The sequence below is a fragment of the Thermovenabulum sp. genome, assembly GCF_049701175.1.
GTDB lineage: Bacteria > Bacillota > Thermosediminibacteria > Thermosediminibacterales > Thermosediminibacteraceae > Thermovenabulum.
Window position 1 is genome coordinate 1 of record NZ_JBNATW010000017.1, and the last position, 51398, is coordinate 51398.

The 51398-nt window shown below is 35.3% G+C and carries 46 protein-coding genes, 7 tRNA genes, 1 pseudogene and 1 riboswitch; of the genes and pseudogenes, 3 read left to right on the top strand and 51 right to left on the bottom strand.

What is annotated here, in order from left to right; all coding sequences use genetic code 11:
- The first annotated feature begins 116 nt into the window (after positions 1-116).
- Positions 117-2486 (top strand): transglycosylase domain-containing protein, encoded by a 2370-nt coding sequence (locus ACPLVF_RS07000; RefSeq protein ID WP_424907123.1) that lies wholly within the window; start codon positions 117-119, stop codon positions 2484-2486.
- A gap of 145 nt (positions 2487-2631) precedes the next feature.
- Here ACPLVF_RS07000 and ACPLVF_RS07005 read toward each other — a convergent pair whose 3' ends face one another.
- The 26 genes from ACPLVF_RS07005 to hisC all read right to left on the bottom strand — a co-directional run bounded on the left by ACPLVF_RS07005 (position 2632) and on the right by hisC (position 23776).
- Positions 2632-3084: a DUF523 domain-containing protein gene (locus ACPLVF_RS07005; protein ID WP_424907124.1), complete on the bottom strand. Its 453-nt coding sequence runs from the start codon at positions 3082-3084 to the stop codon at positions 2632-2634.
- Positions 3081-5453 (bottom strand): endonuclease MutS2, encoded by a 2373-nt coding sequence (locus tag ACPLVF_RS07010; RefSeq protein WP_424907125.1) that lies wholly within the window; start codon positions 5451-5453, stop codon positions 3081-3083. Before ACPLVF_RS07010 ends, ACPLVF_RS07005 begins: the two co-directional genes overlap by 4 nt.
- 15 nt (positions 5454-5468) lie before the next feature.
- Entirely contained in the window at positions 5469-7895 is a 2427-nt protein-coding gene (locus ACPLVF_RS07015; RefSeq protein ID WP_424907126.1) for a DUF3656 domain-containing U32 family peptidase, read from the bottom strand.
- Positions 7892-9613, bottom strand: coding sequence for a DNA polymerase/3'-5' exonuclease PolX (gene polX / locus ACPLVF_RS07020; protein WP_424907127.1), 1722 nt, complete (start codon positions 9611-9613; stop codon positions 7892-7894). The genes ACPLVF_RS07015 and polX overlap by 4 nt, the downstream gene beginning before the upstream one ends.
- 4 nt (positions 9614-9617) lie before the next feature.
- Positions 9618-9893: a cell division protein ZapA gene (locus ACPLVF_RS07025; RefSeq protein WP_424907128.1), complete on the bottom strand. Its 276-nt coding sequence runs from the start codon at positions 9891-9893 to the stop codon at positions 9618-9620.
- A 14-nt stretch (positions 9894-9907) separates the two neighbouring features.
- The gene (pheT, locus tag ACPLVF_RS07030; RefSeq protein WP_424907129.1) at positions 9908-12307 is read right to left on the bottom strand and encodes a phenylalanine--tRNA ligase subunit beta; all 2400 of its coding nucleotides are present in this window, start codon (positions 12305-12307) and stop codon (positions 9908-9910) included.
- Between the two features lie 13 nt (positions 12308-12320).
- A complete protein-coding gene (gene pheS / locus ACPLVF_RS07035) occupies positions 12321-13337 on the bottom strand; it encodes a phenylalanine--tRNA ligase subunit alpha (protein ID WP_424907130.1) in 1017 nt (338 codons plus the stop codon).
- Positions 13338-13432: 95 nt separating this feature from the next.
- The gene (locus ACPLVF_RS07040) at positions 13433-13540 is read right to left on the bottom strand and encodes a YqzL family protein (RefSeq protein WP_424907131.1); all 108 of its coding nucleotides are present in this window, start codon (positions 13538-13540) and stop codon (positions 13433-13435) included.
- A gap of 50 nt (positions 13541-13590) precedes the next feature.
- Complete coding sequence (rlmB, locus tag ACPLVF_RS07045; RefSeq protein WP_424907132.1) at positions 13591-14409, bottom strand: 23S rRNA (guanosine(2251)-2'-O)-methyltransferase RlmB; 819 nt, start codon at positions 14407-14409, stop codon at positions 13591-13593.
- Between the two features lie 21 nt (positions 14410-14430).
- Positions 14431-15081: a potassium channel family protein gene (locus ACPLVF_RS07050; RefSeq protein WP_424907133.1), complete on the bottom strand. Its 651-nt coding sequence runs from the start codon at positions 15079-15081 to the stop codon at positions 14431-14433.
- A 30-nt stretch (positions 15082-15111) separates the two neighbouring features.
- Positions 15112-16461 carry a TrkH family potassium uptake protein gene (locus tag ACPLVF_RS07055; RefSeq protein ID WP_424907134.1) on the bottom strand — a complete coding sequence of 450 codons (1350 nt, stop codon included), beginning with the start codon at positions 16459-16461 and terminating at the stop codon, positions 15112-15114.
- Positions 16462-16507: 46 nt separating this feature from the next.
- A complete protein-coding gene (gene rplT, locus ACPLVF_RS07060) occupies positions 16508-16864 on the bottom strand; it encodes a 50S ribosomal protein L20 (RefSeq protein ID WP_424907135.1) in 357 nt (118 codons plus the stop codon).
- Positions 16865-16889: 25 nt separating this feature from the next.
- Positions 16890-17087, bottom strand: coding sequence for a 50S ribosomal protein L35 (rpmI, locus tag ACPLVF_RS07065; RefSeq protein WP_424907136.1), 198 nt, complete (start codon positions 17085-17087; stop codon positions 16890-16892).
- 6 nt (positions 17088-17093) lie between these two features.
- Positions 17094-17636, bottom strand: coding sequence for a translation initiation factor IF-3 (infC, locus tag ACPLVF_RS07070; RefSeq protein ID WP_424907137.1), 543 nt, complete (start codon positions 17634-17636; stop codon positions 17094-17096).
- Between the two features lie 228 nt (positions 17637-17864).
- Positions 17865-19772 carry a threonine--tRNA ligase gene (gene thrS, locus ACPLVF_RS07075; protein ID WP_424907138.1) on the bottom strand — a complete coding sequence of 636 codons (1908 nt, stop codon included), beginning with the start codon at positions 19770-19772 and terminating at the stop codon, positions 17865-17867.
- 298 nt (positions 19773-20070) lie between these two features.
- Positions 20071-20667 (bottom strand): DUF445 domain-containing protein, encoded by a 597-nt coding sequence (locus tag ACPLVF_RS07080; protein WP_424907139.1) that lies wholly within the window; start codon positions 20665-20667, stop codon positions 20071-20073.
- Between the two features lie 15 nt (positions 20668-20682).
- Positions 20683-21558 (bottom strand): sporulation protein YtxC, encoded by an 876-nt coding sequence (gene ytxC / locus ACPLVF_RS07085; RefSeq protein ID WP_424907140.1) that lies wholly within the window; start codon positions 21556-21558, stop codon positions 20683-20685.
- A 108-nt stretch (positions 21559-21666) separates the two neighbouring features.
- Positions 21667-21741 (bottom strand) — tRNA-Val (locus tag ACPLVF_RS07090).
- A gap of 5 nt (positions 21742-21746) precedes the next feature.
- Positions 21747-21835, bottom strand: a tRNA-Leu gene (locus tag ACPLVF_RS07095).
- A 12-nt stretch (positions 21836-21847) separates the two neighbouring features.
- A tRNA-Cys gene (locus ACPLVF_RS07100) sits at positions 21848-21922 on the bottom strand.
- Between the two features lie 13 nt (positions 21923-21935).
- Positions 21936-22010: transfer RNA gene (locus ACPLVF_RS07105), tRNA-Gly, on the bottom strand.
- A 7-nt stretch (positions 22011-22017) separates the two neighbouring features.
- A tRNA-Phe gene (locus ACPLVF_RS07110) sits at positions 22018-22093 on the bottom strand.
- A 9-nt stretch (positions 22094-22102) separates the two neighbouring features.
- Positions 22103-22180 (bottom strand) — tRNA-Asp (locus ACPLVF_RS07115).
- Positions 22181-22186: 6 nt separating this feature from the next.
- Positions 22187-22262 (bottom strand) — tRNA-Val (locus ACPLVF_RS07120).
- 133 nt (positions 22263-22395) lie between these two features.
- Positions 22396-22635, bottom strand: coding sequence for a small, acid-soluble spore protein, alpha/beta type (locus ACPLVF_RS07125; protein WP_424907167.1), 240 nt, complete (start codon positions 22633-22635; stop codon positions 22396-22398).
- A 49-nt stretch (positions 22636-22684) separates the two neighbouring features.
- Positions 22685-23776 carry a histidinol-phosphate transaminase gene (hisC, locus tag ACPLVF_RS07130; RefSeq protein ID WP_424907141.1) on the bottom strand — a complete coding sequence of 364 codons (1092 nt, stop codon included), beginning with the start codon at positions 23774-23776 and terminating at the stop codon, positions 22685-22687.
- A gap of 179 nt (positions 23777-23955) precedes the next feature.
- Between hisC and ACPLVF_RS07135 the strand changes: the two genes are divergently transcribed.
- Positions 23956-24180: a NifU family protein gene (locus ACPLVF_RS07135; protein ID WP_424907142.1), complete on the top strand. Its 225-nt coding sequence runs from the start codon at positions 23956-23958 to the stop codon at positions 24178-24180.
- A gap of 29 nt (positions 24181-24209) precedes the next feature.
- Here the strand turns inward: ACPLVF_RS07135 and ACPLVF_RS07140 are convergent, their stop codons facing one another.
- The 14 genes from ACPLVF_RS07140 to ACPLVF_RS07205 form a co-directional block, all read right to left on the bottom strand.
- Positions 24210-24833, bottom strand: coding sequence for a histidine phosphatase family protein (locus ACPLVF_RS07140; protein WP_424907143.1), 624 nt, complete (start codon positions 24831-24833; stop codon positions 24210-24212).
- 24 nt (positions 24834-24857) lie between these two features.
- Complete coding sequence (gene cobS / locus ACPLVF_RS07145; RefSeq protein WP_424907144.1) at positions 24858-25595, bottom strand: adenosylcobinamide-GDP ribazoletransferase; 738 nt, start codon at positions 25593-25595, stop codon at positions 24858-24860.
- A 2-nt stretch (positions 25596-25597) separates the two neighbouring features.
- Positions 25598-26152, bottom strand: a complete 555-nt coding sequence (cobU, locus tag ACPLVF_RS07150; RefSeq protein WP_424907145.1) for a bifunctional adenosylcobinamide kinase/adenosylcobinamide-phosphate guanylyltransferase — start codon at positions 26150-26152, stop codon at positions 25598-25600.
- A gap of 19 nt (positions 26153-26171) precedes the next feature.
- Positions 26172-27209: a FecCD family ABC transporter permease gene (locus ACPLVF_RS07155; RefSeq protein ID WP_424907146.1), complete on the bottom strand. Its 1038-nt coding sequence runs from the start codon at positions 27207-27209 to the stop codon at positions 26172-26174.
- An 84-nt stretch (positions 27210-27293) separates the two neighbouring features.
- Complete coding sequence (locus ACPLVF_RS07160) at positions 27294-28250, bottom strand: ABC transporter substrate-binding protein (protein WP_424907147.1); 957 nt, start codon at positions 28248-28250, stop codon at positions 27294-27296.
- A 197-nt stretch (positions 28251-28447) separates the two neighbouring features.
- Positions 28448-28624, bottom strand: a riboswitch (cobalamin riboswitch).
- Positions 28625-28649: 25 nt separating this feature from the next.
- Entirely contained in the window at positions 28650-30383 is a 1734-nt protein-coding gene (gene ptsP, locus ACPLVF_RS07165) for a phosphoenolpyruvate--protein phosphotransferase (protein ID WP_424907148.1), read from the bottom strand.
- A 15-nt stretch (positions 30384-30398) separates the two neighbouring features.
- Positions 30399-30725, bottom strand: a complete 327-nt coding sequence (locus ACPLVF_RS07170; RefSeq protein WP_424907149.1) for a bh protein — start codon at positions 30723-30725, stop codon at positions 30399-30401.
- 68 nt (positions 30726-30793) lie between these two features.
- Positions 30794-32176, bottom strand: coding sequence for a dihydrolipoyl dehydrogenase (gene lpdA, locus ACPLVF_RS07175; RefSeq protein ID WP_424907150.1), 1383 nt, complete (start codon positions 32174-32176; stop codon positions 30794-30796).
- Between the two features lie 19 nt (positions 32177-32195).
- Positions 32196-33431, bottom strand: a complete 1236-nt coding sequence (locus tag ACPLVF_RS07180; protein WP_424907151.1) for a dihydrolipoamide acetyltransferase family protein — start codon at positions 33429-33431, stop codon at positions 32196-32198.
- An 11-nt stretch (positions 33432-33442) separates the two neighbouring features.
- Complete coding sequence (locus ACPLVF_RS07185) at positions 33443-34420, bottom strand: alpha-ketoacid dehydrogenase subunit beta (protein ID WP_424907152.1); 978 nt, start codon at positions 34418-34420, stop codon at positions 33443-33445.
- A 26-nt stretch (positions 34421-34446) separates the two neighbouring features.
- Complete coding sequence (locus tag ACPLVF_RS07190) at positions 34447-35406, bottom strand: thiamine pyrophosphate-dependent dehydrogenase E1 component subunit alpha (RefSeq protein WP_424907153.1); 960 nt, start codon at positions 35404-35406, stop codon at positions 34447-34449.
- A 200-nt stretch (positions 35407-35606) separates the two neighbouring features.
- The gene (locus tag ACPLVF_RS07195; RefSeq protein ID WP_424907154.1) at positions 35607-36905 is read right to left on the bottom strand and encodes an NAD(P)H-dependent oxidoreductase; all 1299 of its coding nucleotides are present in this window, start codon (positions 36903-36905) and stop codon (positions 35607-35609) included.
- Positions 36906-36924: 19 nt separating this feature from the next.
- Positions 36925-37287, bottom strand: a complete 363-nt coding sequence (locus ACPLVF_RS07200) for a PTS glucitol/sorbitol transporter subunit IIA (RefSeq protein ID WP_424907155.1) — start codon at positions 37285-37287, stop codon at positions 36925-36927.
- A gap of 223 nt (positions 37288-37510) precedes the next feature.
- Entirely contained in the window at positions 37511-38641 is a 1131-nt protein-coding gene (locus ACPLVF_RS07205) for a saccharopine dehydrogenase family protein (protein WP_424907156.1), read from the bottom strand.
- Between the two features lie 180 nt (positions 38642-38821).
- Here ACPLVF_RS07205 and ACPLVF_RS07210 point away from each other — a divergent pair, with 180 nt between their 5' ends.
- Positions 38822-38983, top strand: coding sequence for a hypothetical protein (locus ACPLVF_RS07210; protein WP_424907157.1), 162 nt, complete (start codon positions 38822-38824; stop codon positions 38981-38983).
- 34 nt (positions 38984-39017) lie between these two features.
- On the opposite strand, the gene fsa is transcribed toward ACPLVF_RS07210, so the two are convergent.
- The 11 genes and pseudogenes from fsa to ACPLVF_RS07265 all read right to left on the bottom strand — a co-directional run bounded on the left by fsa (position 39018) and on the right by ACPLVF_RS07265 (position 50969).
- A complete protein-coding gene (gene fsa / locus ACPLVF_RS07215; RefSeq protein WP_424907158.1) occupies positions 39018-39665 on the bottom strand; it encodes a fructose-6-phosphate aldolase in 648 nt (215 codons plus the stop codon).
- A gap of 29 nt (positions 39666-39694) precedes the next feature.
- Positions 39695-40633, bottom strand: coding sequence for a transketolase family protein (locus ACPLVF_RS07220; RefSeq protein ID WP_424907159.1), 939 nt, complete (start codon positions 40631-40633; stop codon positions 39695-39697).
- 30 nt (positions 40634-40663) lie between these two features.
- On the bottom strand, positions 40664-41485 hold the full coding sequence (locus tag ACPLVF_RS07225) for a transketolase (protein WP_424907160.1): 822 nt from the start codon (positions 41483-41485) through the stop codon (positions 40664-40666).
- Between the two features lie 147 nt (positions 41486-41632).
- Positions 41633-42848: pseudogene (locus tag ACPLVF_RS07230) on the bottom strand (PTS galactitol transporter subunit IIC).
- 12 nt (positions 42849-42860) lie between these two features.
- On the bottom strand, positions 42861-43145 hold the full coding sequence (locus ACPLVF_RS07235; RefSeq protein ID WP_424907161.1) for a PTS sugar transporter subunit IIB: 285 nt from the start codon (positions 43143-43145) through the stop codon (positions 42861-42863).
- A gap of 36 nt (positions 43146-43181) precedes the next feature.
- The gene (locus ACPLVF_RS07240) at positions 43182-43661 is read right to left on the bottom strand and encodes a PTS sugar transporter subunit IIA (RefSeq protein WP_424907162.1); all 480 of its coding nucleotides are present in this window, start codon (positions 43659-43661) and stop codon (positions 43182-43184) included.
- Positions 43662-43748: 87 nt separating this feature from the next.
- Entirely contained in the window at positions 43749-46694 is a 2946-nt protein-coding gene (locus ACPLVF_RS07245; RefSeq protein ID WP_424907163.1) for a sigma 54-interacting transcriptional regulator, read from the bottom strand.
- Positions 46695-46778: 84 nt separating this feature from the next.
- Complete coding sequence (locus ACPLVF_RS07250; protein ID WP_424907164.1) at positions 46779-47117, bottom strand: hypothetical protein; 339 nt, start codon at positions 47115-47117, stop codon at positions 46779-46781.
- A 58-nt stretch (positions 47118-47175) separates the two neighbouring features.
- Complete coding sequence (gene uvrC, locus ACPLVF_RS07255) at positions 47176-48996, bottom strand: excinuclease ABC subunit UvrC (RefSeq protein WP_424907165.1); 1821 nt, start codon at positions 48994-48996, stop codon at positions 47176-47178.
- A 34-nt stretch (positions 48997-49030) separates the two neighbouring features.
- Positions 49031-49582: a molybdopterin-guanine dinucleotide biosynthesis protein B gene (gene mobB, locus ACPLVF_RS07260; protein ID WP_424907166.1), complete on the bottom strand. Its 552-nt coding sequence runs from the start codon at positions 49580-49582 to the stop codon at positions 49031-49033.
- 88 nt (positions 49583-49670) lie between these two features.
- On the bottom strand, positions 49671-50969 hold the full coding sequence (locus ACPLVF_RS07265) for an alanine/glycine:cation symporter family protein (RefSeq protein WP_424907168.1): 1299 nt from the start codon (positions 50967-50969) through the stop codon (positions 49671-49673).
- Positions 50970-51398 lie beyond the last annotated feature (429 nt).

Consider the following 51398-nt stretch of genomic DNA (forward strand, 5'->3'; position numbering starts at 1 on the left):
TACATTTTTTCTGCTTTTTCCTCCTTTTTGACCTAAAAATATTTTACACTATCTTATTTGATTCATTTTATTTTTGACAACTATGGTATAATAAAAATTATAGAAAGGGGGATTTTATGACAAGAAAGAAAAAAAGAAATTTTATTAGAGGGCTTGCATTAATATTATTATTTTTTTTCATTGCAGCTTCCGGAGTAGCCATGGGTTTAGTATTTTCATATATAAAGACTGCTCCACCTTTTGACCCCAAAAAATTAAAACCCAGTGAAACCTCTTTTGTTTTAGACGAAGAAGGAAACGTAGTTTCCGAACTTCACGGTGAGCAAAATAGGATACCCGTTCCTTTAGAAGAAATTCCAGACAATTTGAAAAATGCTTTTATAGCCATTGAGGACCAGTATTTTTATTCTCATAAAGGAATAAATATACGTTCTATTATTGGCTCTTTAATTACGGACATATTAAAAGGTGGTTATCATAGAGGGGCAAGTACAATAACTCAACAATTAGTTAAAAATGCTTTTCTTACACAAGAAAAATCTTTAAAAAGAAAAATTCAAGAAGCATGGCTTGCAATTCAGTTAGAAAGGCACTATACAAAAAATCAAATACTTGAGTTTTACTTAAACCAAATTTATTTCGGCCATTCTGCTTATGGAGTTGAAGCAGCTGCACAAACCTTTTTTGGTAAAAGTGTAAAAGATTTAACCTTAGCTGAATGCGCAATGCTTGCAGCTGTTCCAAAAGGCCCCCAATATTTTTCGCCTTACCTAAATTTTGAAAATGCAAAAGAACGCCAGGAATTAATTCTGGATAAAATGGCAGAACTGGGTTATATCACAAAAGAAGAAGCCCAACAAGCAAAAAAAGAAAAGATCACTTTAGTAGGTTTGAATGCTCCAAAAGCAAGTTATAAAGCTCCCTATTTTACAGATTATGTGATACAAGAAACAGCTAAAAAACTTCAGGAGACCTTAGGAATATCAGAAGATGAAGCTTTTGACAGAATATATAATGGTGGCCTTAAGATTTATACAACAATTGATATTAAAATTCAGGAAGCTGCAGAAAAAGCTTTATCAAATCCTGCAAATTTCCCATATACCATTAAAGATAAAAATGGCATTCCCCAACCTCAAGGCGCGGTAGTTGTACTTGATGTGAATACTGGAGAGATTAAGGCTTTGGTTGGTGGAAGAGAGCATTATCAAAAATTGGGGTTAAACAGGGCATACCAATCATATAGGCAGCCTGGCTCTGCTTTTAAACCCATAGTAGTTTACACAGCAGCTATCGATTCGGGGTTTACTGCTGCAAGTGTTATCGATGACTCTCCGGTATTTTACCCGAGCGGCAGCGGTACCTGGTCACCTCAGAATTTTTCTGGTGATTATAGGGGCTTGACCCCTCTGTGGAAGGCTATAGCACGGTCTGTTAATGTCGTTGCGGTAAAAGTGCTTGATTCAGTAGGAATAGACAGAGGAATTGAATATGCAAAAAAATTAGGAATAAAAGATTTAGTGCTAAAGGGAAACAAAAACGATAGGCAACTTGCAATAGCTTTAGGGGGACTCACAAAAGGAGTTACTCCTTTAGAACTCGCTTCTGCTTATCAAACCTTAGCAAATCAAGGAGTTCATATAGAACCAATTGCTGTGCTCAAAGTTTTAGATAAAAACGGTAGAACGTTATTCGAAGAAAAACCTCAAAAATGGGTTGCCGTAAGCCCTCAAACAGCCTTTATAATGACTAATTTATTAAAGGGTCCTATTTACGACCCAGAAGGAACAGCAAGAAGGCTTGCCAGTTTTCCATATCCTGTTAGAGGTAAAACTGGTACAACATCTGATAATAAGGATGTATGGTTTGTCGGATATACACCCTATTACGTTGGAGCGGTATGGATTGGACATGATGAACCTGTATTCATGAAGGGAGTTTCTAGTGGAAACCAACCTGTTAGTATATGGATGCAAGTAATGAAAGAGGCCCATAAAAACCTACCCTATAAAGATTTTGATCGACCTGACAACATCGTAGGACCTATTCCTGTTTGTATGGATTCGGGAAAACTTCCAACAGAACTTTGCTACAAGGACCCAAGAGGCTCGAGGGTAGTAGAACAATACTTTATAAAGGGAACGGAACCAACAGAATATTGCGATGTCCATGTAGAGCTTCAAATAGATTCTACTAATGGATTGCTGGCAACTCCAAACTGTCCACCTGAGCTTGTGAAAAACAAAATTTTTATTAAACGTCCACCTTTTACACCTTCTAAGGAAGGTAAAATACCTTTAGATGTTAAATATCAGGCACCATCTGAGTTTTGCCCAATTCATTCAAAACATGTTAATCAAACTCCTGTAGAAGGTGAACTTGACTCTGATATTCCAACAGAAAATAATACAGAAAATAACACAGAAAATAATTTAGATAACTTACCAAATAACAATAATGGTTCAAATACACAACCAACAAATTAATTTATTCTGTCTTTAGCTCTTAAAAATAAAAAGCCCCCTTGAATACCTAAAAAATTACTATAATCTTAGAGGGGGCTTTTTTATTGTTTAGCTTTTTTATTGTTTAGCTTTTTTCATTTTTTGTTTTTTATCAATCACATTTTAATCATTTATTTAAAAATTCATCTGAACAGATAACTTCAATACCATTTTTTAAAAATAATGCAGTTGTAACCCCGACACCATTTACTAATTTATTTGAAAAGGTGCCGTCGTAAATTTTCCCACATCCACATGAAGGGCTTTTTGATTTTAACACCGCTTTTTCTATACCATAAATCCTTGCCAATTTTAAGGCTTCCTCTGCTCCTTTAATGTATTTCTCCGTAACATCTTCTCCATCCTTTGTAATAACCCTCGCCTTTCCCATTAAAACATCAAATCCGTCTCCGCCTTGAATTTCAGCAGGGCTTCTTGGAGTTGAAAGACCTCCTGCTTGTTCAGGACAAAAGGGAATAGCTATTTTGTCTTTTAAAAGTTTTAAAAATTTTTCATTAAAGTTGCTTTTACCGTTGTACTTTGTATTTAAACCCAAAAGGCAGGAACTAATTATAATCATTTGAATTCCACCACCGTGACTCCAATTCCACCCTCATTATAATTTCCCGGCCTAAAGGTTTTTATATCAGACCTTTTCTTTAATAAGTCTTGTATACCCTTTCTTAAAACACCTGTTCCTTTTCCGTGAATAATCATTACACTTGAAAGTCCTGCCACTTGAGCATCGTCCAAATATTTTTCCACTTTCAAAATTGCTTCATCCAATGTAAGTCCTCTTAAATCAATCTTGCTTTCAATACCTTTGACTTTCTCAATGCCTATATTAGAATAATTTAATTCTATTTTCTCTTCTGCTTTATCTTCTATCTTCTCCAAACTGTTCAAAGGCAAGTTGATTTTCATAATCCCAATAGAAACTAAAGCCTCTTTGTCTTTTTCATTAATACTTACAATGTAACCTTCCTGATTTAAACCATCCACAAAAACTTTATCTCCAGGTTTTAAATTTTCACCTTTTAGAATCTTTTTGGCCTTTTTTATAAGCGGTTTTTCTTCTTTAAACTCTTCTAAATTCTCCCTTAATCTTCTTCTCGCCAATTCAATAATTCGATCCTTATTTTCCTGTGTATTCTGGATTTCTACCTTTTTTAGTTGTTCAATAATATCATCAGCTTCTTTTTGAGCTTTTTCAAGAATACTTTTTGCCTTTTCTTTCGCTCTTTCAATGATTTTTTCTTCCTTAGCAATAAGTTTTTCCTTGGCATCTTCTAAAGAAATTAATTTTTTTTCATAATTTTCCTTTACTTCCCTTAGCTTCTTTAACTCTTCACTTAATTTTTTCTTTTCCTCTTCTAAACTTTTTAAAAGACTTTCTAATTCAAAGTTTTCTTTGTTTAAGAACCCTTTAGCAATTTCCAATATCTCACTTTTTAATCCAAGTCGCTTTGCAATTTCAAAAGCATTGCTTTTTCCAGGTATTCCTATTGTCAGCTTATAGGTAGGACTTAAGGTTTCTACATCAAATTCTACGCTGGCATTTTCCATTCCGTCCTTAGAGAAAGCAAAAGTCTTGAGTTCGCTGTAATGAGTTGTCGCTATTGTTCTTATTCCTTTATCATAAAAGTAATTTAATATTGCCATAGCAAGAGCAGCACCTTCAGCAGGGTCAGTACCTGCTCCCAATTCATCAAGCAATACAAGGCTTTTTTCATCAGCTTTTTCAATAATTTCTACAACATTTTTCATATGAGAGGAAAAAGTGCTTAAAGACTGTTCGATACTCTGTTCATCACCTATATCAGCAAACACTTCATTGAAGACCGTAAACTCTGTTCCTTCTTCAGCAGGAAGATGAAGTCCTGATTGAGCCATAATAGCAAAAAGGCCAACGGTTTTTAGGGTAACTGTTTTACCTCCTGTGTTTGGCCCAGTTATAACCAAAACATGAAATTTTTCTCCTAAATATAGATCAATTGGAACTACTTCCCCTTTTTGTATTAACAATGGATGCCTGCCTTTTTTAATATTTATATAACCTCTTTCATTGAACCTTGGCTCAATTCCTTTGATATCAATACTGTATTTTGCTTTTGACAAAATAAAATCCAATTCCAAAATTATTTCAAAACTTTTTTTGATATAATCGTGATGTTCCACAATTTTTTTAGTAAATTCTTTTAATATCCTTTCCTCTTCCTTTTTTTCTTCAATTTCTACCCTTTTCAATTCATTATTCAATTCCAACACTGGTAAAGGTTCTATATAAAGGGTGGCTCCACTTGACGACTGATCGTGAACAATACCAGGAACATTACTTTTAAATTCCTGCTTTATCGGTATAACATAACGTCCCTGACGTATTGTAACAATTGGGTCCTGCAAAAATTTTTGAAAAGATGGAGAAGAAATTATTGACTCAAGTTTTTCCCTTATACGAGCAAATAATGTTTTCTTTTCTTTCCTAATTGATGAAAGTTCGGGACTTGCATTGTCGGCAATTTCATCTTCACTGATAATTGATTTAAATATTTTTTCTTCCAATGAATAAAAATTATGAAGCCCTCCTATTAAACTTCCAATAATTTCAAGTTTATCTATTTTCCACTCTTCCCACGTTTTCTTTATTATCCTCGATGTTTTCATTATCTGAGCAATCTCTAAAAGTTCTTTATTAGTCAAAACTGCACCAAACTTCGCTCTTTTCAACGAATGAGATATATCAGGAACGCAGTCGATAGGTAAGCAAAAACCTCTTTTTAGTAAGGCCACGCCCTCAGAAGTTTCTTTTTGAAATTTTTTTATTAAAAATAAATCCAAAGAAGGTTCTAAATTAATAATCCTTTCTTTCGTTATATCCGATATTGCATATTCGCTAAGAATTTTTTTAACTTTATCAAATTCCAATTTTGCCTGCACCTTTTTATTCAAGAAAGATCACCCTTTTTACTTTACTCCTCTAAAATAGTGGCCAAAGGTATAAAAATTGGCAATTTCTTTTTCATTTATTTTCTCTTTTCCTAATACGCTTAAATAATAGGCTTTTGCTATTTTTTCTATTTCCTCCGGAGTCCTTCCTATCAAGTAGAGCTGACCGTATCTTATATTTGCCTTTTTTAAAGCTTCAATGAAATTTATCATACAAATTTCATAGCAATTATAAATATGGGTTCTTCCCTTTTCATCAACAAAAATGCGAAATTCTTTGCCTAAGCGGTCCTTAAGGAAAGCTTCTTTTAAGTCTTTTCCCGTATTCGATTTAATAATATTATGTTCGCTTACAATTAAAGGCAGAAAGCCGTGAACAATTCCTTCTAACTCTATATCCGATTGAAGCTTTTCTATCATTTTTAGCGAAAGCTCTAAGGATAGAACAACCCTTTTCACGCCTAATTTTTTGAGAACTTCAATGCTGAAACTATTAAATACATTTAATGAAAAGTCTGCAATACAATTAACGTTCTTTTCCAAAAAAAAGTTTAAAAGACCATTGTTTCCTGTTAAAACCCCATCTATTTCAAGGAGTATAGATTCATCTAAATATTTAGAAATCTCTTGAATGTCGTTTTGTTTAGTTATTTGTGGCAGAGCTAAATAAAATTTTTTACTTTCATTTTTTGTTATTTCCAATGCTTTTTTAAATTCTTTTAGGGTTTCGGAAAAATTTTCTCCGCCAAAATAAACTTCGTCTGCATAAATTATCCCTTTTTTTAAACCTTCCAAATTGTCTACCCTTAAAGTAAGCTTCATTCTTTCGAATTGATTTAAATCTTTGCTCTTGCTTTCATCCAATTTTCTTAAAATAGAAGATTTATAATCACCAATTATTCTTTTATTTTTAAATTTTTCTATTCTCATTTCTTTAAGCCTTTTGACCGCTTCTTGCCTTAAATCATTTAAAACACTATATGGTATTATTACATTATCATCTAAATCTGTTTGAAGGTCTTTTAGATAAAATACCGTATTCCCGAGTCGAGAAAATTTTTCTTTTATTTCTTCTACAGAAATTGGATGTTTTTGGGCTTTTTTTACTATATATTCTGATTCTAAAAACACCCTATTATTATCCAAATCTTCAACATAAATTTTTAATTTTTCTCCAAGCTTTGCACTAAGTTTTACACTAATGGGTATTTTTTTGCTTAACTCATCTTCTTCGTAAGATTTTTTCGCCTCCTCCAACAATTTTGCATCTGATGTTTTATAAACAAGGGTACCTTCCTTTATTCTTCCTTTTGTTTTAATTTCAATAATATCCCCAGGGTTTGCTTCAAACCTTTTTTTGCCGCTTACATAAAACTCTGTGATAACATAACCAAACCCTTCTTCATCCCTTATATCAATACCATCTCCCACCTGAAGCTTTTCTTTAAGTAAAATCTTCGTCATACTGTTTTGGGGATTAAAACCTACAACTTTTCCTAAAATAATACCTTTATTTCTCGGACAATCCACACTCATTAAATCCTTACCGGGATTGCCGAAATAATAGCCTGTTGTAAAGCTTCGGTTGAAAATCTGCAAAAGCTTTTTGTATTCTTCTTCAGTTATGTCGAATTTATCTGGATGCTCGATGAATCTATCTATTACCTTCCTGTATATTGATGTAACTACAGCCACATATTCGGGGCGCTTTAGTCTACCCTCTATCTTAAAGGAATCTATCCCAGCATTAATTAAAAGGGGTATTTTATCTATTAGATTAAGATCCCTTGTGCTCATGAGATGCAGTTTAGATGTTATCTTATTGCCTTTTTCATCCAATAAAAAATAGGGTAGCCTGCAGGGCTGTGCGCACTGACCCCTATTGCCACTCCTTGCTCCTATAAAACTACTCATTAAGCACTGTCCAGAATAGCAAAAACACAGGGCTCCATGAATAAAGGTTTCTATTTTTAATTTTGTATTTTTCTTTATATACTCTATCTCTTCTAAACTTAATTCTCTTGCAAGAACTACCCTGTCAAAATTTAATTTTTCTAAAAGTTTAACTCCTTCCAAACTGTGTGTAGTCGTTTGTGTACTTGCATGAACTTCTAAATCAGGAAAATGTTTTTTTATAAAACATCCCAGCCCTAAGTCTTGAACAATTATTCCATCCACCCCTATAGAATTTAGAAAATTTATAAAATCTCCTGCTTCGTAAAATTCTTCATCGGAAATCAGTATATTGACAGTAACATAAACATTTACACCCTTTAAATGGGCATACTCTACAGCCTCTTTCAATTCTTCGCGGGAAAAATTTGATGCAGAGCGACGGGCGTTAAATTCTTTACCGCCTAAATACACCGCATCTGCACCGTTTTCAACAGCAGCCCTTAAGGCATCAAAACTTCCTGCAGGAGCCAAAAGTTCAGGTTTTTTCATGCTTTTTTCAACTCCATTAATAATTCTTTTAAACTGCGTGTATTCAATACATCCTTTTTCTCAAGCCATGCTCGCCTTGCTACAAAAATACCGTTTTTAATATCCTCTAAAGCTCCACTTTCATGGGCATCGGTGTTTATTACAATCTTTACGCCCTTCTCCTTGGCTTTTTTAGCATAAACATCTGTAAGATCTAAACGATCGGGAGAAGAGTTTATTTCAAGAGCAGTTTTTGTTTCTAATGCCTTTTCTATTATCCTGTCTATATCGATTTCATACCCTTCTCTCTTGCCTAATAATCTGCCAGTGGGGTGCCCAATAATTTTAACATATGGATTTTCCATGGCTTTTAAAATTCTTCTTGTTAATTTTTCCCTGTCCTGTTTAAATCCCGTGTGTATTGAAGCTACTACTATATCCAAATCTTTTAAAACCTCATCGTCAAAGTCTAATACTTCGTCGGATAGAATATCAACTTCGATTCCTGTTAAAATATCAAAATTATTAAACTTTTCATTTAAATTTTTAATATAATATATTTGTTCTTTTAATCTTTCTACACTCAATCCATTTGCTATTTTTAACGACTTTGAATGGTCGGTAATAGCAATGTATTCATAACCGAGATCCATTGCTTTTTTAGCCATTTCTTCTATAGTATTTATACCATCGCTCCAATCGGTATGCATGTGAAGGTCGCCTTTTATATCTTTAAGAGATATTACTTCAGGTAGGTCATTTTCCAAAGCCTTTTCTACCTCACCTCTGCCTTCACGAAGTTCAGGGATGATATATGGGATTCCTATTTTCTGGTAAATTTCCTCTTCGGAATTGGGATAGTAGTTTTCTCCTTTAATTATGATAAGATTTTCTGCAATTTGTAAACCTTGAGATTCAGCAATTTTGTTTAATTGAGCCAAATGTTTTTCGCTACCAGTGTTTACAAAAAGGGAAGTGAAAAAGGATTTTTCTTCAACAATACGTACCTCTAAAAGTACCCCAAGGTCAAGAAAAACCTCAATCTTATCTTCATCAACTTTTAATATTTTACTTATACGAGGAAATTTTAACAGAACAGAAACCACTTCTTTTTTATCCTTTTCGCTGCAGGCAACAATTGCTATTATCTTTTCAATCAGCTCAACTCTTCTCCGTATTTCACCAGCAAATTCCATTTTAATATTTAAATTAGAGGATTTTACAAATTCGCGCAGTTCTTCTGTTAAATACTGTGCTGTTGATAATAAAATTTTCCCAAAACTACCTTTAAGCATAGAAATTCCTTTTAGTACCGCCTGTTCGGTTTTTACACCAAATCCTTTTAGACTTCGCAATTTCTTTTCTTTTGCTGCTTTTTCTAATTCTTCAATAGAATCAATATTAAGTTCACTGTAAATAGTTTTTACCTTTTTTGCACCAAGCCCCGGTATTTTAAGCATCTCCAAAAGCCCTTCGGGAATTTCCCTTTTTAGCCTCTCATAAAATTCACAGGTACCAGTTGTTAATATTTCCTTTATTTTACCTTCAATAGCATGTCCTATCCCTTCAATTTCATTGAGAGAATAGCCCATTTCTACTAAATCCTTTAGCTCAACTTTTAGGCCCGCTATGGATTCTGCCGCCTTTTTGTAGGCCCGTACTTTAAATACGCTTTCTCCTTTAATTTCCAGCAATTCAGAGATTTTTAAGAAAATACCTGCAATCTCAAAATTTCTCATATGCCTACCTCTTATCCTTCTTTTCCTCATCAAATAATCTTAAAAATTCTTCATATTCTGCTTTCAAAGTAAAATATTCATCAGCAATTTGCAGTGCAGTCAAAACAGCTAAATCCACTCTCCCTAATTCGGGATGAAGTTTTGAAAGTAATCTGATTTTCTCGTCAACATAAGAGGCTACTTTTTTAATATATTCCTGAGAAGCTGAGCCTTTTAAAAAATAGTCTTCACCATTTATTCTTACCTTTACCCTATTATTGTTTTCAGGAAGTTTTCGCATTATTTCCCCTCCGCTCAGCTTTCTCTCAACTTGCCGCCGAATCTTTCTTCAACAATACTTATTATCTTTTCCTGTAATTCATTTACTTCTTCATCCTTTAGAGTCCTTTCATAAGAGCGGAATGTCAGAGAAAAAGCTACACTCTTTTTCCCTGCAGGTATTTTTTCACCTTTATATATATCAAAAAGCTCTATCCTTTCCAGAAGAGGTCGGCTGACTTCCTTAATTGCTTCAATTACCTCTGCCACTGGTACATCATCGTCAAGTACAAAGGCTAAATCCCTTTCAGCAGGTGGGAATTTGGGCAAGGGAGTATATTGGATCACTTCATCAGATTTTTCTATTAAAAGGTCAAAATCAATTTCGGCAACATAAATCCTTTTTCCTTCCAAACAATAATTTTCCGCTACATCATGGTGTAGTTCTCCCACTACTCCAATTAAATCGTCATCAATATAGAAAGCGGCACTCCTTCCCGGATGCAAGGCATAATATTCCGTCTTTTTGAACTTTGCATCCTTTACCCTTAATGCAAAGAATACTGTCTCTAAAACTCTTTTGATTTCATAAAAGTCATAATCCTTTCCGTATAAACCCAAGGCAATCCTCGTTTTTTCGACAGGCAATTCTTTTAAAGGCAATGATTTGGGATGGTATGTTTTACCAATCTCAAAAACCTTTACCTCATCTATTTTTTGATTGATATTATATTTCACTACATCAACAATGCCAGGAATTAGTGTTGTCCTTAAAACGCTCATTTCCTCTGATAAAGGATTAATTATTGATATCAATCTTTTATGTTCATGTTCTTCAGGTGCTTTGACCATATCCATCATTTTGGGGTTTATTATGGAATAATTGTATACTTCTGAGAACCCATTGCATATAAGGATGTTCTCTATTTTTGATTTTAACCTATGAAACTTTTTTATTTTGCCAATCGTCGATATATTAGAAGGCAAACTCGAAGGGATATTGTCGTAGCCGTAAACCCTTGCTATCTCTTCAGCAATATCTGCTGTGCAAGTAATATCCTTTCTGTATGAAGGAGCTTCAACATATATTTCATCATTTTTTTCAACTTTAAAGTTAAGCTTTACTAAAATTTCAATCATTTTTTCCAAAGGAATATTCGTACCTAACAATTTATTTATTTTATCGTAATCCAGTTTCAAACGCACCTTTTCCTGGGGATTTGGATAAACATCTATATATCCTTTTGCAACCCTACCTATCCCTAATTTTTCAATCAACTCACAGGCCCTTTCTGAAGCTAACAGGGCAATTTCGGGGTCGAGCCCCTTTTCAAATCTCACAGAAGCTTCCGTCCTCAACCCTAATGTACGCCCTGTGCGTCTGATATTTGGACCGTAGAAAACAGCAGACTCCAATAAGACCGTTTTTGTATTTTCTTTAATCTCCGAATTTTCTCCACCCATAATGCCCGCAATAGCCAGCGGTCTTTCTTTATCAGCTATTACAAGTATTTCTTCATTTAATTCCCTCAATCTTCCATCAAGGGTTTTTATCGTTTCACCCTTTTGTGCCCTTCTTACAATAATTTCCCTACCCTTTATTTTTTCATAATCAAAGGCATGAAGGGGCTGTCCCAATTCCAGCATTACATAATTGGTAACATCCACTATATTGTTAATAGGCCTTACTCCGCAAGCTTGAAGCCTTCTTTGCAGCCATAAAGGCGAAGGCCCTACCTTAATATCTTCAATTATTCTTGCCACATATCGAAAACACAAATCCTTATCTTTTATATCAATTTTTATCTTTTTATGTATTTCTCCACTCCCCTCTTCTTTTAAACTTATTGAAGGATATTCCAATTTTTCATTGTAAACAGCTGCTATTTCCCTTGCAATACCTAAAATGCTAAAACAATCGGGCCTATTGGGGGTTAATTCAAATTCTATTACACTATCTTCTAAGGGAAAATATTCTTTAAAATCAGCTCCCACCGGAGCATCTTGAGGAAGTATAAGTAAACCCTCTCGCATTTCTTCCGGAAGTCCATGGTCGTCCATTCCCAATTCCGATGCTGAACAAAGCATTCCTTCTGATACCACACCATAAAATTCCATTTTCCCTATCTTCTTTCCATTAAAAAGCTCTGCTCCGGGGACAGCAACAACCACTTTGTCACCTTTTTTAATATTTTTTGCTGCAGTTATTATTGTTAATATCCTATCCTTAATATCTACCTTGGCAATCCGCAATCTGTCCGCTTCAGGATGGTTTGTTATCTCCAAGATTTGTCCTATAAAAACACCTTTAATCTCTTTACCGAGATGTTCCACCGATGCTGCATTGAATCCAACCATTGTAAGCTTTTTTGCTATAGACTCGGCATCATCTTTTATATTGATAAAATCTTTTGCCCAGTTCATTGAAAAGAGCATTTTTTTAACCTCCTTAAAATTGTGATAAAAACCTTAAATCATTCTCAAATAAAAGCCTCATGTCGTCGATATTGTATTTCAATAAAGCGATACGCTCTAAGCCCATACCAAAAGCAAAACCTGAAAATTTTTCAGGATCATATCCTCCATTTTTTATGACATTAGGATGAACCATACCGCAACCTAATATCTCTATCCATCCCGTATACGAACACAAACGGCAGCCTTTTCCATTGCATGAGATGCAGGAAATATCCATTTCCGCACTGGGTTCTGTAAAAGGGAAAAAGCTTGGTCTAAACCTTGTTCTTCTTTCTTCACCAAAAATTGCTTTTGCAAAAGCTGTTAATGTGCCTTTTAAATCGGCCATAGTAATATCTTCGCCTATTACCAAGCCTTCCACCTGATGAAAAACAGGCGAATGGGTAGCATCTACAGCATCCGAACGGAATACCCTTCCCGGCACTATTACCTTAATTGGAGGTTTATTTCTTTCCATGGTCCTAATCTGCACTGGTGAAGTATGGGTCCTTAAAAGAATTTCATCGGTGATATAAAAGGTATCCTGTAAATCTCTTGCAGGATGATCCTTTGGTATGTTCAATGCTTCAAAGTTATAATAATCCCATTCCACTTCAGGCCCCTCTACAACCTCGTAACCAAGTCCGTAGAAAAAGTCTATTATATCATTTAATACGATCGACAATGGATGCCTATGTCCTAATATTACTTTTGTAGGAACTGTTACATCAATTTTTTCTTTTTCTAACCTGTCCTTTTTAATCCTTTCCTTTATTTTTTCATTTTTTTCTTCAATGGCAAATTCTATTTCTTCTTTAATCTTGTTAGCAAGCTGTCCAAGAAAAGGCCTTTCTTCCTGAGGCAATTCTCCCATTCTTCGAAGAATCGCTGTCAATTTCCCTTTTTTACCTAAAAATTTAGCCCTTAAATCGTTCAATTCAACAAGGTCATTTACTCTTTCCAATAATTCTGCCAATTCCGATTTTAATGCAATTAACTCTTCTTTCACCTAAAATACCTCCCTTTTAGTAAAAAAGCTTTCGCCCCGTAAGGGACGAAAGCAAACTTACGCCTCAGTTATTTCGTCATCCCGGGGAAACTTACTTATTTCAGCTTCCCATACTGTCCCAAGGCTAATTCTTTATATATGAGATAAGCCGTAATTGAACCTGTTATTTCAAATAATTTCCAGAAAAAATCGGCGGCGAGCATTTTCTCACGCCCTTTCCACTCATTTTCAATTATTATAGCACAGAAAAGGCCTATTTACAAGGCAATTGAATTATTCTTTGTCTCACCGCCTCAAAAACTATAACACTTGCAGCAACAGCTACATTTAAAGAATCCGTACGCTTGCTCATGGGAATCTTAATAAGCTCATCAGAAATTTTTATTAATTCTTCAGAAATACCCTTTGATTCATTTCCCAAAACCAGAGCAAAAGGAATTGTCAAATCTAAATCATAATAATTTTTATTCGCCTTAACATCCGCAGTGTATAATTTAATACCTTTTTCTTTCAATTTTTTCAATGTATCTATAAAATCATCTACCTGGACTATTTTTACGTGAAATAAGGAACCCATTGTTGAACGAACAGTTTTGGGGTTATAAGGGTCCGCACAGCCTTTGCTCAAGATTACCCCTTGAGCTTCAGCGGCATCAGCGGTTCTTATTATTGTTCCAACATTTCCGGGGTCTCTTACCTCTTCCAACGCAATATACATGGGGTTTCCTTTTAATATTTCTTCTTTCACCAATTCCGAAAGATTACTATCCCTTTTTTTTATAACTGCAATAATCCCCTGCGGGGTTTCTGTAGTGGATAATTTATCAAAATCAATGTCGCTTACCTTGTAAATAACAATACCTTTGCTTTTTATTTCATCCAAAAAAGAAGCATGCCTTATTATAAAGCTTTCGGCTACGGCAATCAATTCTATCTTATAATCAGAATTAACAGCTTCTTTTACGCACTTTAAACCTTCTACAACAAATATGCCGTGCCTTTCACGATAGCTTTTCATATTTGATGCAGAGATTATCCTGTTTTTTTGCCCCTTGCTCAATAATTCAAACATAACATTCCCTCGGTATTATTTCTAAACAGCTTTTTCAATCTTTTCAATATCCTTATTTTTCCCAACGACGACTAAAATATCCTTTTCCAATATTACGTCATCAGCCCCCGGGGAAACAATGATATCATCATTCCTCTTTATAGCCATCACGTTTAATCCGTGTTTTATCCGCATTTCCAGCTGCCTTAAAGTCTTGTTGTACCATTCGGGCAACGCTTCAATTTCAACTATGGAAAAATCCGGTGAAAGCTCAATATAGTCTAAAATATTCGACGATACTAAGTTATGGGCAACCCGTATCCCCATATCCCTTTCAGGAAAAACTACCCTATCTGCGCCAATTTTGTAAAGAACTTTTCCGTGAAGCTCGTTGTTAGCTTTGGCAACCACATATTTTAAACCTAAATCCTTCAGAATTAAAGTAACAAGTATGCTGGACTGTATATCATTGCCTATGCTAACTATCCCCACATCAAAATTTCTTATTCCCAATGCTTTCATCGTGTTTTCATCTGTAGCATCAGCCTGAACTGCATGGGTAATGGAATCAGCCATCGACTGAACTATTTCCTCATTGCTGTCAATTCCCAAAACATCATAGCCCAACTTGTATAAAGTTTTAGCAACACTCGATCCAAAACGTCCCAATCCTATTACAACAAATTGCTTCATATTATATCCTCCCTAAAATTTAAGCAAAGGTTAACCCACAAGTATTCGGTCTTCTGGGAATTTATATAAAACAGGTTTTTTCGAACTTGCCAAAGCCATTGCAATTGTCAGCGGGCCTACCCTGCCGCAAAACATCAATATAATTATTAAAACTTTACCAATGTTAGAAAGTTTAGGAGTAAGTCCTAAAGAAAGCCCTACCGTGCCGAAAGCCGAAGTCGCTTCGTACATAATCGTAAGCAAATCCTGACCCTTTTCGGTGATGGTAAGTAAAAAGGTCACTGTTAAAACCAATAATAGAGATATTACTACAATAACAATCGCTCTGTATACATTCTCGATAGGTATTCTTCTTGAATAAATTTCTACCTCTTCTTTGTTCATAACAACGGTGTATATTAAAAGTACCACAATAAAAAAGGTTGAAGTTTTTACTCCTCCTCCGGTTGAACCGGGAGATGCCCCTATGAACATCAAAAAAATGGTAAAGAGTTTTGCCGGTAAGGTCATGTCCGATAAACTTATAGTATTAAAGCCAGCAGTCCTCGGTGTAACTGATTGAAAAGCTGCGGCCAAAAACTTTCCTGATAAAGAAAGAGGCCCCAATGTTTTTGGATTAGTATATTCTAATAGAAAAAATACTACAAAACCTGTTAAAAGAAGTATCGCAGTCATAGTTATGACAATTTTTGAATGGAGGCTCAATTTGTAGAAATTCCTTATAGTTAAAATTTCATGTATAACGCTAAATCCTAAGCCTCCAATTATTATAAGACACATTACAACAATATTAATCAGCGGATCCTCAACGAAAGGCGTAAAACTCCTAAAATTTCCTATTAAATCAAATCCCGCATTGTTAAAAGCCGAAACCGCATGAAATATTCCGTAATAAATACCTTTCAAAAATCCATAAATTTTAATGAATCTTAAAGATAACAAAGCAGCGCCACACAACTCAAAGAATACAGCGGTAATAATAACATATTTTGCAAGTTTTACAACACCTGAAATATGCATTTGATTTAATGCTTCTTGAATCACAAGTCTTTCCCTTAATGTTATTTTTTTCCCAAGCAAGAAAAATATTAAAGTAGCCATTGTCATGAAACCAAGGCCACCTGTTTGTATTAATAGCATTATTACTAACTGCCCAAATAAACTATAAGTCGTATAAGTGTCTACAACCACTAACCCAGTAACACATACTGCAGAGGTCGCAGTAAAAAGTGCATTTAAAAATCCTACACTTTTCCCGCTTTTTGTTGCAATAGGCAGTGAAAGTAAAATAGCACCTGTAAATATAACAGCTGCAAATCCTAAGACCAAGACTTGTGCAGGTTTTAATCTTACTTTTTGTGATAGTATTAAAATTTTCAACCGCCTCCCGAAAAAGGAGAAAAAGCGACTTTAAAAGCCGCTTTTCTTATTTTAGATTTTCTTTAGCTATTTCTACTAATTGAGTAAAACCCTTTTGATCATTAACAGCCATTTCTGCCAACATTTTTCTGTTTATTTGAATGCCTGCTTTTTTCAAACCATTTATAAATTTACTGTATGATAATCCATTTGTCCTTGCTGCTGCATTAATTCTTGTAATCCACAGTCTTCTAAAATCCCTTTTTCTTAGCTTCCTACCGATATAGGAATACATAAGGGATTTCATTACTGCTTGATTTGCTATTCTAAACCTCTTGCTTTTTGCTCCAAAATAGCCTTTTGCAAGTTTTAGTATCTTTTTATGTCTTCTCCTTGCCGTTACACCTTTTTTAACCCTTGGCATTTTTATCACCTCAATGAATTAAATTTTATTTATAGGGAATTAATTTCTTTATACGCTTATAATCAGCGCTGCTGACAAAAGTGGGTTTTCTTAAATTTCTCTTTCTCTTCTTTGATTTATGAGTAAGAAGGTGGCTCTTATAAGCTTTTGCTCTTTTTATCTTCCCTGTTTTTGTTAAACTAAACCTTTTTGCAGCACCCCTGTGGGTCTTTATTTTTGGCATAGGTTTTCACTCCTTGCTCAAATTATTTTGCTTTGGTGCAAGCATCATAATCATATTCCTACCTTCTATAGTAGGAGGTTTTTCGACTTCACCTTTGTCTTTTACGCTTTCAGCAAACCGCTTTAAGACTTCTTCACCTAATTGGGAATGAGCTATTTCTCTTCCTCTAAATTTAATTGTGACCTTTACCTTATTGCCATCTTCTAAAAATCTAAGAGCACTTTTAACCCTTACCATAAAATCATGAGTCTCAATATTTGGGCTCATACGTATTTCTTTGATATTGATAACCTTCTGATTTTTTCTTGCCTCTTTTTCTTTTTTGCTCATTTCATATTTATATTTGCCGTAGTCCATTATTTTGCAGACTGGTGGTTTTGCATTTGCAGCAACTTTAACCAAATCCAATTGCTTTTCCTGCGCAAGTCGCAGTGCTTCCTTTAGCGGCATTATCCCCAATTGTTTCCCGTCAACATCGATAACCCTTACCTCTTTTGCTTTAATCTCGTGATTGACTTCTAAATCCTTTTCTTTTGTAATATTGTTCACCTCCAAAAAACAAAAATATTTAACTATAAAAATTAAAGGACAGGATTAATCCACCTGTCCCTTGACGCCTAAAAATACGAAAATTTATTAAATAAACTACGCGTCCTTAGGCACTTTTACCTTATTGGCTTTCGCCATAAGGTGAGAAGGTGGAATCCTTCTACTTTGAACGCCTATAAACTACTCACGCTAAATAATATACCATTTCTATTTTTTCATGTCAATGTTTCACTGCTTATTTTTTACTTTTTCCTTAATCTCATTTATAAACCTTTCAATTGTATAGCTTCCAAGATCTCCCTTTTCTCTGCTCCGTAAAGATATGGTATTGTTTGCCTCTTCTTTTTCACCAACTATTACCATATAGGGTATTTTTTGAAGCTGTGCTTCCCTAATTTTATACCCTATTTTTTCATTTCTTTCATCCAATTCTACCCTAATATCATGTTCTTCGAGTATTTCCTTAATCCGGTTTGCATAACCCATAAACTTTTCGCTGATAGGCAGTATCCTAACCTGCACGGGAGAAAGCCAAACAGGAAATGCTCCTGCAAAATGCTCTATCAAAATACCAATAAATCTTTCTATACTTCCAAAAACAACACGGTGAATCATTACAGGCCTATGCTTTTCTCCATCAGGCCCAATATAAGTAAGGTCGAAGCGCTCTGGCATCATGAAGTCAAGCTGTATGGTGCCACACTGCCATGTTCTTCCAATGCTGTCTTTCAGGTGGAAATCAATTTTTGGTCCATAAAATGCTCCATCGCCTTCATTGATCTTATAAAAAAGTCCCTTCTTGTCTAAAGCACCTTTCAAAGCATTCGTAGCCTTTTCCCAAAGTTCATCCGGGCCCATTGAATTTTCCGGCCTCGTAGAAAGTTCTACATGGTAGTCAAAACCAAAGACTTTATAAAAATAATCTACAAGGTCTATTACACCTAAAATCTCCTCTTCAATTTGAGAAGGCATCATGAAAATATGGGCATCATCTTGAGTAAAACACCTTACCCTTAAAAGCCCGTGAAGTACACCTGACAATTCATGGCGGTGAACAAGACCAAGTTCCGCAAGCCTTAAGGGCAGCTCCTTGTAGCTGTGAACGTCAGTTTTATAAAGAAGCATACCTCCCGGGCAGTTCATGGGTTTTATAGCGTAATCCTTCTCATCAATCTTTGTAAAATACATATTTTCCTTATAGTGATCCCAGTGTCCAGACCTTCTCCATAGTTCTTCGTTTAAAATTATCGGGGTTTTTATTTCCTGATACCCTCTTTTTTTGTGTTCCTTTCTCCAAAAATCAATCAATAGATTCCATAATATCATACCCTTTGGATGAAAGAAGGGGAAACCGGGCCCTTCTTCGTGTAGGCTGAATATACCCAATTCCCTTCCTAACTTCCTGTGGTCTCTTTTTTTAGCTTCTTCAATCCTCATAAGGTATCCTTCCAATTGTTTGTTCTCAGGGAAGGATGTTCCATATATCCTCTGAAGCATCTTATTTTTTTCATCGCCCTTCCAATATGCACCAGCAAGGCTCGTCAATTTGAAGGCTTTTATATATCCCGTAGAGGGCAAATGGGGACCTGCACAAAGATCAATAAACTCTCCTTGTTTATAAAAACTTATAGTAGCATCCTCAGGTAAATTTTCTAATAACTCCATCTTATAAGGCTCATCCAACTTTTTAAGTAGAGCCATACCTTCTTCTTTTGAGACTTCAAACCTTTCAATGGGCAAATCCTCTTCAATTATCTTCTTCATCTCCTTTTCTATTTTTTCAAAATCATCGGTAGAAAAACTTTCCTCTCTATCAAAATCGTAGTAAAATCCTTCTTCAATTGCTGGTCCAATTGCAAGTTTTGTTTGAGGAAACAATCTTTTAACTGCTTGGGCTAAGACGTGTGCGGTAGAGTGCCTAAATGCTTTTTTCCCCTCCTCATCGTCAAAAGTTAAAATTTTAACCTCTGAATCCTGATTTAACTTAGTTTTTAAGTCCACTATAATTCCGTTAACTTCTGCTACCAAAGCAACCTTTTTCTTATCAGGGAGATATGTTTTTAAAAAATCCAAAATGCTCGTTCCTTTTTCAACCTCTATTTCGATTCCTTCCACCTTTACTTTTATAAATTCCATATTCCTACCCTCTCCTTTTAATTTTAACTTATACTATTTCAATTTAAACTATTAAAAAAACCTCCCGTCCCCTGAAGGGACGAGAGGTTTCCTCCCGTGGTTCCACCCTAATTTTACTTTTTCGCTTTAAGGGGCTCTCCCCAAAGGCTCGGAGGTGGTCTTCAGCTTGCTATTCTCAGGGCTTTTTCACCATTCCGCCCCTCTCTTGGAGAAATCACAAGCCTACTCTTCTCCTCATTGCCCTATTTTTCAGTTTTAATTATATAATAATTCATAACAAAAAAATGTCAAGGGCAAATTACATTTTTAAAAAATATGATACCAAAGCTTGTATAAAGCCAATAAAAAAGCCTATTATACCGCCCAAAATCTCTATCTGCCTTAATTCCCTTTTTGAAAGTTGTATTATCAAATTTTCTAATTTTACAATATCAAAAGAATTTATTTTTTCTTCAACTATTTTACCTATTTTTATTTCTTCCCTGGCTTTATTCATTAAATCCCTTTTTAATTCATCAATTAATGGAAGGCCATAGTAATCAATGGCCTCATTAAAAAAATTTGAAACCATTTTTTTGGGAATAAATAACGGTAACTTTTCAATTATACGTTCGTTAATAATAAATTTTATTTTTTCAAGGATTTCATACTTTAAGGAACTATTTGACAATATCTTGGCAACTTCTTCAAAGGATAAAATTTCACTTTCTAAAGCATTTCCAATATTTTTTGCTATTTCATACCTTCTTTTAGGGATAATTCCCTGAAATTTCAATCCAAAAATATTCAAAGGCTCTATAGGCCAAAAAATAAGTTTTATAGCCAGTATGTTAGTTATCCAGCCTATAAATCCTCCTATAATGGGCATAGCCAACAAAAAAAAATAAATTTTCAATATAATCACCATGCCTTATTTTTTGGGTTTAACTTTACTGCAAAGTATGCAGTTTTCACATATTGTAACCCTTTCTTCGAAAATATTCAAAATAGCATCGAAAACATCCTTTTTCCCTTCCGATATTTCTCCATGGATGACTATTTTTTTGGGAGAAAGGTTTATCAGCAAGCTTATTAAAATATCATCTTTGCTTAATATTCCGTTTTGTTCTAACAATTTTTCAATCTCTGCATCCTTGATATCTTTCAAATCCGCATCAAGCAGCAAAATTTCTTTACCTTTAAAAAATAAATTTACAACTTCCTTCTTAGGCTCAAGATTTTTTACAAAAAACTTTAATAATGTTATAAAGTCTTTATATTCTTTTTCTATCAAAAGTTCATCAACAGCCTTATCAACAGCATCTTCAATTACCTCGATATAACTTTTTAGCCTGAAATTGATAAAACCTTCGATTATCAATACTTCGCTGTCCTCTATAAATTCCCTTACCTTTTGCTTTATTTTTTCTTTTCTTTCGAAGTAATCGGGTATCATCAATGTTTGTTCTTTTTTTTCCGATAATATTTTGACAGCAATCTCATAGGTGCGCACCCTATCCTCAGGTTTTAAATAGAAATGAAATTTATTAAGTATTTCGTAAATAACCTTTGGCTCCCAAAAGTCTATAATAATTTCGCTTATTACTTCAGATAATTTATTTTTTATAAAAATTTTCCCTTCCTCATTATTAAACTCATAATACAATTTATAAAAACTTAACGATTCTTTCTCTTCTTTTATTAAAAAAATATTTATGTCATATTTTTTTAATTCTTCAATAAGACAATTTATTTCATTTTCAATAAAATATAAGTTATGAAATGTTCCTATAGAGAAACATTTCATTGTAACCACTCCCTTCCCTCTTTACTATTATATTTCAAGCCTACAGAGCATATACGACAAAAGAAAGGGAGTGATTCCTTAAAAAGGTAATTATTTATATAAAAAAAATGGTGGGCGCTGTAAGGATTGAACTTACGACCCCTTCCGCGTCAAGGAAGTGCTCTCCCACTGAGCTAAGCGCCCACAACTGGTGCCGGGGACCGGAATCGAACCGGTATGGGTATTTCTACCCGCAGGATTTTAAGTCCTGTGCGTCTGCCTGTTCCGCCACCCCGGCTAAATTTAATTTTGGAGGCGGCACCCAGATTCGAACTGGGGAATAAAGGTTTTGCAGACCTCTGCCTTACCACTTGGCTATGCCGCCTTAAATAAAAAAATGGAGCGGAAGACGGGATTTGAACCCGCGACCCTCGCCTTGGCAAGGCGATGCTCTACCCCTGAGCCACTTCCGCGTAGAAATGGTGCCTTGGGGCGGAATCGAACCACCGACACGAGGATTTTCAGTCCTCTGCTCTACCGACTGAGCTACCAAGGCTCAAAAATATGGCGACCCAGAAGGGGCTCGAACCCTCGACCTCCAGCGTGACAGGCTGGCGTTCTAAACCAACTGAACTACTGGGCCGCGTTATGGTGGGCGAAACAGGGCTCGAACCTGTGACCCCATGCTTGTAAGGCATGTGCTCTCCCAGCTGAGCTATCCGCCCGCGAGACAATTCTTAGTATACCTGATAAGCTTTATTGTGTCAAAATCAAATTTGCGTAAATTACGCACAATATCCCTTCTTTTTTTTATTTTTCTCTCTTTTTTTCTTTTTTTCTAGTTATTATATTAATAATTTATTTTTCATTTTTATTTTCGGTTTTTATTTTCCCATCCTTTTCATCCATTACTTTTTCCGCAAGGTTAATCATCTTTTTTACCATATTACCTCCAATTTTCCCTACTTCTCTGGTTGTCATGTTTTCATAACCCCGTCTTTTTACATCATCATCTAAATTCAGTTCCTTTGCTACTTCTTCCTTTAAGCTTTCCAATTCATCTTTAGATTTTGGGTTTACCGGTTTTTTTCTTGCCATCATAAAACCTCCAAAATATTTTTTCTTATTATCCCCAGAGAACACAAACTTATTCGTTTTGCCTTTCTAAAATCTCTTTTAATGCCTTTAAAAATTTCTCATTATCTTCTCTTTTGCCAACAGAAACCCTTAGAGAGTATTTTAAAACATCTTCATCATAAATTCTGACTAATATACCTTTATTTTTAAGCTCCTCAAAAACCTTTTTAGCTTCAATATTAAGTTCGAGCAAAATAAAATTGGTTGAGGTAGAATAGAGCTTAATATTTTCTATCTTTTTTAACTCATTTAACAACCTTTCCCTTTCTTTAATAATTTCCTCTGCTTTAATCAAAAAACTTTCCCTGCGCTTTAATATCTCAGCAGCAGCAATTTGAGAAAACAGGTTCACATTGAAAGGTAACTTAACCCTATAGAGTTCCCTAATTACATCCTTGTTTCCTAATGCATAACCTACTCTTAATCCCGCAATGGAAAATATTTTTGACATAGTTCTAATAATTATAAGGTTTTCATACTTAGAAATTAAGTCTTTATATGTCCTTTTACCAAATTCAAAATATGCTTCATCAATGCATATAATACCCTTAAAATTTTTTATTATTTCCATAACAGCCTTATCATCTAAATAATCACCAGTAGGATTGTTTGGGAGGCACATAAACATTACCTGTTTAGTATCTTCCTTTATCTTGGGTAAAACCCTCTCTAAATCTATCTCAAACTTATAAAAATCCCCAATTTTTATTTTTTTCAAAGGAATTTTTATTACATTAGCACCAGAAATTTTAGCAAAGGCTTCATAGCTGGGAAACGTAGGCGCAAAAATAATTACTTCACTTCCAGGCCCGGCAAAAGCAAAATTTACATCCGCAATTATCTCATCGGCTCCGTTTCCGACAAAAATCTGCTCTTTATCAATATTACAGTATTCTGCTAACAAGTTTCTAAGCTCGGTACAACTAGGATCATTGTATAAATTAAAGTTTTTATATTTTACCTTTTTGAAGATTTCTTCTTTTATCTCCTCAGGAACATCAAAAAAGGATTCATTGGCATTAAGTTTTATTAAATAATCAGGTCTTTCTTCAAAAAAGGGTTCAATCTCGTATATTTCTTTTCTTAAATATTTAGTATCCAATTGTATTTCCTCCTTATTTTGTATATTTATACATCTGTTTTTGCGTTACTATATCATATAAAATGATTATAAGTCAATACTAATTAAAGATAAATAAAGATATAATTTTTCTTTATTACATTTAATATCTTTGATATAATAAATTGGAAAACTTTAATAAATGAAGGGAAGGGATTTCATTGAAAGAAAAGATCCAAGAAGTATTAAATAAAATTCGCCCATCACTGCAGGCTGATGGTGGAGATGTAGAATTGGTTGATGTTGATGAAAAGGAAGGAATAGTTAAAGTTAGGCTCACAGGCAGTTGTTTTGGATGTCCTTTTTCTACAATGACATTAAAAAATGGCATTGAGCAGATTTTAAAAGAGGAAGTACCTGAAGTAAAAGAAGTTAAAGCAGTATAATTTATAGGAGTACGGTTAAGCCGTACTCCTTATTTTAAATGACACGTATCATTTATTTTTACAATATAAGCTATATCCTTCAACTCTCCAAAACCATCAGCAAATATTTCCGTAACAGAAGCATTCCCTATTTTTAATTTAAAAAATACTGCTGTATTAATTTCTAAAATAGCAGAAATAAATGCTTTTATTGGTCCCCCGTGGGTCACCAAAATTATATTTTCGTCCTCATTATACGTTTTTAAAATATCATAAAATACAGAAGTAATTCTACTAATAAGGTCAGCAAGGCTTTCTCCTTCAGGTGGTTTTAAATAAAAAGGATTCTTCAACCAATTTATATATTCATCTCCTACTTCCCCTACCAATTCCTCGTAGGTTTTACCTTCCCATTTTCCAAAGCAAAGTTCCCGCAAATTAGGTGTTTTTATAATCGTTTTATTATGAAAAATGTTTATAATTCTTGCTGTCTCGTAAGCCCTACTAAGATCGCTTGAAAATATCGCAGAAATGTTTTCCCGACTAAATCTTTTTGCAAGTTTTAAAGCCTGTATTCTCCCAACATCACTCAGAGGTATGTCCAGCTGTCCTTGATATCTCGATTCTTTGTTCCACAAGGTTTCACCATGTCTAACTAAAAATATCCTCGGCATTTTACTCACCCATTCAAAAAAATCTTAAAATAGTAATTCTATTAAAACTAAGCATGCTATCTCTCCAAATTCGTTCAATGCCCCAAAAGTGTCTCCCGTCATACCCTTTAAGTTTTTTACTATGTATAAAGCAAAAATATACCCTAAAAAAAGTAATATTATAGAAAAATATAAAGCTTTTAATTTTAATACAATAATAAAGAGGATAATCGAGATAACCGTCGATATCAAAAACCTTACTTTCCCTTTACCGCAGTTAAAAGCCTTGCCCAGTCCTTTTTCTCTAGCATAAGGGAAAAATACTATACCAAAACTCATCAGCCATCTTCCTGTGACTGGGACTAAAATTAAAAAGACAGGATTTTCCTTTAAAATTGATAATATTCCGCAAAATTTTAACAAAACATCAAAAATAATACCCATTACTCCAAAAGCACCTAACCTGCTGTCCTTCATTATCTCTAATTTTTTTTCTTTTTCCTTTCCGCTAAAAATTCCGTCACAGGTATCTGCCAGCCCATCCATGTGCATTCCGCCTGTTATTAATGTTTCAACTGTAAGAAGAATAGAAGTAAGAAAAAAAATATCCATATATCTATTAAGTATAAAAAAAATAACGTATAAAACACTCCCAATAAGTGCGCCAATTAAAGGGAAAAAGGAAACCGAGAATTGTAAATCTCTTTCCGATATATCTTTTTTTAGAAATTGCGGAAACCGAGTCAAAAAAACAAGGGCTGTATAAAGAGGCAATAAAACCACCCCTATTTTATTTTTATGGGGATACCAGATACCATAAAATAGACCTCATCAGAAGCCTCTGCTATTCTTTGGTTGGCTTCCCCCAGTAAATCCCTGTAAAACCTTGCCAATGGATATTCGGGCACAATTCCTAAACCTACTTCATTTGATACAATTATAACTTTAGAATTTAAGAATTTTGCGCTTTTTAACATTTCATCTAATTCTCTAAGAAAATTTTCCCTAATTTTACTTTGAATATCTATCTCTTCGGAAAAATCTTTTAAAACCCAGTTGGAAGTATAAAAAGCAATACAATCTACAAGCACACCGTCGTGTTCTTTATATAAAACTTCCCTTGATATTTTCTTAAACACCTTAGATAGATACAAAGGCTCTTCAATGGTCAACCAGTTTTCAGGCCTTCTTTTCTTATGAATTTCTATTCTTTTTTTCATTTCTGCATCCTTTGCTTCAGCTGTAGCTATATAAATTATCTTTTCTCCCAAATTTTTTGCCATCTTCTCTGCAAAGGTACTTTTCCCGCTTCTTGCTCCACCTGTAATAAAAACCATCATATCATTTCCTCCTAAAGCATCACCCTAAGGTATCAACTTTTTTATGTCTTATTAGTAAATAAAGGAAAAACGGTCCCCCCACAAGTGCTGTTATAATGCCAACCGGTATCTCAGAAGGAGCTAATATTGTCCTTGCTGCTGTATCCATCATCATAAGATAAAATCCACCGAATAATGAAGAAAAAACATAAAGTTTTCTATGGTCAGGTCCAATTATTAGCCTAGAAATGTGAGGAATGATAAGCCCTACAAAACCTATTATACCACAAAAAGCTACAGCAGCAGCAGTAAGGAGAGAAGCACCTATTAAACATAATTTTTTTAATAGTTCCACATCAACTCCTGTAAAAAAAGCCGTTTCTTCTCCCAATTGAAGAACATTTAACTCCCTCAAAATAAAAAAGCCCACAATAAAGCCACTAAACCCATAAGGTATATTTATTATTACTTCCTTCCATCCCTGATAGGAAAAACTCCCCAAGTGCCAAAAATAAATATTTTTTAATTTGTCCCCAGAAGCATACATCAAAAATGAAACAATCGCCGAAAGGAAACTGCTAACAGCAATACCTGATAAAAGTATTGAATAAGAAAGGGCCTTACCATTAATTTGCGCTATAGACCATACTAAAAACACAGCCAAAAGGGCCCCTAAAAAAGAAAAAAAAGGAGTTGCACTCATTCCTAAAAAACTTACCCCTTGAAAATATAATATAGCAATAGAAGCCCCTAAGGATGCACCAGACGAAGCACCTATTACATAAGGATCGGTAAGAGGATTTCTAAACATGCCCTGATAAATCACACCGGCACAAGAAAGCTCTGCCCCAACAAGAAAAGAAAGTATTATCCTGGGGAGCCTAAAATTAATTATAATCGCTTTTTCAGCAAAGGTAATAAAATCATATTCCTTTCCAGTTACAAAGGAGAAAATAATAAGCAATATCTTTTTTGGTGGAATATAGAAAGCACCTATGCTAATAGATATTATGCTCCCCAGGAGAATTAAAAATATAAGTATCCCATACGCAAATCTCCTTGATATTTTGCGCAACATTTTTTCCTCCATAATTTTTTTATACTTTTAATTTTCTATTATTCTATTTTATGTTCATGCTACCTTTTGTTTTTTTATAATTTTTTATTTAAAGATTTCAGGATGTATTATTTTGGCAAATTCTTCGAGCCCATCAACTAAACGTGGGGTAGGTCTTTGAATGATATTTTCATCTACATAAAACACCTTATTGTTTTTTATAGCATTAATGTTTTCCCAACCGGGTCTTTTTAGGATATCCTCTTTTGACTGTCCGCTTGTGCCGTGATGAGAGAAAATAATAATATCCGGATTCTTTTCCACTATAATCTCCTGACTATACACAGGATAAGGTTTGTCTGCATCTCCCGCTATATTTTTCCCTCCCGCCTGAACTATCAAATCATTTACAAAAGTCCCTGGGCCAACCGTAGTAATGGGCGACGGCCATAATTCATAAAATACCTTGGGTTTTTTGTCATCAGGTATTGAAGCTACTTTTTCTTTTACTGAATTAATCCTGTTTTTTAAGGACTCCACAAGGGCTTTTGCATTATCTTCTTTACCAGTTGCCTTCCCTACAAGTATTAAACTGTCTAACATTTCATCGATATTTTTAGGTTCCAATACTATTACGGGGATTTTCATTTCCTCTAATTTTTTTACAGGTTTTTCATGCATTGTTGTTGCAAGCACAAGGTCAGGGTTTAATGATATTATTTTTTCAATACTTGGATTTGAAAAACCACCAATTTTTTCTTTGGTTTTTGCTTCTTCGGGATAATCGCAGTAATCTGTAACACCTACAAGCCTGTCGCCCAAACCCAAGGCAAATATTATCTCTGTATTACTTGGAGAAAGGGAAACAATCCTCAAAGGCTCTTTTTCAATAGTGACATCTCGGCCCATGCTGTCTTTTATAGTCACCGGGAATTTAATTTCATTAGATTTTTGATTTTGTGCATTAGTATCCCCAGTATCTTTGCAGCCAGCCATTGTTAAGGTTAAAGCAATAATTATAAAAAGAATAAATATATTTTTAAAAAATACTTTTGTATTCATTTGATTTTTCCTCCTACCCTTCTCTTATTTTTCTATCCTTAGATTCAATTTTTAGTAACTTATTAATAGAAAACACTATTTAACCATCTCAAACATTGGTATAAAATTAACACACTAAAACAATAACCCAACCTTTCGGAAATGAAAAGTTGGGTTTTCTATCTTCAATAATGTACTCCCCCTTTCCTCCGAAGGTTCAGTACAAAAGACTACAGGCAGGTCTCCTGGCTTCCGGCTCATCTTACCTGCACCTTCCCAGGGATATTCTCCCCAGTGGATTTTGCAGTTCATCACCGGTTACAGTGGCGGGACCGCTCAGGATTTTCACCTGATTCCCTTTTAAGCTTTTCAGCACCTGAAGTCTATAATTTTTATTAAAATTTTTTTTTGCTAAAAGTATTATAAATTAATTCCCTTTATTTTACAAGCTTCTTTAATCATTATTTTTATTTCTTCTGGATTATCCATAATAAGGGCTTTTTCAGCCAATTCTTTTGCTTCATCGTATTCAAAGGACCTTATAATTTTTTTAGCAAGGGGTATTGAAGTCGCACTCATAGAAAATTCATCAAGGCCTAAGCCCAATAGCAGAGGTACTGCTACCGGTTCTCCTGCCATTTCTCCACACATGCCCGTCCATTTTCCTTCCTTATGGGAAGCATCTATGACATTTTTAATTAGGCGTATTACTGCGGGATGGAAAGGTTCGTAAAGATACGCTATTTTCTCGTTCATTCTATCCACTGCCAATGTATATTGAATAAGGTCGTTTGTACCTATGCTGAAAAAGTCCACTTCCTTTGCCAAAAGGTCAGCACATATAGCTGCAGACGGTATTTCAACCATTATCCCTACTTCTATATTTTCATCAAAAGCTACTCCCTCTCTTCTCAATTCATCCTTTGCCTCTTTTAAAATTTCATTGGCCTTTCTTATTTCATCAAGTCCTGAGATCATGGGATACATTATCCTAATCTTACCATAGGCACTTGCGCGCAGAATTGCTCTTAATTGGGTCTTAAATAAATCTTTTCTATCCAAACACAACCTTATAGCCCTAAAACCAAGAAAGGGATTTAATTCCTCAGGCATGTTAAGATAAGGCAGTTTTTTATCACCACCAATATCGAGGGTCCTTATTATTACCGGCTTGCCCTTCATAGCCTCTGCTACTTCTTTATAAGCATTGAACTGTTCTTCTTCTGACGGCATCTCTTCCCTATCCATGTATAAAAACTCCGTGCGATAAAGTCCTATGCCTTCAGCCCCGTTTTCCAATGCCCCTTTAACGTCCTTGGGAGTGCCTATATTAGCTGATAATTCTACTTTTCTTTTTTTGTCTTTGGTTTCGGCACTCAATAAAAGTAGGTTTTTCATTTCTTCTTTCATTTTTAAATACTCAATTCTCTTTTCTTCAAAGCTCCTTAAGGTTTCTTCATCAGGGTTGACCAATAAAAATCCGTTCAGCCCATCTATTATTACAATATCTCCATCTTTAACATTATCGCTTATTTCTTTTAAACCTACCACAGCAGGAATTTCTAAGGAACGTGCCATAATAGCAGTATGAGAAGTTCTTCCACCCATATCGGTAGCAAAAGCCAAAACCTTGTTTTTATCTAACTGAGCGGTATCGGAAGGGGTTAAGTCTTTTGCTATAATTATTACCGTTTCATCAAGCTCGGACAAATTTTTAATTGGTATGCCCAATATGTTTCTTATTATCCTTTCGCCTACATCCTTTATATCAGCTGCTCTTTCTCTCATGTAGTCATCTTCCATAGCAGAAAAAATATCAATATATCCATCAATTACTGTTTTAACCGCATACTCTGCACAAGTTTTTTCCGTTTTTATTTTTTCTTCTATCTCTGAAAAAAGCACAGGGTCTTCTAAAACCATCAAATGAGCTTCAAAAATTTTTGCTTTATCTTCTCCGAGTTTTTCCATTGTATTTTCTTTTATCTTTTCCAGCTGTTCCTTAGAAATTTTAATAGAATGATTTAATTTTTCTAACTCCAATTCGATTTCATCATCGTTAATTTTTCTAGGTTCCACCTTTATTTCAATATTTTTGTAAATATAAGCCTTTCCTATAGCTATACCCGGTGAAGCTGCTATACCTTTATACATATTCTCCCCCCATACTTAATCTTCTTTTTTAAAAATATCTTCAACCTCTCTTACAATCCTATACGGCTTAGTAACAATTCTTATAGGCAGCGAAAGGATAAATTTTTTAATATCCCCTTCCAATTCCTTGGTCATTCTGTAGGGCTTTGTTAAAATCCTTTCAATAAAATCCAAGGCATAATTTTCTATTAGCTTTTCTTTGCGTATTTCGATTTCATTGCCGCAGTTTTCACATTTTATCCTCTTTAAAACATTACCCACATAGTATACTGTATGAGGCGTGTTTTTGTTGCAATGAAGGCAGAAAAGTTCGGCTTCCATCTTAGAGGTCTTTATATCCATACAAGGACCTCCCGACTTTTTTATATAACTATACTATAACCTTAATTCATTAATGTTTCAATAATTTTCTAACCGATTTTGTGAATAGGAACACCCAATAGGTCAAAAGCACTTTCCATTGTTACCTCGCTTAATGTGGGATGAGGATGAACAACATTTGCCAATTCTTCTGCAGTACACTCCAATTTCATTGCAAGCACTCCTTCTGAAATTAGCTCTGTTACATTGGGTCCTATCATATGAATCCCTAATATTTCATTATATTTGGGCTCAGATATTATTTTGATAAATCCAACACTTTCTCCCAAAGTCAATGCTCTTCCATTAGCTACGAAAGGAAACTTTCCTATTTTTACATCCCCGTATATTTTTCTTGCTTCATCTTCGGTCATTCCTACGCTTGCAATTTCAGGTTTTGAATAAACGCAATAAGGAATGGCTTTGTAATCCATTTTTTCCTCTTCTCCTAAAATGTTTTTAGCCGCAACTATCCCCTCGTGAGAGGCTACATGGGCAAGCTGATATCTTCCTACCACATCTCCTATTGCGTATATATTATCAATACTCGTTTGCAGTTTTTCATTAACAATTATTCCTCTATCACTTTTTTTAATGTTAATCCGGCCAATAGGGCTAAAATCAGGTTTTCTCCCTACAGAGATAAGTAGCTTTTCTACCTTATACTCTTTGATTTCATTTTCCTCCATTACGGTTAATTTCAATTTCCCTTCATCCCTTGCAATTTCAGCAACCCTTGAATTTAAAACTACCTTTATCCCAGCTTTTTTTAAGTGATTCTTTATTTCTTCCGATATCTCCCTGTCGAAATTTGGGATTAATCTATCCTGCATTTCTATTATGGTCGTATCCACACCAAAGGCTTTTAAAATACCTGCCATTTCTACCCCTATAACGCCCCCACCCATTATACCAATAGAAGAAGGAAGCTCTTTCAAATTCAAAACCTCTTCACTGGTCATAACTTCTGGTAGATCAATGCCGGGAATCGAAGGTTTTATAGGTTTTGACCCAGAAGCAATAATAATATTGTCAGCTGTTATTATTTGTACAGAATCTTGGAAATAAATCTCTACCGTTTTTTCATCTTCGAGAATTGCCTCTCCTTTATACACATTAACCCTGTTTGCTTTTAAAAGGTTTTCCACTCCTTTTTGAAGGGTTCTCACAACCTTTTCCTTGTATTTCATCAACCCATCCCAATTAAAAGAAGCCTTTTCTACTTCAATGCCAAAAATTTTTGACTTCTTAAGAGCAGAATAAACCTCTGCGCTGTGGCTAAAAACCTTTGTAGGGATGCAACCACGATTTAAGCAGGTCCCTCCTAATTCTCCTTTTTCAATTAATGCCACCTTTTTATTTTTTTTCCCTAAATAAATGGCGGCGACGTATCCGCCAGGACCGCCGCCGATTATAGCCACATCATAATGCATAGCAAAATCTCCTCCCTAATTATAAAAGCATCTCTAATGGATTTTCTAAAATTTCTTTTACCCTGCTTAAAAATTTAGCTCCAACGACACCGTCAATAATTCTGTGGTCGCAGGAAAGGGTCAATTTCATTATAGGCTTTATTTTTATTTCATCATTTTCGTCAACTATGGGTGTTTTAATTATTTTCCCTACAGCAAGGATTGCGCTCTCCGGTAGATTTATTACAGCCTTAAATTCTTCTATACCAAACATCCCAAGGTTTGAAATTGTAAAGGTTCCGCCCTGATAATCATCCGGCAAAAGTTTGCCTGACCTTGCCTTGTTTATAAGTTCGAAACTTTCCTTTGAAATTTCGCTTAAACCTTTCTTATCGGCATTTCTAATGACCGGTACAACAAGCCCCTCGTCTAAAGCTACTGCAAGTCCAATATTAACATCTTCCTTATAAACTATATATCCCTCTTCTAAACTGCTGTTAACAATTGGAAATTCTCTTAATGCCCTTGCAGCTGCCTTTATAAGAATATCATTCAAAGAAAGTTTTACCCCGTTTATTTTTTCTATTTTTTCTGAAAGACTCTCCCTCAATTTCATGACATTTGTCATATCAACAGATAAAGTTAAATAAAAATGAGGAGCCTCTTGTTTACTGGTTTTCATCTTCTCTGCTATTATCTTCCTCGGGCCAGATAAGGGTATCTTTTTTACCCTTTCCTCAAAAGTTTGACTTTCTTTTAATTTTTCCAAAACATCCTCTTTTGTAATCCTTACTCCCCCTTGCTTTACAATTTTAGAAAGTTCTATGCCCTTTTCCGCGGCAATTTTCTTAGCAACGGGTGTAGCCTTGATTTTTTCTATGTAATTTAATACATCCTTTTCTACAATTCTACCTTCAGGACCAGTAGGTGTTATTTCTTTAAGATCTACATTGTTTTCCCTTGCTACCCTTTTTGCTGCCGGAGATGCTTTTATTTTATTTATCTCCTCGTCTGCAGCCTCCGCATTATATTCCTCACCTTCTTTTGTAATTACCGCAATAATCTCTCCTACAGGAACAACCTGCCCCTCGGAAAAAAATATTTTTCTTAAAATACCGCTTTCCGGACATTCTTCTTCCAAATTCACTTTGTCAGTTTGTATCTCAAGGAGGGGTTCACCCTTTTCAACCTTATCTCCTTCTTTTTTTAGCCAACGTATGATAGTACCTTCCGTCATTGTTGTGCCAAGCTTGGGCATTTTTACTTCAAAGGCCATGTTTTTTCCTCCTACCTTAAAATTTCTTTTACAGCCTTTACAATATCTTCTACTTGAGGTACCGCGTGTCTTTCAAGATTTGGATTATAAGGAATAGGAATATCTTTCCCTGCAAGTCTCTTAACAGGGGCATCTAAATAATCAAATGCTTCGCTTTCAATAATACCTGCTGCAACTTCTGCACCCCACCCAAAGCTTTTTGGGTCATCTTCAACAATCAAAACACGCCCTGTTCTTTTTATAGATTTAATTATAGTTTCCATATCTAAAGGCTTTAAAGTCATTGGATCTATAATTTCAACATCTATGCCTTCCTTTTCAAGTTCTTTTGCGGCTTCCATTGCTCTTATCACCATTATCGAACCGGCAACAATCGTTATATCTTTGCCCTTCCTCTTGACATCAGCTTTCCCTAAAGGAAGCACATAATCTCCTTCCGGAACTTCACCCTTAACCCTGTATAAAAGTTTATGTTCGAAAAATACCACCGGGTTGTCATCCCGTATTGCAGCTTTTATAAGACCTTTCACGTCATAGGGAGTTGAAGGCATAACCACTTTTAATCCCGGAAAATGAGCAAAAACTGCTGGGAAGCTCTGTGAATGTTGAGCTGCTGCGCCAGTACCCGACCCCATGGGAGTCCTGAGCACCATCGGTACCTTAGCTTTCCCACCAAACATGTACCTGATTTTTGCCCCTTGATTTACCAGCTGCTCCATTGCAAGGGTAGTAAAGTCCGAAAACATAATCTCTACAACCGGTCTTAATCCGCAAAGTGCAGCTCCTACACCTATACCCGTAATTGCCTGTTCGGATATAGGCGTATCTATTACTCTTTCCTCGCCAAATTCCTGAACTAGGCCCTTTGTTACTCCAAAAGCGCCTCCATAAATTCCAATATCTTCTCCTATTAAAAAAACTCTTTCATCTCTTAGCATTTCTTCCCTTAAGCCTTCTCTAAGGGCTTCTATATATAGCTTTTCTGCCATTTTCCACACCTCTTTTGTGCAAGGTTTTATGCATATACATCTGATTCTATATCATCTATGGAAGGTTCAGGACTTTCCACAGCAAACTTCAATGCTTCTTCTATATCTTTTACTACTTCTTTTTCGATGCTTTCAATTTCTTCAATGGTAGCTATATTCTCCATTATCAGTTTTTCCTTATACCTTTTAATCGGGCATTTAAGCTTCCAAGATTCAATCTCTTCTTTGGTCCTATATAAATTGGCGTCGCTTTTTGAATGTCCCAACCATCTATAGGTTTTTGCTTCTATTAAAGAGGGCCCTTCTCCTCTTCTTGCCCTTTCCACCGCTTCCTTTACAGCATTATAAACTTCTTCAACATCATTGCCGTCTACTACAATGCCAGGCATGCTGTACGCAGCAGCCCTTTCAGCAATATTAGCTACTGCTGTAGATTTAGAAACATGCAAAGACATGCCGTAAACGTTGTTTTCACAAATATATACCACAGGAAGCTTCCACAAAGATGCAATGTTTAGTGATTCATGAAAAACCCCCTGATTATTGGCGCCATCTCCGAAAAAGCAAAGGGTTACCTTGTTGTCCCTTTTCAACTTTGACGCAAGGGCAGCTCCAGTAGCAATGGGAATACCACCACCTACTATACCGTTCGCACCCAAATTGCCTGATTCGATATCGGCAATATGCATTGAGCCGCCTCTCCCCTTGCAGTAACCCGTCTCCCTTCCTAATAATTCTGCAAACATTAAAGGAAGTTTTCCACCTTTAGCAATGCAGTGTCCGTGTCCCCTATGAGTACTTGTAATCATATCATCCTCTTTTATAGCTGCAATAGCTCCCACGGCAGTTGCCTCTTCACCGATTGAAAGGTGGCATGTCCCCCAAATCATATTGGCTTTAAAAAGCCTATCAACTTCCTGTTCAAATAGCCTTATTTCATACATTTTCCTATACATCCAAAGACGTTTTTCTTTTGTAAGTTCCAATTTTAATCACCCCATGCTAATTTTTCTGCAAACCAAACCTTACACATCTTTATAGCAATAATCGTGCCATATAATAATTTAATTTTTTTTACCCAATAAATAAGGCATTTTTGCACATAATATGCCACATTTTATGCATGTAGTCCATGCCAGGCGCACAAAAAAATACCCCGTCTAGTACGGGGCATTTTTTTATTTCTTTATCCAAATATTTTCTCTTGCAATCTCCTCAGCTGAACTACTGTAGAATTTTCGTCCAACTTAACAGCATCGTAAGTTATTATGTCGCCTTTCTTCACATCTTTTATTAACACCGTATTTTTATTAACAAGCCCAATGGGCAAGGCATTTTCCTTTTTTGCGTTTTCATAGGTATCAATTAATCCATAAATGGTATATCCACCAATTCCATCCAATCGTTCGCCTTTTTTAAGGTCCCTTTTAGCAACAGTAATCGTTTCCGATACCGGCTTCCCTATAGGAACAATTGTAGGTTCTTTATAAAAATATGCTCTTGCAATGGAAATGGGGGTTTCTAAACTTGTAAGGTGGTAAGGTCTATAAAAAACGTAATTTGGTCCTTCTCCCATTGAAAGATATGCCAATTCTTCCTTAATGGTATCCGATTTAGTTGTTACTACAACAAAAACACCAGGAGCAACCCCTTTTACAAACTCCACTACTCCGGTTTTTTCAAGTATCCCACCCTGCTCCTTTAGTGAAAATATTTTAGGTAGGTCTTCCACCCTACCTTCAGGTCCTATCAATCCCCTTTTCGTCGGTAAAAGTCCCGTAGCATTTGATACCGCAGTCAACTCCACCATAGTTTTGGTACCATCAACGAAAGATGTAAGCATTTTGGGGTTCATGTTATATTTTGTCGCCTTTTTTATAATATCTTTGTCTTCCGGAGTAGCTTCACAATTTAATGGATTATTCTTTCCTTTACCTGCAGCAATTATTTCAAAACCCATGCTATCTGCAAAATCATAAAGTTCTTTAATAGCACCAGGTTCATCTCCCGCAGAAACTGTGTAGACAACCCCTGCTGTATCCGCCATTTTTTTTAATATCGGTCCTATGGTAACATCGGTTTCTACATTGAGCATAACAACATGCTTGCCATTGATTATTGAGCTAAGAGCTATGTTCGCTCCTGCCTCTGTTACTCCCGTAGCATCTACTACAATATCAATCGAATTTGAACCGGTAATAACATTATAATCATCGGTAACGGCAAAATAACCACGACCTATTATTTCATCCAATTCAACTGAACTACTTGCAATTTTAATATCTTCTTCCTTTATTCCAGCCATTTTATAAGCAAGCTTTGCTTCATTAACATCCAAATCGCAAACACAAGAAATGCTCATTCCTTTAAGAGTACAAACTTGGGAAACAAGTCCCCTCCCCATTTGACCTGCTCCTACAAGACCTATTCTTATTTTTTTACCTTCTTCCTCCAGTTTCAATAACTTTTGTTTTAAATTTAACATTACGCTCTCCTTCCTTCTATTATTCACCTTCTATTCGTATTTTATCTCCGAGAAATACATCGGGCAGTAATTTATCCTCAAGGTGAATATAACCAGGGAGTTCAGGGGTACTACTTCCATCAAATTTAAACACACAGTGTCCAATTTTCCTAATATTGCCATTTGCTTGTTCCCCTACAGCAGTCACTTTATACGGTACATCTTTAAAATATACAGTATCACCCACAGCCACATCCTTTTGCAATTCTGCCTTTGTATGGGTTATCGAAATTTCTTTTAATTCCATCGGACAGTCCTCATTAAAAATTATTAATACCTTTTGTTTCAAATACTCTGCAACCAATTCCCCAATCCTTTTGACCATGACCTCGTATTTGACCATAAAAAACCTCCTCAAAATTATAAAAATTCCCTTATACATTAATTGTTCTCCAAAATAATCTTAAAACCTTCTTTTGTTAATTTTATTATAAAAAGTCATTTTTATACAGTCAAACTTTTATAAAAATAATATTTTTTTAACAAAAAAGCCCTATTTTGCTATAGGGCAAAACGAATCATTCTAATTTTGCATTATAATTAAGTATTATATCTATTTATCTTAATTAAGATTTTACTATCCTTTCTTCATAAATAACACCTTTTTCTCTTAAACCTTTCAGTATTTCTTCAAAAATTTCATCTTCCATACCCAAAAATTCAGGCGGACAGACACCTTTTTTATCGTACAAACCTTTAGCAAGAATCCTTACAACCACCGAACAGGTATATCCCGTTGTCCTGGCCATTGAAGTAACCTTCATCATATCATCAAAATGGTCAATCAAATCATAAACATAAGAAACCTTTTCTCCATTTTTTTTGCCTTCAACGGTAACCCTCATGACTGTAAAATCCTTTTCGCCTTCTTTTAATTTCCACATCGGGAACAAGAGTTTTGCAGTTAGTTCTATGGGCTTTACTTTTACCCCATTTATTTCAACCGGTTCGCTGTTGAAAAACCCCGTTTCCCTTAAAATCTTCATTTTTTCTGCATGACCGGGGTACCTTAAAGTTTTTTCTTTCATATTAGGAATGTTTAATGTATATAAGAGGGAGCGAAGGCCGTCAGTATTAAACGCCTCTAAAGTGCCTATAGGCGGGAAATCTACGAGTTCAACTTCCGAAAGTGCCGGTTTTTCCACAATTTCTCCGTTAACCTTCATTCTTGCAGGCCTCATATATTCATCTATTGTATCTAACGGAGAAAACACCAATTTATACTCATAAGGCCAGTACCTCGATTGAGGTAATCCGCCAACTAACACTTCACAGGATTGTGCTTCATCCAATAGTTTTGATGCATGACTTACCAAAATATTACTCATTCCTGGGGCAACACCGCAGTCAATTATTGCCGTAACATTATTCTCCTTTGCAAGTTTATCCAGTACCATACAATCTTCGGGTGCAAAAGATATATCAACAATATTCTTTTTTGCCTCTATCACCTGCTTTAACATATTAAACCCTAAAAAACCCGGAACCGCACCTACTACTAAATCAAAATCTTTTACAGCTTCTTTAATAGCATTTTCTTTTGAAAAATCTATTTTAATAGTTTTAACTTTAGACAGTTCTGCAATCCTCTTTAATGCCTCTTCACTCTTATCTGCTACTGTAACTTCAAAATCCAAAGATAAATCCCTTGCTATTAGACTTCCTACAAGCCCAGCCCCTAAAACAATAATTTTCATAAAAATTCCCCCTTTTTTGATTATTCCTTCTGATTTCTATTATAGAAATTTTATTTTAATATAACAACAACTTAAAAAGAGCGGTCAGTTTAAAATCAAAATTTTAAATTAAAACGTTATAAAAAGTAAAAAAAGATACATATTAAAAAAAGAAAAAAAATTTTTTAGGAGGCATAAAAGATGGAGAAAAACAAAAACAAAAAAGAAGCTCAGAAAGAAAAAGTAAGAGAAGAAATCGGTGAAGAATTTGCTGTTAAAAAAGAAGATTTAAACAGAGTAAGAGGAGCACAAAACTTTGTCGACCCAGAAAGAGGTCCAGAAAATAAAAAGAAGAATAAGTAAAAAAAAAAGCAGGGCTTATTGCCCTGCTATTTTTTTATTTCTTCGGTACTTTTTCCCAATCCTCCAAAAACTTTTTAATGCCTAAATCTGTCATTGGGTGTTTTATCATCTGTTCCAACACCTTATAAGGAAGGGTAGCTATATCTGCCCCTGCCTTTGCAGCATTTATTACATCCATCGGGGTCCTTATACTTGCAGCAATTATTTCAGTTTTTATATCGTGAAGGCTGAAAATATCCGCTATATCGGTAATCAAAGCTATTCCATCTTGTGAAATATCCGTAAACCTTCCTACAAAGGGGCTTACATACGTTGCACCCGCCCTTGCAGCAAGAAGGGCCTGATTAGGCGAAAAGATAAGGGTTACATTAGTTTTAATGTTTTTACTGCTTAATTCCTTTACAGCTTTTAGACCTTCCCATGTCATAGGAATCTTAATCACAATATTGGGATGCCAAGAAGCAATCTCTAAAGCCTCTTTAACCATTCCTTCGGCATCAAGGCTAATGACTTCCGCACTTATTGGTCCATCAACGATTTTGGTTATTTCTAAAATTGTTTCTTTAAATTCCCTACCTTCTCTTGCAATAAGAGTGGGATTCGTGGTAACTCCGCATATAACTCCCAAGGAAGCGGCTTCTTTTATCTCATTAATATTGGCAGTATCAAGAAAAAACCTCATTTTTTTCACCTCTTTTTTAAAACTTTTACTCAAATTGCCTTTAATTTCAATAATTTTTTGGCTTCACTGACAATCCTGTCTACCGTCAATCCATACATTTTAAGCAGCTCTTCGGGTTTTCCCGATTCTCCAAAGGTGTCTTCAATCCCTATTCTTTTTAACAATACGGGTTTTTCTTCGGACAGCACCTCCGCTACAGCACTTCCTAAACCACCATAAATTGTGTGTTCCTCAACCGTTATTACGGCTTTGCAATTTGCAGCTTTTAATATAACATCCCTATCTATGGGCTTTATGGTATGAATATTTACTACCATTGCATTTATGTTTTCCTTTTTTAATTCTTCATAAGCCTTAAGGGCCTCTCCAACCATAATGCCTGTTGCAATTATTGCTACATCTTCTCCTTCCTTTAATATAACTCCTTTACCTAATTGAAACTCATAACTTTCATCAAAAATTACATCAACAGGATGCCTCCCCAATCTTATGTAAACAGGCCCTTTGTGCATAGCTGCAGCAAATACCGCTTTTTTAGTTTCCACTGCATCTGCAGGATTTATTACTACCATGTTGGGTAAAGCCCTCATAAGAGCAATGTCTTCTATGGATTGGTGAGTAGCACCATCTTCACCAACAGTAATCCCTGCGTGGGAAGCAGCTATTTTCACATTTAGGTTCGGATAGCATATAGAATTTCTTATCTGTTCAAAAGCTCTACCTGTAGCAAAAACCGCAAAAGTGCTTGCAAAGGGAATTTTCCCGCAGGTAGCCAATCCCGCTGCTACTCCCATAAGGTTTTGTTCAGCTATACCCATATTAAAAAATCTTTCCGGAAACTTTTTTGCAAAAACTGAGGTTTTTGTAGATTTTGATAAATCCGCATCTAATACAACTAAATCTTTTATTTTTTCACCTAATTCAGCTAAAGCTTCTCCGTAGGCTTCCCTTGTAGCAATTTTGGGCATTTTTTATACCTCCAACTTGTTTTTATATTTTTACATAAGAAAATTTAAAGCTTCACGAGCCTGTTCTTTTGATGGAGCTTTACCGTGCCAATCTACCTGATTTTCCATAAAGGGTATACCCTTACCTTTAATCGTTTCAGCAATAACTGCAGTAGGTCTTCCTTTCATATTTTTCGCTTTTTCTATTGCATCAACTATTTCATTAAAATCATGACCGTTTATATTAATTACATTCCAATTAAAAGCTTTAAATTTCTCCCCTACGTCTTCAGGAGACATAACTAAATCAATGGGCCCGTCAATTTGAAGATGGTTATGGTCTACAAAAATTGTCAGGTTGTCCAATTTATAATGAGCTGCTGCCATTGCCGCTTCCCAAACCTGCCCCTCTTGTAGCTCTCCATCACCGAGAACGGCATAGACTCTGTAATCTTTTTTATCCAATTTCCCTGCAAGGGCCATCCCTACAGCAGCAGAAATTCCCTGCCCCAATGAGCCGGTTGTCATATCAATACCGGGGGTCTTTTTCATGTCCGGGTGTCCCTGAAGCTTTGTACCAATCTTTCTCAAGGTTTTCAGTTCTTCTACTGGGAAAAATCCTTTTTCGGCAAGAACCGCATATATTGCTGGTGCAGCATGCCCCTTTGATAAAACAAATCTATCCCTATCCTCCCAATTAGGATTCTGAGGGTCAACCTTCATCACGTGAAAGTAGAGGGCTACTAAAATATCCGTAGACGAAAGCGACCCTCCGGGGTGGCCAGAACCAGCCTCGGCAGTCATTTCAATTATATCCCTTCTAACCCTTTTTGCAATTTTTGTTAGTTCTTCTATTTTTCCATGGCTTAACATTTTAATCAACTCCTAACACCATTATTAATGTATTTAAATAAATCTCTTCAATTTACTTACACTAATATACTATATTTTTCTTCATTATGCAATTTCTCCAAAAAAAAGGAGCAACATTGCGTTGCCCCTTTGATTCTATTTTTATTTTTATCCAAATATCTTCATTATTTGAAGTAATACCCATGTAAGCGGGTTTGCGCCATCGCAAATACTTGAAATCATTGTAGCACCTTCTGGGAATTTGAATGCAGCATCGATTGCAGCCTGTGTATGAAGCGGTGATACATTTGTAGCAATTAATAAACCTACAGCGATTACAATAGCACCAATAATAACTGACCTGAAGACATTGCCTCTACAAATGGGTGCAACCATAGCAACCATGAAAGGTATTGTCGCAAGGTCGCCAAAGGGCAAAACCCTGTTTTCAGGAATCACAACTGCAAGCAATATGGTTATAGGAACAAGTATTAGCGCAGTAGCGATAGCTGCCGGGTGGCCAATGGAAACCGCTGAATCAAGCCCAATATAGAACTCTTTTCCTGCAAAGCGCTTCTGCATAAAGTTTTTGGCTGCTTCCGAAACAGGTATTAGTCCTTCCATTAATATCTTTACCATTCTTGGCATTAAGAACATAACACCTGTCATATTTTGCTAACAACCCCAAAATAATCCCTAATATAAGGCCCATAATAACAGGTTCGCCAAAAATACCAAATTTCTTGCTAATTTCATCGGGGTTAGCTTCAATTTTATTTATTCCTGGAATTTTATCCATTAACTTGTTAAGAGGAATAGCGATAGGTACATAAGCTGCAGAAAACCCGTGAGGCAGCGAAATACCCGGAATTCCATAAAACTCCTGCACCATGGGTGCAGTCCAGTCTCCAAGTTTCAATACTATAGCAGCATTTATTGCAGCAGCGATCATTCCCAATGTCAAGCTTTTTGTTGCTGCAGTGACCAAAGCACCGGTAAATGCAAAATGCCAGAAATTCCAGAGGTCTACGTTAACTGTTTTTGTAAGGCCAAAAGCAAGCATTATGATGTTAACAGCAAGCCCTATGGGTATAACAAAGGCTCCTACCTGAGAGGCAAAAGCTATAGCTGCAGCTGCAGGCCAACCCACATCTATTACATTCAATTTTATTCCCATGTTTTCAACCATCGCCTTAGCTGCAGGACCTAAATTGTTAACCAAAAGCCCAATAACTAAGTTTATACCTATAAAACCAATACCTATTGTTATACCGGCACGAAAAGCTTTTCCTGGTTTTTCTCCTAAGATAACTGCAAGGATAAAGATAATAATGGGCAGCATTACCACCGCGCCGAGGTCAAGAATAAATTTAATAATATTCATACATTAACCCCCTTATTTTTTTAAAGCATCAACAATCTGCTTTAAAACAGCTTCTTCGCCAATCCCTGTAATTAGGGAAAGGCCATTGATTACGGGAACATTAAATTTGTCCTTTACAATTGTTGTGCTTACAATTAGGTCAACTCCATCAGCATAACTTTTTAATTCGGTGACTTTGCATTGGACTATATCCACTTTTAGCCCTTCCTTTTTGCAAGCTTCTAATATTTTGTCTGCAACTACAGTAGAAGTCGCAATCCCTGTACCGCATGCAACTACAACCCTTTTTGTAGCCAATTTTTTCACCCCCTCCCCAAAATATTTTTTTGGATTTTATGCACTTTCTTTTTTTTCAAAACAATTTCCCAATATTTCAAGAATCTCTAACTCGTTTTTACTTTCTGCTATTTTTTCTAAAAGGGTTTCATTTTGAAAGATATCAACCAAATCCCTCAATATATTTATCTGTAATTGAGGTTCTTTTAAAGCAAGCATAAAAATGACCTTTACCTCAACCTCCTCTTCAGGGTTTCCCATCACATTAAAAAATACAGGCTTTTTTAAAATCCCTACAGCTATAGCTGATTTTATAACATATTTTATATCGGTATGAGGAATAGCTACACCCACTCCCTTTGTTGGAAGACCTGTAGGGAATTCCTTTTCTCTTTCCAAAACCGCGTTTTTATATTCGCCGTTTACATAGCCTAAACTTTCTAAACGTTCAGCTAATTTCTCTATAGCTTCTGTTTTGTCTTTTACATCCATTCCAATAACTATAAGCTCTTTTTCAAAAGCGATTTTTCTTACCATTTATAAAGCCTCCTGCTTGAAGTCTGAGCTTTTTAATTTAAATTTTTTAGCAAGTCATATGCCATCAGTGACATATTTTGTAGCATTTTATAATATAAGAAGTTCCAATAATACATTTTTAATGCTTTGGGAATCATTGTAAGATTTTAACTTTAGAAGTAGCTCCCTATCCTTTATAACATTATACAGCTTTAAAAATTGTTCCTTATTTCCTTCTTTTAAAGCAAGCATGAACACAAAATCTGCATAATTACCATTTTCCCATTCTATGGGTTCTTTTAATACCGCAATGGCTATCTTAGGTAAGATTACATTTTCGGGCAATCCATGTGGTATTGCAGCCTTGCTTGCGAGCAAAGTTTTGCCCATAACCTCTCTTTTATACAAATCAAATAAAAACCTTTCTTTTACATATTTTTTTTCAAAAAGGAGTTCGTAAAGCCCTTCTATGACATCCTCTTTTGTTCTAAAATCGGGGTTTATCAATATCAAATCTTCCTCCAAAAAATCCTGGTAAACTTTTTCATCACTTCCCTCTGCCTCCTCTACACCTTTTATGCCGAGGTAATCCCCGATTTTTTTGAAGGCCCCTCCATCTAAAATTTCTTCTATTGAAATAAAAGGAACTCCAGGGACCTTTGGATCAATTGTGCCCACAATTGCTGCAATATTTTTTGTCTTTTTCAGTTTTATTATCCTGTCTTTTGCATCTTCTTCTTGGGTTAAACCTAAGGGAATTATTTCATAAATTTCACCATAACTTTCCATCTTTTTCTCTATTAATTTTTTCATCCTAAGAGCTGCTCCTTCTCCTGTAAGGCAAAGGGTAACAATTGTTTTTATTTTGTTTTCTAGTGGATTCTTAAGGAAAATCCTTCCAAAACTTATATCACTCTTATCAAGGCTATCTGCAATTTCTTCAAGGGTGGTATCAGGTATTATGGCTTTTCTAACGGCCTCCAATACCATTATGGTATCTACTCGCCCAATGGTCCTGGTAGGAATTCCAGTTCTTTTAGTTATTATTTCGCCAAAGGTAACAAGAGAACCCATATCTACCAAAAGTATAACGCCTTTCCCCTCATCAATTTTTTTTACCACTTCCAAAGCCCTTTCCAATACTGCTTCCGGTTTTTCATCCAAAGACATTTCAATTCCAACCGCATGTTCGACCCCTAAAAGTTTATTTGCCACCTCTGCCATTCCCTTAGCTACATGCCCGTGTGTCAAAACAACAACCCCTACTCTTCCATTTTTAACATTGTAATGGGGATGAGTAATTGTCCTGAGATACATAGCTATGAAACCTATTTCATCTTCTGGAAGTTCAATATCAATTTCATTTCTAACAATATGGGCCATTTCCTTAGCTATTTTGTATTCCAGCCTATATTCCTTTTTGATTTTATCCAACTGCGGGTTAATAATAGGCTTCCCTTTCTTTATCCTCTCTAAAGTGGCAGCAAGGTGTATTGAAAGGCAGTAAAATAAATAATTATCTACCTTCCCCAGCTTTCTTTCCGCAATTTTTATCATTTTTTCAGAAAGCCTTGCCACTTCATCTCCCACTATTTCTGCTAATTCCTGTTTTTCAAAAGTTTTTTGCCTTGTCTCGAATTGCCTTAGGATTTCTTGAAACTTTACCTCCAATTCTCCTCCTATCACCCTATTTATTACATCCTGACTCAATCCTTCTTTTTTTAACTCTCGGTACTTTTCTTCAATATATTCGTATATTTCTTCGGGAAAAACGTATAAATCATCCTTATTTCCTACCGCATTTTCCGATTCTCCGGGAAATATTAATAAATCTTTTGAAACAATGTTTTCGATTTCAGGGGCACGATTTGTAACCTTTAGTAATCCTCTCCTTGCATGAACCGGAAGGTCAATAAGGTCTATTTCAATAAAATCTATCTGATTGCCCATATAGGTCAAAAATCCCCTTGCACAGGAAACCTGAATATCGCTTCTTAACTGTCCTATATTCCCCGGGCATTCGTACATTAAAAGTGCTCGTAAAGCTTCCTTCTTTACTTTTATTTTTATACCAATTTTATCAGCCTCTTTTTTAAAGAAATCTTTTATAATTTCATATCTTTCCGTAATAGGCCTTGCATTTAAAGGAGGAAGTTCTATTACCATGGGTATCCTTCGCCTGAAAGTCAAAAGTAAATTCGATTCCACATCTTCGGTGGTAGCCGCAATTATCATTACTTCTGCCTTTCTTGTGCTTTCCGTCTCCCCAAGCCTTCTGAACTTTCCCTTGTCTATTAGATAATACAAAATCTCTTGACCTTCAGGTGGAAGTCTATGAACCTCATCCAAAAATAAAATGCCGCCATTTGCTTTCTCTACAAGCCCTTCTTTTGGCGAATCCGCCCCGGTATAAGCACCCTTGACATGTCCAAACAGCTGAGAAAGTAATAATTGTGGATTCTCAGCATAATCGGCGCAATTAAAAACAACAAAAGGGGCATTCTTAGGAAGTTTGCCAACCTGTACCGCATACTGGTACATAGCTTCAGCTAAACTGGTCTTACCCACCCCTGTCTCACCCAATATGAGGGTGTGCAAACCGTGAGGAGGGTAAAGGACTGCAGCCTTGGCTTGCTCTATCTGTGGCTTTAGACTTCCGTCATGCCCGATAATCCTTTCAAAACCCAAAATAATTTTTTCTACCGGCTTTTTATTAGAATTATTAAAAAACTCCTTATTGTCTTTTTCCTTTTTTACATCCCCATCTATTTCCTGCCTAATTCTTGAAATTAAAAATCTCGATACATCGTAACCCCTATCCCTAATAATTCGCGTAAGTTCCCTGTTTGATATTTGCTTATTCTTGCTTAATATTTCCTTAACTTCATTTAATAAATAGGGTTTTCTTCTCTCTCTTGAATCGGGTATATTCAATTCTGACCTTAAAACAGTAACCTCATCCCTCCTAATCCCCAACATGTTTGCTAACTGTTCATCGGTATAAGGATTTTTCTTATTTTCGCTTTTTATCAATTCAATTAAACGCTCTTTCACAAATTCTTCACCTCTTGTTACAACATTTTATGCAATTATTATACCATCACTGGTAGATTTTGTGCGGTTCCGTATTTTTCCTTTTTAAATCTTTCTTTCAACCTTCAAGGCTTTTTTGTCTTCTTTTGTATAATAAATAATATCAAGTATATCGTTTATTACATTAGCACCTCTAGCAAATAAAAAACCTGTAAGAATGGTGCCTATAATAGGATACTTAAATGTTATTTTAGAAACTTCGAAGATATTTAAGTTTATGCTGACTGTAATAAAAACTGACAAAAATATCCCTATAACCCCTTTTTTTTCTTCTTCAGACCAGCTCTTAAAAGATTTCATAAAAACATTCAACAAAAACAATATTGTATTCGTTAATGACTCAATAACAATCGATAAAACAGCAATGGTCTTTAAAATATCCATAAAAAAACCCCCTTTTGAGTGCTCAAATTATTTTCTTTATATAAAATATTCATCGCACTCAAGAGAGGGTACTGTGAAAATAATCATATACTGCTTGAGCTGCCTTTTTATTCATTCCGGGCACCTTTGCAAGCTCATCGATGCTTGCTTTTTTGATATCTTCTATACTTAAAAAAGCTTGGTAAAGGGCTTTTTTTCTTTTTTCTCCAATTCCAGGAATGTCATCAAGACAAGATTTCAAATTTTGTTTTGTTCTCAAATTTCTATGGTAGGTAATTGCAAACCTGTGGGCTTCATCCCTCACCCTCTGCAATAATTTGAGAGCTTCTGAATCCTTAGGTAGAACAATGCTTTCTTTTTCATCTTTATAAATTAGTTCAAACTCCTTTGCCAAAGAAATAACTTCTATGTTATCCATATCAAGTTCTTTCAAAGCCTCTTTAGCATACTTTAACTGTCCCGGTCCGCCATCGATTAGTAAAAGATCGGGTAATTTATTAAAATTTTCATCTCCCTGTTTTGCTCTTTTAAATCTTCTAAAAACCGCTTCCTTAATGCTTTCAAAATCGTTTGGACCTTTTACCGTTTTTATCTTAAACCTTCTGTAATCCTGCTTTTTTGGCAAGCCATTTTCAAAAACAACCATCGAGGCTACTGAATTGGTCCCCCCGGTATTTGAAATATCAAAAGCCTCTATTCTGAATGGGAAATTTCTCAAAGATAATTTTTCCTTTAGTTCTTCTAATACATTTAAAAACTCCCTTTTTTCTATATTTATACCTTTTTGAATGATATATTCTTTGGCATTTTCTTTTGCTAAGCCCACCAATTTATAATTCTCGCCCTCATTAGGTATAACAATATTTACCTTTGAACCTTTTTTAAAAGAAAGCCAATCCTCAATAACCTCTTTATCCTCTATGTCTTCTTGAATTACTATTTCTTCAGGGATATTTATAGCTTTGTCATAGTACTGCTTTAAAAATGAGGATAATATTTCTCTTGGTTCAGTTTGGTATACATCTTTGAAAATAAAGGGCTGCCTTTCTATAAGCTTACCTTCTCTTACAAATAATACCATCACACATGAACTACTTTCATCAGAATAAAGACCAATAATATCTTTATTTTTCAAATCCGTAGTTACCGCATGCTGCTTTTGCCTTACTTTTTCAATTGACAGTAAAGTTTCTTTTATTTCTGCAGCCGTTTCAAAGTCTAAGTTTTCAGCAGCTTGGTACATTTCCGTTTTTAAAATATCAATCAATAAATCGGTTTTTCCCTCCAAAAAAAGAATGATGTTTTGAACCATTTCCCTATACTTTTCCTTAGGCACATCACCTTTGCAAGGTGCAAGACACTTTTTTATATGATAATTAAGGCAAGGTCTTTCTTTGAGAGGAACCTTCTCTAAATCTTTACTGCAGTACCTTATGGGGAAAATTTTCCTTATAGCATCAACAGTCTCCCTTAAAGCCCCTGCATCTACAAAGGGTCCAAAATACTTAGCCCCGTCTTTTTTTATTCGCCGCACTATTTCTAAACGAGGATAGGAATCATTCATATTTATTTTTATATATGGATATTGTTTATCATCCCTCAAAAGTATATTATATTTAGGTTTATTGAATTTTATTAAATTGCACTCAAGAACAAGGGCTTCTATCTCGGTTTCCGTGACAATATATTCAATATCATCTATTTGGGAAACCATGGCACGAACCTTCGGAGAAAGGCTTTCTTTATTTCTAAAATAGGACTTCACCCTATTTTTTAAAGAAACGGCTTTCCCCACATATATAATCTTCCCCTCTTTGTCCTTCATTAAATAAACTCCGGGTTTATCGGGAAATTCATTTACCTTGGTAGGATCAAACATATAAATTCCCCCAAAAAATCTTCAAATAATAATTTCATATTTCACGCATTATAAATTCGGCTATTTTTTCTATATCATCCCTATCAAAATAAGGAAGGTTTTTATCATAAAATTTTACATACCATTCTCCTTCGGAGGTTTTATAAGGCCCCTTTATAGAGTAATCATGGATGTAAAAACTTTCTTCACCCACAAACCCTACAATATTTTCTTTTACATTTTTTAAAAGGGTAATCCCTTCATCATTAATATTATTATCTATAAAAAAAAGTTTTGGGAGACTTTCCTTTTTAAAACCCTCAATTAATACTATATCGTAAAAACTACCAATTTCTTTTAAAATATCTTCCAACGAAAAACTCCCTTTTTTGTAAAATAATACCCCTTCCTCCGAAATACCCGCAACACAGTCAGCATTATTTTTTATAAATTTTTCTGTATCTCCTTCCCCAAATTTAAATCCCGATTTTGCATGTTTTACAACAGCTACTTTATAATTTTTACTTTTAAAATATACTATTAATTTTGAAATCAAGGTAGTTTTTCCGCTGTTCGAGAAACCCGAAATACCCACGATTTTAGACAAGGTTCACACCGCCTTTATTATTTATCCATAAAAATTATACAGCAAAACATAAAAAATTTCATAAAAAAAACGAGGGGCAAAGCCCCTCTTAAAAATTCTCCTCCGGTGCCTTTTCCTCAAGCCGATCTTCCCATACGTATCTCTTTGTCTCAGCAACCAATACTCCTGATAAAGCGATAAGGGAAATAAGGTTGGGTATTGCCATCATACCGTTTAAAACATCTGCAATGGACCATACAAGAGGAAGAGTCATGACAGAGCCTATAAATGCAGCGGCAACCCATAGCCACCTGTAAGGCATCACAGCTTTTGTGCCAAAAAGATACTCAACGGCTTTTTCGCAATAGTATGACCATCCAAGTATTGTCGAATATACGAAGGTTAAAAGGCCTATTGTTAAAGTTATAGGACCTACCACAGGTATCTGCTCAAAAGCAGTTTTTGTAAGAGCTGCTCCCTTTAATCCCGTCTGCCAAGCCCCTGTAGTAACAAGCACAAGACCCGTCAGCAAGCAAATTACTACAGTATCCCAAAAAGTTCCTGTCATCTGAACGAGGGCCTGCCTTGCAGGGTTTGGGGTCTGTGCTGCAGCTGCAGCTATAGGTGCGCTTCCTAAACCGGATTCATTGGAGAAAAGGCCACGGGCTACACCGTATCTTATAGCCTGCATTACACCAGCACCTGCAAAACCTCCCACCATTGCCTGCCCGGTAAAAGCGCTCTTTAATATAGTAACAATTGCTCCAGGAAGAGCTGAAATATTCATTAAAATAATTATCAGACATCCGAGAATATATACTATCGCCATAAAAGGAACAAGTGCCTCGCAGACTTTTGCTATGCTCTTTATTCCTCCTATTATTACTATTGCGGTTAAAATAGCAATAACAAGTCCTGTAATCCAAGGTGGTATATTAAAGGTATTTTTAACCATATCGGCTATGGAGTTTGCCTGCACGCTTACACCTATACCAAAACCTGCAATCGCTGTAAACAGTGCAAACAGTACTCCCAGCCACTTCATCTTAAGCCCTCTTTCAAGGACGTACATAGGGCCGCCTGCCATCTGCCCCAATTGATTTTTTACCCTGTACTTTACAGAAAGCAGGGCTTCAGCGTACTTCGTTGCAATACCAAAAACGCCGGTTATCCAGAGCCAAAAAACTGCTCCCGGCCCGCCGAGCCCTACAGCCGTTGCAACACCAACTATATTACCCGTTCCCACCGTTGCTGCAAGGGCAGTGGTTAATGCACCGAAATGGCTTACATCCCCTTCTCCTTCAGAAGTTCTCGTAAGAGAAAGTTTAATGGCCTTTCCTATATATTTTTGTATGAATCTCAATCTAAAGGTTAAGTATATATGAGTTCCCACAAGAAGTATGAGCATTGGAGGACCCCAAACTATATCTCCCAATTTGCCAACAAAAGCCTCAAAAGCCTTTAAATCCACAATTCTCCCTCCTTAAATTTAACATTGTTTTTACTTAATTATTTCCCCTTTTTTTCTTTTATTACTTTATATCACCTCCTACAAGTTTTTTCAGTTTCCTATGGTATATTACCATACATATTTTTGTTTTTTCTTAATTATATAACAAAGCAAATTCTCTGCCAATTATATTTTATTTTTTTTCCTGATTTTTATTACTTTACTGATTAATCATATTTTTATCTAATGCTAAAAATGGAAACTTTTTATTCCATAGTTTCCATTTAAAAAGGATTTTTAAATAAAAATATTGAATTAATAAATAGTAAATCCGGTAGCGTCAAACAAAAATATGAAGATTCCCTAAAAATTGGTAATCACAGGTAG

Coding starts and splice junctions, on each gene's coding strand:
- ACPLVF_RS07000 (WP_424907123.1), top strand. CDS start 117: ATGACAAGAAAGAAAAAAAGAAATTTTATTAGAGGGCTTGCATTAATA.
- ACPLVF_RS07005 (WP_424907124.1), bottom strand. CDS start 3,084: ATGATTATAATTAGTTCCTGCCTTTTGGGTTTAAATACAAAGTACAAC.
- ACPLVF_RS07015 (WP_424907126.1), bottom strand. CDS start 7,895: ATGAAAAAACCTGAACTTTTGGCTCCTGCAGGAAGTTTTGATGCCTTA.
- polX (WP_424907127.1), bottom strand. CDS start 9,613: ATGAGAAATTTTGAGATTGCAGGTATTTTCTTAAAAATCTCTGAATTG.
- ACPLVF_RS07025 (WP_424907128.1), bottom strand. CDS start 9,893: ATGCGAAAACTTCCTGAAAACAATAATAGGGTAAAGGTAAGAATAAAT.
- pheT (WP_424907129.1), bottom strand. CDS start 12,307: ATGCTCTTTTCAATGAACTGGGCAAAAGATTTTATCAATATAAAAGAT.
- ACPLVF_RS07040 (WP_424907131.1), bottom strand. CDS start 13,540: ATGCTCGCCGCCGATTTTTTCTGGAAATTATTTGAAATAACAGGTTCA.
- rlmB (WP_424907132.1), bottom strand. CDS start 14,409: ATGTTTGAATTATTGAGCAAGGGGCAAAAAAACAGGATAATCTCTGCA.
- ACPLVF_RS07050 (WP_424907133.1), bottom strand. CDS start 15,081: ATGAAGCAATTTGTTGTAATAGGATTGGGACGTTTTGGATCGAGTGTT.
- rplT (WP_424907135.1), bottom strand. CDS start 16,864: ATGCCAAGGGTTAAAAAAGGTGTAACGGCAAGGAGAAGACATAAAAAG.
- rpmI (WP_424907136.1), bottom strand. CDS start 17,087: ATGCCAAAAATAAAGACCCACAGGGGTGCTGCAAAAAGGTTTAGTTTA.
- thrS (WP_424907138.1), bottom strand. CDS start 19,772: ATGGAATTTATAAAAGTAAAGGTGGAAGGAATCGAAATAGAGGTTGAA.
- ytxC (WP_424907140.1), bottom strand. CDS start 21,558: ATGAAATGTTTCTCTATAGGAACATTTCATAACTTATATTTTATTGAA.
- ACPLVF_RS07125 (WP_424907167.1), bottom strand. CDS start 22,635: ATGGCAAGAAAAAAACCGGTAAACCCAAAATCTAAAGATGAATTGGAA.
- ACPLVF_RS07140 (WP_424907143.1), bottom strand. CDS start 24,833: ATGCCGAGGATATTTTTAGTTAGACATGGTGAAACCTTGTGGAACAAA.
- cobU (WP_424907145.1), bottom strand. CDS start 26,152: ATGATGGTTTTTATTACAGGTGGAGCAAGAAGCGGGAAAAGTACCTTT.
- ACPLVF_RS07155 (WP_424907146.1), bottom strand. CDS start 27,209: ATGTTGCGCAAAATATCAAGGAGATTTGCGTATGGGATACTTATATTT.
- ACPLVF_RS07160 (WP_424907147.1), bottom strand. CDS start 28,250: ATGAATACAAAAGTATTTTTTAAAAATATATTTATTCTTTTTATAATT.
- ptsP (WP_424907148.1), bottom strand. CDS start 30,383: ATGTATAAAGGTATAGCAGCTTCACCGGGTATAGCTATAGGAAAGGCT.
- ACPLVF_RS07170 (WP_424907149.1), bottom strand. CDS start 30,725: ATGGATATAAAGACCTCTAAGATGGAAGCCGAACTTTTCTGCCTTCAT.
- lpdA (WP_424907150.1), bottom strand. CDS start 32,176: ATGCATTATGATGTGGCTATAATCGGCGGCGGTCCTGGCGGATACGTC.
- ACPLVF_RS07180 (WP_424907151.1), bottom strand. CDS start 33,431: ATGGCCTTTGAAGTAAAAATGCCCAAGCTTGGCACAACAATGACGGAA.
- ACPLVF_RS07185 (WP_424907152.1), bottom strand. CDS start 34,420: ATGGCAGAAAAGCTATATATAGAAGCCCTTAGAGAAGGCTTAAGGGAA.
- ACPLVF_RS07195 (WP_424907154.1), bottom strand. CDS start 36,905: ATGTTAAATTTAAAACAAAAGTTATTGAAACTGGAGGAAGAAGGTAAA.
- ACPLVF_RS07200 (WP_424907155.1), bottom strand. CDS start 37,287: ATGGTCAAATACGAGGTCATGGTCAAAAGGATTGGGGAATTGGTTGCA.
- ACPLVF_RS07205 (WP_424907156.1), bottom strand. CDS start 38,641: ATGAAAATTATTGTTTTAGGGGCTGGGCTTGTAGGAAGTCTAATAGCA.
- ACPLVF_RS07210 (WP_424907157.1), top strand. CDS start 38,822: ATGGAGAAAAACAAAAACAAAAAAGAAGCTCAGAAAGAAAAAGTAAGA.
- fsa (WP_424907158.1), bottom strand. CDS start 39,665: ATGAGGTTTTTTCTTGATACTGCCAATATTAATGAGATAAAAGAAGCC.
- ACPLVF_RS07220 (WP_424907159.1), bottom strand. CDS start 40,633: ATGCCCAAAATTGCTACAAGGGAAGCCTACGGAGAAGCTTTAGCTGAA.
- ACPLVF_RS07225 (WP_424907160.1), bottom strand. CDS start 41,485: ATGTTAAGCCATGGAAAAATAGAAGAACTAACAAAAATTGCAAAAAGG.
- ACPLVF_RS07240 (WP_424907162.1), bottom strand. CDS start 43,661: ATGGTAAGAAAAATCGCTTTTGAAAAAGAGCTTATAGTTATTGGAATG.
- ACPLVF_RS07250 (WP_424907164.1), bottom strand. CDS start 47,117: ATGGATATTTTAAAGACCATTGCTGTTTTATCGATTGTTATTGAGTCA.
- uvrC (WP_424907165.1), bottom strand. CDS start 48,996: ATGTTTGATCCTACCAAGGTAAATGAATTTCCCGATAAACCCGGAGTT.
- ACPLVF_RS07265 (WP_424907168.1), bottom strand. CDS start 50,969: ATGCTCATACTTCTTGTGGGAACTCATATATACTTAACCTTTAGATTG.